This window comes from Alkalihalobacterium elongatum (genome assembly GCF_019024285.1).
In the GTDB taxonomy this organism is placed as follows: Bacteria; Bacillota; Bacilli; order Bacillales; family Bacillaceae_F; genus Alkalihalobacterium; species Alkalihalobacterium elongatum.
The window spans coordinates 1-41,753 of sequence record NZ_WMKZ01000036.1 but is presented as its reverse complement, the minus strand read 5'-3'; the positions used below and the strand labels follow the sequence as shown (position 1 = coordinate 41,753).

The following is a 41,753-nucleotide window of genomic DNA, read 5'->3' as shown; positions in this document are numbered from 1 at the left end:
CCGCCGTATACGGATCCGTACGTACGGTGGTGTGAGAGGTCGGATAATCAATTAATGATTATCCTCCTACTCGATGTTTTGAGCATCTATAAAGTTGTGAAGTATGTTATATTCTAAAACTTTAAAAACAGAGCAAATAAATATTATTTTTCACTCAAGGCAAACTATAACTAAAAGGAAGGGAGGGTTTATAATGAACAAAGATAACAACAAAACACCAATGGACCAAAGTAGAGAAGTTGCTGAAAACTCGTATCATCCATCTGACTACAAAAGTACAAATGAGACCGAGCAAGGGCTCGCATTCGTTCATGAGCAAGTAAGTGATGCCTATGTAGAAGGCACAATTGATGGCCAAATTGAGGAATCACGAAATAATGCAGATCTAGGTCGAGCAGAGGAAGGCTTCAAAGAAATGGAGAACTTTGATAACGAATAAAAATTAAGAAGGCTATTTCAATAAAGTGGACAAGCTTTATTGAAATAGCTTTTACATTTTCATCTGATGCTTCAAAAATATATGGAAGTTGTGTATATTATAAGAATATTATATTTATTGAAGAGGTGTATTGATGAGTAAACTTAATATTAATCTCGTGCTATGTCATGAGGTTGACAAGAGCACAGGATCATTAAAAGGTATACATAATCACTTTAAAAGGGGAGAGAAGGGGATAAGCTTTAGCCTAGTTATGTTTATCTCCGCTCTTGACAAAATTGAACGTGACTTACATTTAATTTTATTATCTGGTGATGGTAAGCAAAAATTATTACGGAAAGTGACAGTCCAACAAGGTGAAAAACAAGCATCCAATGATATGCATGTCAATACGTTTACTGATGTAGGTTTAGAAGCTGGGTTATATGAGTTCCGCGCGCTTTCGACTCCTGTAAATGAAGAGGCTATAACGATGCAGACGTTAGCTCAAGAGGGGACATTAGAAGGACTAGTAAAACTGAAGATTGTCTAGCTTTAAGCAAATTTAAATAAACGTTTAATTAAATATTAGTTGTTGATTTTTGGGCTGTTTTTCACACATCGGAGCCCCAAATAACTTTTTAAAAAACAGGAGTCAAACTAGACTCCTGTTTATTTATATAACTGCACAAATCGATCCAATAACCAGCTGGCAACTAGTAACAATAAGACAATGACCACGCCTTCAATAACGAGGTAGCCGAAATAAAATGTACCGTCAATATCTACCATAACGTTAGTATCCGCTTGGATTAACACTAACTGATTTATTGCGGTGTGTATATCAGCAGGAGTAATAAGTGCTCCCCATTCGGTTATCATTCGAAATAGATCTGTACTTTTTAGTAAGTTCCAAAGATAGTGAGCCCCAAAGCCAATCGCTATTGCTAAGATCCACCCGCCTTTATAAACCGTTTTCGAGATCAGGTATAAGACAGTTGCAAACGCTCCGAGTTGTACTGAGGCAAGGATGAGTAAGAAAACAGGGACATACCAAAATGTATGGAATAAGGATAAAACAATAAAAAATGGCTCACTTATTTGGTTATTGAAAACAAAAATAAAAAGATAGAATCCGATAAATGTAACTGTGAGTGAAATTAAAAAGTGTGTGGCTACCGCTGAAAATTTAGCAGATAGAAGTGACCAACCGCTTTGTGGGATATTCAACCACAGGTTTACATTGTGATTGCGCCATTCTTTTGACAAGGAGTCAAACATCCCTACAAATATATAGATAACATGTAGCATCAGAACAGGTACGAAGCTCATTAAGATTAATTCGTTATTATACCTGAACATCATAAAAAATATCGAGAGGAAAAAAAGTACGAGTAGGCTTATATTTACAATTAGACGCAATTGATTAGCTCGTAAATCTTTTTGAAATAAGGCAAACCAGCTCACTTTAACACCTCTCTCATATAATCAATTACACTTTGCCCTCGTTCTTCTCGAAGTTTTTCAACATCATTAAAATAGACGACCGAACCGTCTCTAATAAATAAAACTTGATCAAGTAGGGCCTCAATTTCTTCTACCTCATGGGTTGATAAAATAATCAATTGTTTTTCAAGATCAGCATATTTAGCAAAGGCTTTAATGATATCCTCTCGTACAATCGGGTCCAAGCCTGAAAGAGGTTCATCTAAAAGAAGGCATGGAACCTGTCGTCCAAGAGCGAGCGCAATTTTAACTCGGGCACGGTTTCCTTTTGAAAGATGTCCAATCTTTGTGGCCTTATCTACATGAATATCGTCTAAAATATTTTCTGCTTTAACCTGGTCAAAGTCAGGAAAGACCCGTTCATAAAATGATAGAGTTTCTTTAACTGTATAAAAAGGATACAAATCATCATCTTCAGATAAGTAGGCAAAATGTTTAGTCGTTTTTCTTGAAATGGTATTTCCTAAAAGTTGAACGGAGCCTGTTGTAGGTTTTACTAATCCAGCAATAAGCTTTAATAGCGTTGATTTTCCGCTACCGTTGGCCCCAATTAAACCGACAATGCCTGGGTGCTGTACAGTAAACGTAATGTCCTCTAATGCTTTTTTCGTCCCATACCGTTTCATTACATGTTCGACAGAGAGAATAGGTGTACTCAATTTAGCTATTCTCCTTTCCTGTAATTTTCGTTTCAATTCTTTGTAAAATTTCAGCTGGAGTAAAGCCAATACTTTTCATTTCTTCAATGAAAGTATCCATTTGTTCTTCGGCTAGTTGTAGACGTAATTGTTTAATAACTTCGGGGTTATTTACTACAAACGTACCTTGACCACGCTTAGATTCGACTACACCCATTCGTTCCATTTCCATATAAGTCCTCTGAACAGTATTTGGATTAACCCCCGCATCAACCGCTGTTTCTCTTACAGAGGGCAGCTTTTCTCCAGGTTGAATGTAACCACTGCAAATCTTATGGTAAAACCGGTGCATTAGTTGGTAATAAATTGGTTTTGTATTGTCAAAGTCACGAGACATAACTCATCTCCCTTAAAAACCTATTTAAGCATTTACATCTCTTTTAACAAACAATAAAGATGAAATGACATGAAAAATAATAAAATATATGAACAGCATCATTAACGAAAATCCTAATGTCATGCTTTCAATCAGTGGTTGCCCAGTGAAAAACTGCTGAAGGTGGGTATTGGCAAATAAAATATATTTTGCCCAATCATATTGACTTAAAGCAAACACGAGTTGAGATCCCGTAAACATAAGGAAGATCGATAAACCAATTGCTAACGATTGATTTCTGAACACACTCGCAATCATAAACGCAAATGTTACCATCATTAATAAGTCTACACTGTTTAGTATATAAATGAAAAGTATGTGTAGGATCATCGGTGTCTCTTGTATCACTCCACCATTGTATGAAAGGTTAACAGCATTTAATTGATTAAACCCGAAGAAGGCAGCCCCAACGGTTAGAGAAAATATTAGTAATGTAGCTAGAAAGAGAAATGAAAAACAAAACGCTGAAATATACTTCGAGAATAATATTTTTAGGCGGTGCACAGGTCGTATAAGTAATAACTTAATCGTACCTGAAGAAAATTCAGCTGCTACAGAAGTAGCAGAAATAATAATGGTGAACAGTGTAATGAAACTAATGAGCATAGAAGCACTAAGAGTAAATCCCCAAATGGATTCATCACTGATAGGGGCAATATTATTAGAAAGTCTGTATTCATTAATTGCCATCGTTTCTTGCAAAGACTGCTGATGTGCTTCTGAAATCGTCGGATCATTAATCATTTGTGATAGCTGCTCATTTTCAGCAATTATCACAGGTTTCCAGTCATGTGTTTCCCCTGAAGGAATGAGAAACTTAGTAACACCCCCGACACTTATGATCATGAAAAGTAATATACCCATCATCACCCAAGTGCTAGTCCGTGAAGCTATTTTAATATTTTCATTATGAATAAGTTTTATCATTCTGTTCATAATTTCTGACCTCCAGTCACTTGTAAAAACTTATCTTCTAACGTTGTCGTCTTTCTTACAATTAAATATATTTGAACACCGTTCTGAACGAGTTCACGGGTAATTAACGGGATATCTTCCCTAGTAGCGGTAATTTGTACATGTTCGTTTTCTATCTTGCTAGTTAGTTGTGAGAAGCTTTCTTTCAGTACTGTTAATGCTTTTTCTATCGGTTTTGCATCAATAAGATATGGTTGTAATTCTTCTTCATTTACGAAATCGCTAATCGTTTTTATATCGATCATTTTCCCGCCTTGAATAATTCCAATTCGATCACACATTAATTCCATTTCTGATAATAAGTGACTTGAAACGAGTATCGCTAAACCTTCTTTGTGTGCTAAATGTCGCAGATACTCACGGATTTCACGGATCCCAGCTGGGTCAAGACCGTTTGTAGGCTCATCTAAAATTAAAAGGGACGGGGAATGGAGCAGGGCCTGTGCAATTCCTAACCGTTGTCGCATTCCGAGTGAGTAGGTCTTTACCTTTTCTTTAATTCTGTCTTTTAAGCCGACTAATTCCACGACTTCATTAATTCTCGTTTCACCAACTCCATCAACCATTCGTGCATATTGACGTAAATTCTCAAGACCGCTTAAATAACTATACATTTCAGGGTTTTCCACAATTGCACCAGTATGAGCAATCGCTTTTTCAAATTCCTTTGAAATATGATTTCCTTTAATGTATATATCACCTTCAGTGATTGATATCAGTCCGACAATCATTCGAATTGTTGTCGTTTTCCCCGCACCGTTCGGACCTAAAAAGCCAAACACTTCCCCAGGAAAAACCTCAAATGAAACATCATCAATAATCCTTTTATTTTTAATTACTTTAGAAACTCTTTGTACTGATAAAACAGCTACCGTTTTCATTTTACTGTCACCTCATATACTATTTATTTAGTGTACTAGTTAAATAGTACACTATGATTAAGTAAGCTGTAAATGTTAATAAGTGGATTTTTTTAAAAGCCTAATTAATATAATCTCTTGATCTATAGATAAAGCCCTGGGAACAAATGATTTTTGAGTCGAAAATCGTGGGTTAAATTCAAGCTTTGAAGAATAAGTATGGTAGTACTGACCGACGGAAGGAGCTAAAATATGAAGAAGAAGAAGAAAATCCTTCTTTTTTGTGATCCTGGAATTGATGATTCATTGGCGATTATGTATGCATTACTTCACCCTCATTTAGAGGTAGTAGGGATCGTTTCTAGCTATGGAAATGTCGCTCAAGAACAAGCAACAAATAATGTAGCCTATTTATTACATTTAGCGGGAAGAGAAGATGTACCAGTAATAGGCGGGGCAAAGGGGCCTCTTTCTGGTGAATTTACAGTTTTCTATCCTGAAATTCACGGTCCAGAAGGGTTAGGTCCGATTAGTCCACCTGACATCATTGTAGGTGAACTACTAAATTTTGATCGTATCTTTGAGATCATTGAACGATATGAAGGTGAGCTTACGATTGTAGAAGTTGGCAGGCAGACTGCGTTAGCTATCGCTTATATCTTGGGAGAAGAACACATGGGAAAAGTGAAGGATTTCTTTATAATGGGTGGAGCATTTCTAGTGCCTGGTAATGTCACTCCAGTAGCAGAGGCTAATTTTCACGGTGATCCAATTGCTGCGAATTTAATACTAAATAAAGCGAAGAATGTGACTGTTGTGCCATTAAACGTAACGAGTGATGCAATTGTTACTAAAGAAATGGTGGATTATATTACAGCGTATGAATACAATCCGTTCACACCTTTGATAAAACCTATATTTGATTATTATGCAGACGCTTATAGTGAGTTAATCCCAGGATTGAATGGTGCACCGTTACATGATGTTGTGACTTTAGCTGCACTCACTCAACCACAGCTAGTAAACTATATTCATCGATCAGTTACAGTCCAAATTTTAGAACGAACGAGGGGTCAAAGTGTAGGTGATTTTAGGCCTGGTTGGGAGGCTGAACCATCAGAAGTTTTACATCGTATTGGTATGGTGCTAGACTTCGAGATGTTTTTTCGTGATTTTTTAAATGTAATGACTAGATCACTTCATGATCAATGATCACGATCACAATTCTTTTTAGTTTTGGCTAGATCATGTATGATAAGAGTAAATATAGAAAGTATTAGGGTGAGAATGATGAATGAGCAAGAGGCAAAGGACATATTAGAACAACTTAGGAATGGAACACAGCAGAAGGTTCTCATTTCCAAAGATGACTTCATGTGTTTTAGGGCACAACTTGTTTTACAAAAAGATCGTGAGGCTTTTGTAGGAACGGCTGATAAAGGTGGTTCCGTCACATATGTTTATACACCGCAGCCAGAGGAAGGACAGAGTCATTAATTCTGTCCTTTTATTATTAATTACTATTTTTTTAGGAAGGGGAGAGAACTATGACTTCACGTTTTGATCATGTTGAAAATCGTAAAGGCACGAACTCGATGAAGTGGGATGGAGTAGATAAACTTTACGGAGGTAATGATTTATGGCCAATGTGGGTGGCTGATATGGACTTTAAAGCACCTTCAGAAGTAATTACTGCAGTTCAAAAAGAAGTTAATAGAGGGATTTTCGGGTATCCTATTCGATCGGCATCGGTAGATTCAGCTGTACAATCATGGTTAAAGCGTAGATTTAGTTGGGAGATTGATACAGAGCATTTAGTGTACACATCTGGAGTTGTCCCTGCTATTGCCCAACTTATAAAAAGATTCACTGAACCAGGAGACAAGGTCATCATTCAACCTCCTGTTTATTACCCATTCTTTAAAGTAGTGACAAATCAAGAGCGTCAGTTGATCGAAAATCCATTAGTGTACGATGGTATACATTATAGGATGGACTTTGATCATTTAAAATCGGTTATTGATGAGAAGACGAAAATATTATTATTATGTAGCCCGCATAATCCAGTCGGTAGAGTTTGGACAATCTCTGAACTCGAGCAATTAGCGGAAATTTGTATCGAGCATGATTTGTTAGTCATTTCGGATGAGATACATAGTGATATGGTTTTTAAAGGACATAGGCATGTACCGACTGCTTCACTCTCGGATGAAATGAAGCAACGAACGATAACTTGTATGGCCCCTAGTAAAACATTTAACTTAGCAGGGTTACAAACGTCATACACGATTATTTCTAATCCAACACTCCGAAGACAATTCAAAAATTATTTAAGTGGGGAGTTTCTAAATATGTTCCATTCGATCGGAGCAGTTGCGATGGAAGCAGCATATAACGAAGGTGAGGAATGGCTTGAAGAATTTCTTCACTATCTACATGAAAATGTTCGATACGTAACCTCTTATGTGAGAGAACATATGCCAAAAATCAAAGTGATACAGCCAGAGGGAACCTATCTTTTGTGGATGGATTGTACAGAGTTAGGGATGACAGCGCAGGAAAGGAAGGATTGGCTTACGAATCAAGCTAAAGTTGCTTTGAGTAATGGAATTGTGTTCGGAAAAGAAGGAGAACCATTTGAACGAATGAACTTAGCATGCTCGAGGGAGTCGGTCATAGAAGGGCTTACAAGATTAAAAAAAGCGTACGATGAGTTAAGTTAATCTGTGCGAAATGTTAATTTCATAAGCCTTTTTGGAACTGAAAGATTGCAAAGGTTAAAAAAGATTATGATAAATCTGATAATTCACTTGAAAATAGGTACTAAACCTTGTATCTTAGTACATGTTGTGATTAATTACCATGCTGAAAGAGGGCAAAGTTATGTATCATATCGATAATGAATTATTATTAGAAGTGTATACAAAAGCGCTGGAACTGAAGTTAGAAGATGATTTTATTGAATTGTTGGAAGAGGAAATTGAGAAAAGAGAGAAATGTGGTACTTTATGCCGCTCACAAAAAGAGAGTCTTAAAGTATTGCAACTACAGTGTTAAAAAATTTTAATTTATTAGCAGGTATTCCTATAAAACATGTCTAATATACTTAGTGGTCAATATTGAAATCTAAAACAAAGGAGTCATGAATTATGACCTTTGATAAGTTGTACAATGATTTAATTGCCGAATGTAGTTTGAAATTAGGAAGAAAGCTGACAAAAAAAGAGTTAGAATTTATTGCGTGGGTGAAAGAGCGTCAATACGAAGAGAAATACGACAAGTTAAAAAGTTCTTAATTGAATGATGAGACTGACATTTATTTTAAAGTCAGTCTCTTTTACGTTTTCAAACACCTTTTAGCCTTTGAGTAGGACTTAAGATGTCCTATGTTTGGATAATAAAAGTAAAAACAGTTCCTTACAAACCGGCATGGCAAAGAATAATATGTTTTAATGATAAGTATGAAGTATGAAAGGATGGAATAGGAGGCGATTTCATTGAAAACATATCGATTATTTTCACTTCGATTACTACAACCTCATGAAAAAGGGGTGACTCAAGTTGAAGTTCCTTTGCAAGATGGTCTCATAATAGATATGGAAGATAGTGCAAAAAAGTGGTTAATTGATGCTGTCATTACCCCTGATCTAACTGCTATTTTTGAAAAATGCCAAGAGGAAAACGGAAAGTTAATAATCGAGGCGGTTATTACTAGTGAAAAAAACTACCCAGCAACGATGGTGACCAAGGTCCGTAAAATTACACATCTTTCAGACAAAGTCAGCATTTTGCTGGACGGGTTAATGGTCGTTAGAAAGGATGACATTATTGACGTTATCCTCGAAAGTATAGTTGAGGAGGGGTTAACAGGTGAGGATCTACTTGAGGAATTTAAGAATAGAAAAGCAAGCCGTGGCGATAATATCGTAGAAAATATATATAAACAAATAGAAGCTGATGGAAGCTTAGAATTTAATATAAGTGAACCTACAGAAAAATAGTACAAATTTAAGTGGCAAGGTGATCTTTGTTAACTAAAAATCAAAAATAGATAAAGATAAATAAAATGGATATATGCATACAGCTAGCGTTCCTTCCAGAAGATTGGCGTATAGAATCATCTAGATGATTCATACTACAATTATTGATTGGACTTTGGGAGGAATTGTGATGGAAGAGAAAAAGACCTGGGATTTAGTCTCCATAGCCTCCATACCGTTAGTGATGACCCTTGGAAATTCGATGTTAATACCTGTTTTACCAGCAATCGAAAAGGAATTAAACATTTCTTCGTTACAAGTGAGTATGATTATTACGGTATATTCCGTCATTGCCATTATATGTATTCCTATTGCAGGCTATATGTCAGACCGTTACGGTCGAAAGAAGATAATCATACCTAGTTTAATCATAGCTGGAATTGGGGGTCTAATATCCGGGTTTGCCTCATGGCAGATTGAAAATCCCTACTCTGTGATTATATTTGGCCGGTTTTTGCAAGGGTTAGGGGCAGCTGGAGCCTCGCCGATTGTACTTCCGTTAGTAGGGGATATATTTAAGCAGGAAAGTGAAGTAAGCGAGGGTTTAGGGGTAGTAGAAACTTCTAATACATTTGGGAAAGTATTAAGTCCAATCCTAGGTGCTATATTAGCGAGTTGGGTTTGGTTCATGCCTTTTTTTGCATTTCCAGTCTTTTGTACAATCTCGATATTGTTAATGATTTTTCTCGTTAAGACACCACCTAAAACAGCAGCACCTCTTGCATTTAAGGATTTTCTGCATTCGATTAAACGAATATTTACTAATGAAGGTCGCTGGTTATATGCGATCTTTTTAATAGGCTGTATTTGTATGTTCGTAATCTTTGGTGTCCTTTTTTATTTATCTACGATGCTTGAGGAACAGCACGGAATTGATGGAATCAAAAAGGGGATCATTCTAGCGATACCATTAGCAGCTCTTTGTCTCTCGTCTTATATAACAGGTAAGGGAATTGGTGAGGAAAAACTAAAAATGAAGTGGATGACAGTTATCGGCTTAGCGTTGCTTACAATTTCCGTTTTTTCCATTTCATTTTCAAAAGACATTTATGTGCTTTTGACTGCCTTATTTGCTAGTGGTATAGGAATTGGAATTGCATTGCCTAGTTTAGATGCCCTTGTGACAGAGGGGATTGCTAAAGAACAAAGAGGAACGATAACATCGATTTATAGTAGTATGCGATTTGTTGGGGTTGCTCTTGGTCCACCAGTTTTTGCTGTTTTAATGAAAGCATCCCACTTTATTTTATTTTTTTCGAATACACTCGTATGTGTTGGGGCTTTAGTTACTGCATTAGTGGCAATAAAACCATCTGAAGATGAGTAGAAAACAATTAGGGTTGAGGAGAAAAACATGAGTGAGCTGTTTAAATTTTATGATGAAAGAGGGAACCTTGTTGAATTAATTATCGGGACCACCGCCTTTTCTTTACTACCTAAACATGTATTAGTGATCGCCTATTATAAGGACAGGTGGTTATTTATAGAACATCCTAGTAGGGGAATAGAATTCCCAGGCGGAAAGGTAGAAGCGAAAGAAACGGTTGAAAACGCTGCTAGGAGAGAGCTATTTGAAGAGGCAGGCGCAACAGTCAAGGACCTTTATTTTATCGGCCAATATAAGGTGAATGACCCAGCAGGGGAGTTTGTGAAGAACATATATTTTGCTTTTGTTGATCAACTAATAGAAAAAGACGATTATCTAGAAACGAACGGTCCAGTTTTACTAACGTGTTTACCAGATAGCTTTAAACAAGATGATCGATTTAGCTTTATTATGAAAGATAAGGTTGTTGAACTTGCACTACATGAAGTGAATAAGAAATGGTTTCAAGCAGAAGGGTAGTGGGGACAAGATGATGGATGGTCAGGTCATTGAAAAGTTACGCTTACCTTCCCCCCATCCTAGAATAAAACTTTATTTCGTTACATATTTGAGTGATGGATTAAAAGTGAAGGGATATTTAACAGAGCCAGAAACAGATGAGAAATTGCCTGGTTTCTTATATTTGAGAGGTGGCATTAAAAATGTAGGGATGCCACGGATTGCAAGATTGATTCAATTTTCAGCAGAAGGCTTTATCGTCTTTGCACCCTTCTATCGCGGTAACAAAGGTGGTGAGGGACAAGAGGATTTTGCTGGTCATGATCGCAATGATGCTATTAATGCTTGCTTGGTACTACATAATCACGCTAAAGTACAGAAACATCATATCCATTTATTTGGCTTCTCTCGGGGAGGAGCAATGGCGTTATTTACGGCCGCTTCGCTAGGCTTTGTTCGTTCAACTGTTTGCTGGAACGGTGTTTCTGATATGAAGCTTACCTATGAGGAACGAATAGATTTAAGGCGAATGATGAAGCGGGTAATCGGAACGCCAACAAAATATCCAGATCGTTACGATTGGCGAACTCCACTCAACACTACGGCAAAGATATTATGTCCCGTATTAATTATTCATGGGGTAAAGGATGAGCATGTATCGATTGAGCACGGTTATCGATTAGAAGCAAATTTAAAAGAACAAGGGAAGAAAGTAGAAACATGGTATTTCGAAAAATTTATCCACTTTTTTCCTGAACCAGACAACCGAAATACTGTCGTCCAATTAACAGAGTGGATGAAGCGACAATAATGAAGAGGATGAAGAATTAGAAAAGGAGGCTGACATGAGTCAGTCTCCTTTATTGTATTTATTAGATTTGTGGTCCTGCATTTTTAATTTCTACTGAAACATCAGTAAACTTCTCGAAGTTTTCTTTGAAGCTGTTCGCAAGCTCTTGAGCTTTTTTATCGTACTCTTCACCATTTTCCCAAGTTAATCGAGGTTGAAGAACTTCATCAGGTACACCTGGGCAATGAACAGGTACATTTAAACCGAAAATTGGATCAACAGAGAATTCAGCAGAATTTAACTCACCTTGAAGTGCAGCTTGGATCATTGCACGAGTATAAGATAAGTTCATACGTTTCCCAACACCGTAAGGTCCACCTGACCAACCAGTGTTTACTAAGAAAACTTGCGCATCATGTTGACCAATCTTTTCTCCTAGCATATCAGCATAACGACCTGCTGGTAATGGAAGGAACGGTGCTCCAAAGCAAGTAGAGAACGTTGCTTCAGGCTCTGTAACTCCGCGCTCTGTTCCAGCTAATTTACTAGTGTATCCTGATAGGAAGTGATACATTGCTTGCTCTTTTGTTAATTTACTGATTGGAGGTAATACACCAAAAGCATCAGCCGTTAAGAAAATAATAGTATTAGGATGACCAGCAATACTAGGCATTAATGTGTTAGGAATAGATTCTAATGGATAAGCTACTCGAGTGTTTTCTGTAAGTGAAGTATCGTCATAGTCTGGGTTTCCTGTTTTTTCATTAAGGACAACGTTTTCTAATACAGAACCGAAACGAATAGCATTCCAGATTTCTGGCTCTTTTTCATAAGATAAGTTAACACATTTAGCGTAGCATCCGCCCTCAACGTTAAATACACCATTGTTCGACCAACCGTGCTCATCATCACCGATTAAAAAACGGTTTGGATCGGCAGATAATGTAGTTTTACCCGTACCAGAAAGTCCGAAGAATAAAGCAACATCTCCTTCTTTGCCAGCATTTGCAGAACAGTGCATAGAAAGAACGTCATTTTCAGGTAATAAGTAGTTCATAATAGAGAAGATAGACTTCTTCATTTCACCTGCATACTCAGTACCACCAATTAAAACAACTCTTTCTTCAAAAGAAACGATGATAAAAGTTTCAGAGCGAGTTCCATCAACTTCAGGATCAGCTTTAAAGTTTGGAGCAGAGATTACTGTAAACTCTGCTTCGTGACTCTGTAACTCTTCTTGAGTCGGACGAATGAATAATTGTTTAGCAAAGAGGTTGTGCCAAGCATATTCGTTAATGACTTGAATCGGTAGACGGTAGCTCTTATCTGCACCTGCAAATCCACGGAAAACAAAAAGTTCTTCTTTTTCCTTTAAGTAGCTCATTACTTTGTTATATAATTTTGTAAATACTTCTTTTTCGATCGGCTGGTTAACAGAACCCCAGTCAATTTTATCTTTAACAGAATCTTCTTTGACAATAAATTTATCTTTAGGTGAGCGTCCAGTATATTTTCCAGTAGCCACACTTAATGCACCAGTAGAAGTTAAAACACCTTCATTTCTCATTAGTGACCTTTCAACTAATTTAGAAACAGGAAGATCTAAATGAACATTTTCCCCTTGTAAGATATGCTCTAATTCAGTAGTGAAGCTAATTGTACTCATCGGTCACAAAACCCTCTCTTTTTTATATTTTATAGTTATATTAGTCAGGATTAACAATTAATTTTATATGTTGAAATTAGTATAACACATTTTATTAAATAGTCTATACTATTATTTCAATTTGTGTGCAAATAAGTTGAAAAATTGTGTGTCTAATTTATTAACGTTCTATTATATAGGATGCTTTTCATAACTTTGCAGCTTTTAAGCTTCCTTTGATATAAGCGCAGAAAATAGGCTCATTTATAATAGGAAACAATATGTCGCACTAATGTGTTATCTGAAATTAACTAGATCTTATTAAAAGGTTGTTTTTACAAGCTTCATAAACTAAGATGCTTTTTGCTATTGGACCGTTTTTTTGAAATAAATAAGCCCTAATGGACAAAGTCATTTGACCATCTGGGCTTATTTATTTCAAAAATCTTCACGCTAAAGCGTGAAGACCAAGCTTACGCTTGGTTAAATAATTCCCTGTGTAATGTGGATTAAACAGTGAGTTGATGCTTTTAAATACAATATTAGCAGATTTCGTTTTTTGTACCCATTTTTTATTGCTTGCATAGGATAGAAGGGAAGGAGGGTGTGCAGTGGACAGTATTTCAATAATGGATCTCGCGACCGTTTCAGCTGTCGTTGCTGCATTGGTCACGGTTGTCGGGAATGCATTTAATATTGACAAAAAGTATCGTGCGTTGTTAGCGATTGGAGTAGCCTGTATATTATGGTTTATTCCAAGCGAATGGGGAAATGAAGTGTTAGTAGCTTTAGTTATTGGGTTAACCGCAAGTGGTGTGTACAGTCAGGTGAAACCGAGAGATAATCAAAATGAATTATTAAGGATGCAAATGAGAGAAGAAATGAGAGAAGAACAGGAACGAAATCCAAATCACATGAATCCCAATCCAAATTATATAAATAATAATTTGCCAAATAATAATAACCAACGTCAAAACCCTAATCAAAGCCAAAATATAAATCAAAACCAAGGTCAAAATGTAAATCGGAACAATAATCAAGATATAGATACACCTTATTAGTCTTTTCTTCGACTACTAAGATGTCAACTAGCAATAGTTGACATCTTTTGTTATGTAAGTTATGATATGTCGCGAACGGATACTCTTATCCCGAGTCGGTGGAGGGACAGGCCCGAAGAAACCCAGCAACCAACACCAGTTAAAAAGGTGAAAAGGTGCTAACCTGCAAAGCATTTGCTTTGAACGATAAGAGGTTAAAGGTGATAAGTCTAACCCTTTTCCTCATGAGGAGAAGGGTTTTAATGACTATACATGTCTTAAAATTTACTCACAATGGTGAGGGAATGAGTGCCGTATCAATATTTAACACATTTTATGGGGAGGATACTATTATAGGATTGTATTCACTCTAAAAGATGTTAAAAGGAGGATACTGTTAGATGGTAGAAAAGAAAAGTCGTCGCTTATTCACTTCAGAATCAGTGACAGAAGGGCATCCAGATAAAATTTGTGACCAAATTTCGGATGCAATTTTAGATGCAATCTTAACAAATGATGCGAATGCACGTGTAGCTTGTGAAACTTCAGTAACTACAGGTTTAGTACTTGTAGCAGGGGAGATCACGACAAGTACATACGTTGATATTCCTAAGATCGTTCGTGAAACGATTCAAAATATTGGTTATACTCGAGCGAAGTATGGATTTGATTTTGAAACTTGTGCAGTATTAACTTCAATTGATGAGCAGTCCCCAGATATTGCTCAAGGGGTAAACCAGGCACTAGAAGCTCGTGAAGGACAAATGACAGATGAAGAGATTGAAGCGATTGGTGCAGGAGACCAAGGGTTAATGTTTGGTTATGCTGATAATGAAACAGAAGAGTTAATGCCGCTACCAATTTCTTTAGCACATAAACTATCTCGTCGTTTAACAGAAGTTCGTAAAGATGATATTCTTCCATATTTACGTCCTGATGGCAAAACTCAAGTGACAGTAGAATATGATGAGAATGAAAAACCAGTTCGTATTGATACGATTGTTATATCTACTCAACATCACCCTGAAGTCACATTAGAGCAAATACAGCGCAATATTAAAGAGTATGTCATAAAACCAGTTGTCCCTGCTAATTTAATTGATGACGAAACAAAATATTTTATAAACCCGACTGGCCGCTTCGTAATTGGTGGCCCTCAAGGTGATGCTGGGTTAACAGGTCGTAAAATTATTGTTGATACGTACGGTGGTTATGCTCGTCATGGTGGAGGAGCATTTTCAGGTAAGGATCCAACGAAGGTTGATCGCTCTGGTGCTTATGCAGCTCGTTATGTTGCCAAGAACATTGTTGCCGCTGGTTTAGCTGATCGCTGTGAAGTTCAGCTAGCTTATGCGATCGGAGTAGCACAGCCAGTGTCAATCTCGGTTGATACATTTGGAACAGGGAAAGTATCAGAAGAAGTTCTCGTAGGACTTGTACGTAAACATTTCGACCTTCGCCCTGCTGGAATTATTAAAATGTTAGATCTTCGCCGTCCAATTTATAAGCAAACAGCTGCTTATGGTCACTTCGGACGTAACGATATTGATCTACCATGGGAGCAAACAGATAAAGCAGACGTTTTAAGAGCAGAAGTACTTTAAAGCGTCACTGTGCAACTAGAATAAACTGTTTCATGGTGGTAAACAAGATATAGAGGTAGTGGCAAAAAGGCGCAATGGTATTAATCATTGCGCTTTTTTTGACTCTATTAGGGCTGTTAACTTCCATTACAACAAAGCAACGTCAAAATTAAAAGTTTGAAGAGGCCATTTTAATTTGTGAACGCGACATTGCGTAAGCCTTCTCATATTGCAAAAGGAGGTTATCAAAAATAACTTCCCACGATTGGGTGCGAGCGTATTTTCTCGCTTCATGGCCCATTTGTATACGTAGGATGTCATCAGCTAGCAACTTTTCGATCGCTGAAATAAAAGACTGTGGGTTTTTCGCTTCACAAATCATTCCTGTTTTTTGATGATTGACAATTTCTGTAACGCCGCCTGAATTGGCAACAATAGCTGGAGTGCCGGAAGCTAAAGCTTCTAACACGACATTACCAAATGTTTCAGTTGTCGAAGGGAAAACAAATAGGTCCGCAAGTGAATAAATAGCAGCTAATTCACGTCCACTTAAATAACCAGTAAACGTTATATTCTCTTTGAACTGATCTTGGTATTCGTGAAGAAGCGGTCCATCACCAACATAAATCCAATGTACTTCATTTCTTATGCCATCGGGAAGCTGTTCCATTACAGCACGTAATGTATCAAGATCTTTTTCTGGTGCCATTCTTCCTACGTATAGAAGTACATACTTTTTGCGAATATGAAACTGTTCGTATAAGCTTTGGTCTTTTTCCCTTGGGCTAAATTGAAAACAGTCGACACCGCGAGTCCAAAGTTCGATATTTGTAAATCCTCGCTTCGCTAAATGCTTTCTCGTTTGTTGTGAAGGTACAAATGTTTTATTGAAATGAGAGTAAAACCACTTCATGAATTTCCAAAGCCATTCTGACATAAACGTCAGCTTATAATATTTTAAATAATGATCAAAATGTGTGTGATATGAACCGACCATGGGAATGTTTTGTTTTTTACCGTAGTGCAGACCACTAAGGCCAATATTAAATGGTGTTGTAATGTGAATGAGGTCAGGTTTAAAGGAATCCATCTGCTGCCGTATCGTAAAAGGGTTTGGAAGTGCCATACGACACTCTGGGTATAAGAAAAAAGGCAAGCTATAAAACGAATGAATATGATTGGAATACATATCTGTCTGTTGGATCGTCTCTGGAACAAACAGTTGATATGGTACATCACGATGTTCAAAGTGATTAACTAGTTGTTGTAAGGTACGAGCAACTCCGTTTACTTGAGGAGTAAATGTATCCGTAAATAAGGCAATTTTCATACTAACACGACCTCCTACACCATTCCGTCTTCAAAATGAAAGAGATTTTATAGAAATAAAGGGTTCAGTAAAATAGTTGCTAATAATGCACTAGAAAAACCGAGTAAAGCTCCAACAATTACATCTGAAGGGTAATGTAAGCCAAGATAAATTCTCGATACCCCGACTAGAATGGCAATGGGTAAAAAAAGGATGGATAGCCAAGGGTTAAAAAGAATGAACGGTGTTATTATCGAGAAGATAGCTGTTGTATGCCCCGAAGGAAAAGAGTGATCTTTAAACGGGTTCTCAACAACAAAGGTGTTCGGTAGTACGAGGTAAGGGCGTTTTCGTCTAAAGCCTTTTTTAATAATTACAACGATAAGATGACTTAGTGTTAATGCTAGCGCAGCTGCAAATGCGAAAGATTGGATTGGTGCAGAGAGGAGAAAACAAAGAAGGATAGTTACACCGACTGTAAAAGTAGCTCCTCCTAAATGTGTAATGTTGTTCATTAGAATGAAATAATTTTTGGAACGGCTTTTTTCGTTGAAAAAATAGAATAGGCTACAGTCTGTGCGGTATAACCATTGTTTTGAACGATCCATAAGATACCCTCTTTTCAATGAAGTTGCCATTTGGCACTCGATTAGCTCTGTTAACCAAATCGTAACAATTTAATGTTTTGGAAATATGAAGGCAATTTTAAAATATTTTTAAGTAACGTAAAGGCGTCTTAATGGTTTTCAGCAAAAAGCAACAATTTTTTAGACAATAAAAAACACTAAGGAGGCAATAATCCCTAGTGTGAGTGAAATCAAATTATTTAGATTGAAGACTTTTATAATATTGTCCTTTTTCAACATACTCTCTACGAATCCTTGCCATATCTTTACGGTCTGCTTCTGTTAACTCACGAACGACTTTCGCTGGTCGGCCGAATGCAAGTGTGTTCGGTGGGATTACTTTTCCTTGAGGTACTAGACTACCTGCTCCAATAAAAGCACCTTCACCAATTTCTGCACCGTCAAGAACGATAGATCCCATGCCAATGAGTGCTTCTTTTCGTATGATACAGCTATGTAAAATGACTTGGTGGCCAACAGTAACATCATCTTCTATAACGAGTGGGTTATTTGGACTTTGATGAAGCACTGAATTATCTTGGACATTTACTCGGTCCCCAATAACGGTAGGAGCAACATCCCCACGAATGACAGTATTGAACCAAATGCTTGTTTCTTCTCCAATTTTGACATCGCCTGTAACTGTAACAAAATCTGCAAGAAATGCTGAAGCGGCGATATCTGGTGTTTTGTTATGATAAGGATAGATCAAAGAAAACAGCTCCTTTAAAATAATTAATCTGAGGTAAGTTTTAAAATGGAAAATGTCACGGAATGCTGACATAAACTAAATATAATAACAATAATTAAAATCTCCTGATACAATACGTTTAGTTTAGCAAATACTGGGGGAAAAAAATAGATAGAAAGGGGATTATTATGTGGAAATGGGAATGTAGTCAACAGCCAAAGGGTGTTATAGTTATCGTCCATGGAGCAGGTGAGCATCACGGAAGATACGGTTGGTTAAGAAAACAATGGCAGCAAGCGGGTTTTCATATTGTGATGGGCGACCTGCCTGGACAAGGAAAAACGAGAGGAAAGCGAGGGCATATTGACTCGTTTAATCAATATATTGAAACAGTGTATGAATGGTATAAAGAAGCAGCTTTATATGGCTTACCTGTTTATCTATTAGGTCATAGCATGGGGGGACTTGTTTCCATTCGTACATTAATGGAAAAGAAATTGGATCTACACGGAGTCATATTGTCATCACCGTTATTAAAATTAGCGGAGGAACCACCGAAATATAAGACGATGACTTCCAAAGCGTTACATCGATTATTACCAAGTGTCACAGCGCCGTCTGGATTAAAGACACATCTTGTGACCCGAAACGAAGAAATAAGAGAAATGTACTTAATAGATGAATTAAGAGTAACGAAGGTTTCCTTGCGCTGGTATCAAGAAATTGTTAAAGCAATGGCGTTAGCCAATAAAAAAATCAATAAATTCCCAAATGTTCCTCTTCTTTTAATTCAAGCAGGAGACGATCATATAGTAGATAATGATGCTTCAAGGAATTGGTATGATCAATTAAAAGTCGATGAAAAATGGTTTAAAGAATGGGATGGACTTTTCCACGAATTATTTAATGAGCCAGAACGTGATAGTGTGTTTCGTTATGCAAGAGTGTTTGCGGAGCTCCATCTTTAAAATGCGGCAAATATTGAGTGAAATTAATAAGCACTAGATTTGGATAATAAAACCGATTGTGATAATGTACTATATATTAAATTATTGGAAACGGGAGGAGGGTCATTTTGAAAGTACCTAGTCTACCTTGGACGTTAATGTACAGCATTTATCGAGAAGTAATACCAACGGTACATACGTATTTAGATGAATGGAAACTTAAAGCTCAAACCATCCCAGATCCTGAACTGAAAAAACAAGCGCTCATGAGTATAGAAACAAAGACATTTCACTGTGAGGGTGGCGGAATTTATGGATTATTGGCTGGACGTCAATATGATAAAATCATAAGATTTATCGTTGCCTATCAAACGATTAGTGATTATTTAGATAACCTCTGTGACCGTAGTACCTCTTTAGACCCAGAGGACTTTCGGGCGTTACATGAATCAATGATACATGCTTTAACACCAGGGGCAGAGCCGGTTAATTATTATCGATTGCGAACGGAACAGGATGATGGAGGATACTTGCGAAGTTTAGTACTTACTTGTCAACAAGTGTTAGAGGACCTTCCATCCTTTAATAAAGTCCAATTAGCCATGAACGAACTCTGCCAATATTATTGTGACCTTCAAGTGTACAAGCATGTAAAAAAAGAAGATCGTGAACCTCTGCTTCAAGAATGGTTTGAACAACATAAAGAGAATGTACCTGAAATGTCTTGGTATGAGTTTTCAGCTTGTGCGGGTTCAACATTAGGTATTTTTTGTATGGCGGCATATGCTACCGATGAAAGTCTTGCAGAAGCAACCGTTAAACGAGTGAAAGATGGTTACTTTCCTTATGTTCAAGGGTTACATATATTACTAGATTATTTTATTGATCAGGAGGAAGATCGTATCGGTGGAGACTTAAACTTTTGTTTCTACTATGAAAGTGAAGAAGATTTAATTTCTCGGTTTCGTCATTTTGTAAAACAAGCAGAAGTGAGCATAAACCAACTACCTAATAGAAACTTCCATTACTTGATTAATAAGGGCTTGGTCGCTATTTACTTGGCTGATGAAAAAGTCCAAAGACAAAAAAAGGTGAAAGAAACAGCCAAGAAGTTTATTCGGTTTGGTGGAATGTCTACGTTTTTCTTCTATTTAAATAGTTGGGTATATCGCCGGAAGAGGTAGGTGGAGAACCGTGGTGCAGCATCGAAAAATAGATATACAAATATTTTAAAAGGGGAAATTACAGAATGGGTATTACATTAAAAGAGGTATTAGAAACCGAAAAACCTATCTTAAGAAACCTTTACTCTTTGTATCTTCATGATCTTTCAAAATTCACTTCATATATTGACATTGGAGCTGACGGTTTATTTGAATATGAGGATTTAGAAAAGTTTTGGGAAATTGATGGAATTTCCCCATATTTTATAAAAATGGAAGATAGTATTATAGGCTTTATATTATTATTAGAGCGTCCTTTCTTGAAAAAAAGTAATGACTTTGGAATAAATGATATTTTTATCCTAAATAAATACAAAGGCAAAGGATTAGGTAAGCAAACGATTAAAAAAATATTTCAAGAAAAGCAAGGGAAATATTTTGTTATTGAGCTTATTAAAAATAAGCCTGCTGTTTCATTTTGGAAAAAGATTTACAGTGAATTGAATATTCAATTCGAAGAAAGAGAAGACATTATTGATGAAGAACCGTGTTTAATTCAAACATTTAAAATATAGTTAAGCTAAATGGAGCATTACTGGAATAAAGGTAATGCTTTTTCTTTTTCGACAAGATCTATAACTCTTAGCACACATTGCGCATACAAACAAAGTAAAAAGGGCTTTATAGGTTCCATATTGTCCAACCAAATTAAATGTTAAAAGCATATCGATATCGTGTATACAAGTTGAAAGGAGTTATTTTTATGGGTATAGGTCCAAAATTAGAGCTAGTTTCCGTTGAACTTACTACAGCAACTGGAGAAAGTGAAACATATGTAGGTGAAATTATAGAAATAGAACCTAGAATAATTGATATTAATGTAACACTTCTCGGTCAAGAAATTAAGTTGTTAAACGCACCTTGTCCTACGATTAAACCTCTTATTATAGAATATTTAGGAAATAAGATTACAGTCACTATTCCTGCTAATTCGTAAATTCCACATAAAAACGAATAAAAATCAAAGGATCTGTAAAAAATTTAGTAGTACTTTTCCTTATCTCAAAACCTTAATGTGAAGTGTTGTACTTAAATTAACTGGAGAATCAGTTGAATAAGCTTTTAACCTAAAAAGGCGTAGAGAACTAATTGTCTCTAAGCCTTTATTAGTATGAATTTTACCGGTGAAATTCATTGTGAAAACTGCTAGATTTACATTGTAAATCCAGTCTCATTCAGATACAGCAATTTATTTATTTTTCACCTGTAAAATCATAGCCATCTACAACGGTATCTAATTTTCCTGTTTCAGGACAGATGACTAAGCCATGGACAGGCGTATTTGGTGGCAGAAGCGGATGTTTTTTAACCATTTCAACACTATGCATTACACTTTCTTCGACCTTTGAAAAGCCTTTAAGCCATTCATTCACATTAATTCCTGCAAAAGCGACGGTCTCTACTTTCTCCATCGACACGCCTCGGTCTTCAGCTTTTGATAGAACACTATTTGACTCAAGACCAGCCATTCCACAGCCGTGGTGACCGATTATGCAAACCTCTTGAGCTTGTAGCTCGTATAGCGCAACAATAATACTTCTCATAATACTACCAAAAGGGTGACTGATGATTGCGCCAGCATTTTTAATAATTTTTGCGTCACCATTTTTTAAATTCATCGCACGAGGTAATAGTTCCGTAAGACGAGTATCCATACAAGATAAAATTACTAGCTTTTTATTCGGGAATTTCGTCGTTTGATATTCCTCGTATTTTTTTTCTTTTACAAACGTCTCGTTATAATCAAGGATCGTCTGTAATATTGTCATAGATTTCTCCCCCCACCAATTCATAAATTGGTCTCTATCTTTAATTTTCTGAATTTTTTATGTTAACTATAGTTTTAAGCCACCTTACCCAGGTTGTCAACCGTTTCAAAAATGAAAAATAATGTAATTTACCTTTTTTCAATCGCAATTATAAATGGTGGGTTGTTTTTTTGATTAATAAACTCGTATTTTAATACATGAACATCTTCTTGATTTAATTGTTCAACATATTGTAAAACCGCAGCCTTTTCAAGTTTACCTTGCTCATGGCCGTGATAGATCACTAGAACAATAATGCCCCCAATGTCGAGCATTTCAAAAAGCTGCTCAATAGATGAGAGGGTGGATTCTGGTTTCGTCACAATTTCTTTGTCGCCACCAGGTAAATAGCCTAAATTGAAAATAGCACCTTTTATTTTTCCTTGGTGCTCCTTCGGAATGCTTTCGGATAAATGATCATGACTTTTATGAAGTAGTGTCACTTGTTTTTCAACTGCATGTTCTACTACTCTTTTTTTTGTTTTTTCGATCGCCTTTTCTTGAATGTCAAAGGAATAGACGCGTCCATGTTCGCCAACTCTTTTCGCTAAAAAAAGTGTATCATGACCGTTTCCAGCCGTACCGTCGATAGCAATATCACCACTATGAACTACCTTTTCTAATAGTATTCGAGCAAAGGGGAGGATACCATCTATATTCATTCGATTTCACCTTCTTTTTGATAGAACTTTCCTTGCCATGTATCACGGCGCTTAAGTTCCGCTTCGATCGCATTTAGTACATCCCATTTTTTCAAGCTCCACATCGGACCTATCACCATATCAGCTGGACCATCGCCTGTTAAACGATGAATGATAACATGAGGTGGGAGTATCTCGATTTGATCGACGACTAGGTTAACGTATTCATTGAAATCCATAAACTGGACAAGACCTTTTTCATACTGCTTAACCATTGGTGTCTTTTTCATTAAATGAAGCAAATGGATTTTAATTCCTTGGATATCTAATTTACAAACTTCTTCTACCGTTTGTTTCATCATTTCTGTCGTTTCCAAAGGCAAACCGTTAATAATGTGAGCACATACACGAATCCCATGCTTTCTTAGCTTATTCACACCATCGATATAACATTGATAATCATGTGCTCGGTTAATTAAAAGAGCCGTTCGCTCGTGAACGGTTTGTAAGCCAAGCTCTACCCATAAGTAAGTTCGCTTGTTTAATTCAGCCAAATATTCGACAACGTCATCAGGTAAGCAATCGGGACGAGTTGCAATCGAAAGGCCAACCACACCGTCTTGCTGTAATATAACTTCGTACATTTCTCTAAGTTGGCTAACGGGTGCATACGTATTACTATATGCTTGAAAATAGCCAATATATTTTCCGCTTTTCCACTTTCTGTGCATGCGCTCTTTAATGGTACTAAACTGTGTTACTAAATCATCTTTTCGATCACCAGCAAAGTCACCCGAGCCTCTCTCACTGCAAAACGTACAACCGCCACTAGCCACCTTACCGTCACGGTTAGGGCAGTCAAAGCCAGCATCCAGCGGTATTTTAAACACCTTTTCGCCAAATTGCTGCCTTAAGTGATAGTTCCAAGAATGATATCTTTTGTCCCCGAAGCGTAAAGGAACGGGTTCATGTTGTCTTTTTATTTCCATTAATAATCACCTTTAATTGGTTATAAGATACTTCATTATCCTATCATAAACGAACAAGAAACTCGAACGACTGAAATGGTAATGAAAAAGCATTGCTATTTTAATGGTTATCTTTTACTATTTGCTTAGAGAGACGAAATAAGAGGAGAGTCATATAATGCCTAAAGCAATTTGGTTACTTGTTATTGGTATGGTTATCAATGTAACAGGTGCTTCTTTCATTTGGCCACTTAACACGATTTATTTACATCAAGAGTTAGGTAAACCATTATCTGTTGCAGGATTCGTATTAATGATGAATGCAGGGGCTGGTGTCATTGGAAATCTCATTGGCGGAACTTTGTTTGATCGAATAGGTGGTTATAAGACGGTCATCTATGGAATCGCTATTACAATTATTAGCGCCTTTATTCTAGCCTACAATCACACATTTTTGTGGTATGTCGCTTTGCTAATAGGGATTGGTTTTGGTGCTGGAATGACATTTCCTGCCCTTTATGCTATGGCTGGAACCGCATGGCCTGAAGGGGGAAGAAAAGCCTTCAATGCTATGTATGTTGCTCAAAATGTCGGTGTTGCCTTAGGAACAGCCTTAGCTGGTGTTGTTGCTTCAATAAAGATAGATTATATCTTTATTTCGAATGGTATCGTGTATTGTTTATTTTTACTGCTCGCTATATTCGGTTTTAGACAGATTGAAGCGAATCAAACGGTTTCTCAAGCAACGTCAAACGTCTTTGAGCAAAAGAGACATTTTTCATTTAGTCGGCAGTTTATTGCCTTATTAATTGTATTGGCGGGGTACTTTATTTGTTGGCTGGCGTATGTGCAGTGGCAATCGAATATTTCGGTCTACACACAGCAATTAGGAATCTCATTAAAACAATACAGTGTCCTTTGGACGATTAATGGTGCGATGATCGTCCTATGTCAACCGATTATTGCTTTCTTTGTTCGAAGATGGGTTCATACGTTAAAGGCACAAATATACACAGGTTTAGTGATCTTTATCATCTCATTCTTTGTTTTATCCCAGGCACAAGCTTTTACGATGTTCATTGTCGCAATGGTTATTTTAACGATTGGTGAGATGTTTATCTGGCCAGCCATTCCTACGATTGCTCACAAACTTGCACCTGAAGGAAAAGCAGGGTTTTATCAAGGTGTCGTCAATAGTGTTGCTACGGGCGGAAGAATGATGGGGCCATTTATCGGTGGTTTAATAGCTGAATCCTTTGGTATGGTAACTCTTTTCTATACCCTTATGGGGCTATTCTGTCTGGCGTTCATTTCAACAGCTCTGTATGACCGAGTCTTAAAGGAAAAAACAGTAACTGAACATGCAGCCAAGCATTCCGTTCAATCATAATAATAATAGAAAAAAGGTATGTTTCTAGTGGAATTTGGTAAAAATGGTCTTGACAGAAAATCGACAAATTCATACAATAGCAAGTATATTAGCTTTTATAATAAAAAATCATTAATAACGATGAAGAGGAATAGTAGTGACGTATCTAGCATATAGAGAATTGACGGCTGGTGAAAGTCAATCGATGATACCCATGAACTCGCCTCAAAGTTGCAGGAGTGAACGAATAGTAGCTGCTGCCGTCCGCCGCGTTAAGGTTACTAAAGTGAGTATGGATTTTTTCTTTCATACTAATTTGGGTGGTACCGCGGGAAAATTAATTTGTGATCAACCTCTCGTCCCTAACGATAACGCTAGGGGTGGGAGGTTTTTTTATGGCCTGACCTAAAATAAGCAGTCTACCGAGTTTCTTCGGTAATGTGACTTTTGTTCAAGTAGCTGCTAGCTGATGAACGTATTTATTCAACAATTACATATAATAACCAATCAATAGGAGGAAATTGAATGTCTTTTCAACATCAAACAATCGAGAAGAAGTGGCAACAGTATTGGGAAGAAAACAAAACGTTTAAAACGTTAGATGAGTTAGACAAAAAGAAATTTTATGCTTTAGATATGTTCCCGTATCCGTCAGGAGCAGGGCTTCATGTAGGACACCCTGAAGGTTATACAGCAACAGATATCTTATCAAGAATGAAGCGAATGCAAGGATACAATGTTTTACATCCGATGGGTTGGGATGCATTTGGACTTCCAGCAGAGCAATATGCGTTAGATACGGGAAAACACCCGCGGGAATTCACACAGCAAAATATTAATAACTTCAGAAGACAAATTAAGTCACTTGGCTTTTCATATGATTGGGATCGTGAAGTCGATACGACAGATCAAAACTATTATAAGTGGACACAATGGATCTTCCTGCAATTATATAAAAAAGGTTTAGCTTATGTAGACGAAGTTGCGGTAAACTGGTGTCCAGCTTTAGGAACAGTTCTTGCGAATGAAGAAGTAATTGATGGGAAAAGTGAGCGTGGCGGACACCCAGTAGAACGCCGCCCAATGAAGCAATGGGTACTAAAGATTACAGAATACGCTGATCGCTTATTAGACGATTTAGAAGAACTAGATTGGCCTGAAAGCATTAAAGACATGCAACGTAACTGGATTGGTAAATCAGAAGGGGCTGAGGTCACTTTTACAATTGATGGTCATGATGAGTCTATTACGGTATTTACAACACGTCCAGATACGTTATTCGGGGCAACGTATATGGTGTTAGCACCAGAGCACAAATTAATCGATCAAATCACAACTGTGGAACAAAAAGAAGCAATTGAGGCATATAAAAAGAAAGTGGCAACGAAGAGTGATCTGGAGCGGACAGAATTAGCAAAAGAAAAAACAGGTGTTTTCACAGGGGCATATGCCATCAATCCTGTAAATGGTGAAAAGCTGCCAGTTTGGATTGCTGATTATGTACTTGTAAGCTATGGAACTGGTGCAATTATGGCGGTACCAGGACATGACGAAAGAGACTATGAGTTTGCCAAAGAATTTAACCTGCAAATTAAAGAGGTTGTCTCTGGTGGTAACATTGAAGAAGAAGCATACACAGGTGACGGTCCTCATGTAAACTCTGACTTCCTTGATGGATTAGATAAAGAAGAAGCGATAAGCAAAATGCTTGAATGGCTGGAAAAAGAAGGAAAAGGCACGAAGAAAATTACATACCGCCTTCGTGACTGGTTATTCAGTCGCCAACGTTATTGGGGTGAACCAATTCCAATTATTCATTGGGAAGATGGGACGATGACTCCTGTAGCTGAAGAAGAGTTACCATTAGTACTTCCAGAGATGGATGAAATTCGACCATCTGGAACAGGTGAATCACCATTAGCTAATGCTAAAGATTGGTTAGAAGTGGTTTGTCCAGAGACAGGTAAAAAAGGACGTCGTGAAACAAATACGATGCCACAGTGGGCAGGAAGCTGCTGGTACTACTTACGATATATTGATCCAAAAAATAACGAACAGCTTGCTGATCCTGAAAAATTAAATCACTGGCTACCAGTTGATATTTATATTGGTGGAGCAGAGCATGCAGTACTTCACTTGTTATATGCACGTTTCTGGCATAAAGTACTTTATGATCTTGGGGTTGTTCCTACAAAAGAGCCATTCCAAAAATTATTTAACCAAGGAATGATTCTTGGCGAAAATAATGAGAAGATGAGTAAATCAAAAGGAAATGTTGTAAACCCTGATGATATTATTGAAAGTCACGGTGCAGACACGCTTCGCTTATACGAGATGTTCATGGGACCACTTGATGCATCAATCGCATGGTCAGAAAACGGTTTAGACGGTGCGCGACGTTTCTTAGACCGAATTTGGCGTTTATTTATCGACGAAGCAACTGGTGAACTAAATTCAAAAATTACGGAAGAAGACGGTACTGAAGTGTTGACACGTACGTACCATCAAACCGTTAAGAAAGTAAGTGAAGATTTTGAAGGCTTACGTTTCAACGTTGGCATTTCACAATTAATGGTCTTCATTAACGAAGCATATAAGCAAGAAACATTACCGAAATCATTAATGGAAGGTTTTGTGAAGCTGATTTCTCCAGTCGCTCCTCATGTAGCAGAAGAGTTATGGCAGAGGCTAGGTCATCAAGATACACTTGCTTATGCATCATGGCCTAATTTCGATGAGAAATATTTAGTCGAAGATGAGATTGAAATTGTTGTTCAAGTGAATGGTAAAGTGAAAGCGAAGCTAGTTATTCCTAAGGATGCAAGCAAAGAACAAATGGAAGAGCTCGCACGTACGGATGAAAAAGTAAACGAAGCGATTGAAGGAAAGACGATTCGAAAAGTAATTGCCGTTCCTGGAAAGCTGGTCAATATCGTTGCTAATTAATGAAAATGGAGAAGGTATTATTCTTTATTTCGGAATAATGCTTCTCCATTTTTTCTTTTTCACTTATCCACTGCAGCAACAAATTCATAAAATAATGAACATGGGGATAACTTGAAAGGTTGTGAATAACTCTGTGTATAACCTACTTTATTATACACAGTTAGCTGAAAAGGATAGTCAAATTCAGTAATAACAGGCAATTAACTATGCACAATTAGTGGGTTATTTTATCCACATCCTGTGAGTAACTTCCAAAAAAACGAAAAACTTAAAGATAGTTCTCATCCTAATATTATTAAAATATAACATTAAAGGCAGTAAGAGTTTTAATCTGTGGCTCTTTTCTCAAGGTACTTTTTTAAAGGATTGTTGCTATTAGCTATTGGACCGTTAACTTAGCGTAAGCTTGGTTCTTCACGCCTTGCGTGAAGGTTTTTGAAATAATTAAGTAGTTAGAAAATACAAAATATTTACTTTACTTTTTGGATTTGATTGACATTAATCTCCTAATTAAATAAGATTCAATTAAACTATGAAAATGTTCGGATACAAACTACATTTGCGCTGCTTTTTATAGACATGTTAGCAAATGGTCTTAACCTTTTCGATTGGAGGGAGTCCTAATGAAATTAGAACATCATTTACTATCGATCCTAGAATCTCTTCATGATGCTGTAATCGTCGTATTAACAGATTATACGGTTTCATATGTTAACAAAGCCTATACTGAACAGTTCAACGTGCCAAAAGATAAGATCATCGGAAAGAATTTACATAAAATTGAAGAAAGTTCACGAATTATTGAAGTCATAAAAAGTGGAAAACCACTGATTAATGATTGTAGTTACGTTCACTCTTTAAAGAAAGATGTATGCGCTAACATAACGCCGTTAATGGAAAATGGAGAAATGATTGGCGTTGTCACAATAATGAAAGATATTAGTGAAGTTACTCATTTAGAAGAAGAATTGAAGAAGTATAAGACATACTCAACTGAATTAAGAAAACAGCTAGATAGAAGAAATTTCTCATTGCTAAATAGTAGTGTTTATAAAATGAAGACCTCTGTCTCGCTAGCCAAAAAAGTAGCTGCAACAGACGTTACGATCATGCTATATGGAGAAAGTGGTGTTGGTAAAGAAGTATTTGCAAAAGCAATCCATGAAGCAAGCACTAGACATGATCAACCATTTATTCCAATAAATATTGCATCGATTCCAGATAATTTATTTGAAAGTGAATTGTTCGGTTTTGAGGAAGGTTCTTTTACAGGGTCACGAAAAGGCGGCAAAAAGGGATTAATTGAATTAGCAAGGGGTGGGACATTATTTTTAGATGAAATTGGGGAAATGTCTTTAAATGTTCAAGCGAAGCTCCTGCGTGTTATTCAAGAACGTTCGTTTCACAAGGTTGGTGGAACGAAAGCTATTCCAATGGATGTACGTATTATTTGTGCAACGAATCGGAATTTAAGTGAGGAAATAAAAAAAGGGACTTTCCGAGAAGACTTGTATTACCGAATCAATGTAGTTCCAATCACCATTCCTCCGCTTCGAGATAGAAAAGAAGATTTACCATTTTTAGTCGAGAATTTATTACATCAATTAAAGTCTAAGTATGGAAAACATGTTAGCGTAGATGAGGACATCATCGTTGCCTTAAAACAGTACGATTGGCCTGGGAATGTCAGGGAGCTTTATAATGTACTCGAACATATGGTAGCTGTTTGTCCGAGATCTCATTTTGTTATTGATGATATTCCAGACTATATTAGAGAAGGAACAGACAATAAACGTTCAGAGCCGCCGCTATTTCAAAGAGAGCGTGTTGAACTCAGGACGACAAATTATCAGCTACACGAAGCTTTAGAAAATACTGAGAAAACGGTCCTACAGCAAGTCATAAAAGTAAGTAAAAATCGCTCTGATGCTATTAATAAACTGGGGATCAGTAGAAAAGCGTTTTATGCAAAATTAAAAAAATACGATATGATGTAATGTCGGTAAATTACTAAGGGAGTCTTCGCCACTAGATTGTATTGAATAAATTGTTCTTTTTTTTGCTATTCGAACCCAAGTATTATTGTCTACCAATTTTGGCACGTAATTTGCATAATGATAAGTGAATTTACTTAAAGAGACAAAAGGGGGAGAAGGAATTGCGAGTTCAAATTCAAAGAATGGAAGATGACGATGCCAAGATCACGTATCAAGAAACTGCCGGTTTAGCGATCATTAGTTTAAGTCGCCCTCATTCAAAAAATGCATTAACATCGAATATGTGGACACAATTATCAGAGATTGGGGCCAAAATATTAGACAATCCCAAAAATAAAGTGGCGATATTAAGGGGAGCAGGGGAACAGTTTACAGCAGGATCAGATATTAAAGAGTTTCATCAAATGTCAGTTGATGAAGCTGAAGCTTCTTTTTTACTTATGGAAAGAGCGATCTCCACATTTGAACAATTGCCTATCCCAACTATAGGCGTAATCAATGGTCCAGCGATGGGGGCGGGTTTAGAGCTTGCACTTGCATGTGATATTAGAATTGGTTCAAATAAGACGAGAATGGGGATTCCGGTCGGTCGGTTAGGAATTACCTTAAATAATAAATTTGCCCAGCGTCTAGTTGATTTAATTGGGCCGAGTCGAACGAAAGATTTAGTTTTCACAGGTCGACTATATGATGCTGAAGATTGTAAAAGCTTAGGCTTAATCAACTACCTCGTTCAAGAAGAAAAGCTCGATCGCTATGCGATTCGCATGGGGAGATTAGTTGCCTCTCAATCACCAGCTTCGCTAAAGGCTATTAAACGATCTGTTGCTAACTGTGTTAACAGTGTAGAAGAGTTGTGGCAAGGAGAAACATCATTCGTTGACCCGCATGATTTCCCAGAAGGGGTTGCATCGTTTGTAGAAAAGCGCCCACCTAATTTTAAAAGAAGACTATAACAAAGACACCGAAGGACTAACACCCCTTCGGTGTTTACTATTTAACGAAATGAATATGAATGGAATGAAGTTCTAAGTGCAGATAGTTATGAAAAGCTTGTTGAACTCTGGATTGAATATCTTCACCAATATCTTGGAGCGTTCGTTGAAGTGGATGGTGTAGACTGACCGTTAAATCGACGGTAGGCAGTGCAGTCATTTGAACGTTTACTTGTTGGCATTGTTTAACTTCTAGAGGCTGCTCGCATTCATAAGCAGCAATTGAAGTTAATACTTTTTTAGAAATTTGAATAGAGTTAGAGTCAAAATCAGGATAAACGACGGTCGTTTCTCCAATCACTTCCTCTTTTTGTGAGAAGATTTTCATTCCTTGTTTAATGAGTCGTTTAAAAAAGCTTTGCTCCACTTGTTTATGTGGGATTGGAATTACATGCTTCCCTTGCGTTAAGCGTACGTATAATGCCATTTTAATTTCTCGCGATGAGCGGATTTCGCTAACGTCAATAAGGTGATCAATTTCACCAAGCTCCAAAGTCGAGCAAATTCGTTTCACCATTTTTGGAGAAGTACCGATGATAAGTATTTTGGAAAGGTTATATATTTTTATGGCTTCTTGAACCTCTTTTTTATGCTCTTCGAAATGAAACGTTGCTCTCTTAACAGCGGTAATATAGTTTTTCTCGAACTTTGCTGAAGTACCAGCTACTTTTTTCCCTCGAACAATTAATAATCCATCATCAATGATTGCAGGGATATTTTTTTCATAAGCGAATGAGAGAGCGCTTGTACTTTTACCCGTCCCACTAGGACCGCTTAATGCATAAATGATCATAAGTTCACCACCTTTTAAGAACTGTCAATTAGATATTGTTCATAGAGTTGAAGATTTAGAATATTTAATAAATGCAGTGATTTTCATTCATTATACTTAAGCTTTTATTATGCAGCAAGCAGTTGTCTTTGCACAAATTGAAATGTTTCTAAAGGAAACTGCTGTTTCTTTAGGGAACACTGATTGTTTCTATAAGAAACAAAGTTAAGGTGACTATCGTCTTTCCAGTGTTTAAATAAAGTTCTGAATTTTGGCATAGTTTTTGCAATGAGATATTGAAATGTTTAAACATAACTAGGAGGGGTATACGATGACAAAAGTAAATTACGAGGTAGAAAATCAAATTGGAACAATCACAATAGATTCACCTCCAGTCAATGCGCTTGAAAAACAAGTACTTGAGGAGTTATCAGAGATTGTTAATAACATTAGTGAAGATGTGAATGTAATTATTATTACAGGAGCTGGAAATAAAGCATTTGTTGCTGGTGCGGACATTAAGGACTTTCCTAATTTAACAGCTGATACAGGGGTAGAGCTCGTAAAGAAAGGCCAGCAAATCTTTCAACAAATCGCAGACCTTGAACAGCCTGTAATTGCTGCAATTGATGGATTTACACTGGGCGGTGGTTTAGAGCTAGCGCTTGCTTGTGACTTTAGAATTGCAACAAGCCGTTCGCAATTTGGTTTGCCAGAAGTGAAGCTAGGAATTTTACCTGGATATGGCGGAACACAAAGATTACCACGATTAATTGGTAGTGGAAAAGCGAAGCAGCTTATCTTCTCTGGTGAATTCCTTTCAGCTGAAGAGGCTTATAAAGTGGGTATTGTTGAAGAAGTAACAGAAGAATCAGCACTAGACGAAGCGAGAAAATGGGCGGAGAAAATCTCAAAAAGAGGCCCATTAGCTGTTAGAGCTGCAAAGAAAGCAGTAAATGAAGGGCTTGATCAGACGTTAGAAGAAGGATTGCATACGGAAGCTACATATTTTGGGACGTTATGTGACACTGAAGATAAGAATGAAGGCGTCGCAGCATTCTTCGAAAAAAGAGAACCAAATTTCACTAGAAAATAAGACTTATAATATATCGATAAATTAGGAGGATACTAGAATGAAAAAAATTGCTGTTATTGGATTTGGAACTATGGGTTCAGGCATTGCTCAAGTGTGTGTAGAAGCAGGTTATGAGGTTACGGGTATTGAACAAGAAGCTGCATTTTTTGAAAGAGGCTTAAAGCAAATTAATAAAAACTGGAGCCGAGCTGTAGAAAAAGGGAAAGTAACTGAAGGACAAGTTGAAGAGTTTCAAGGTAGACTTTCAACATCTACCGATTGGCAGGTACTTGCAGAGATGGATTGTGTGATCGAAGCCGTTAATGAAAATATTGAACTGAAAAAAGAGATTTTTAAGAAAGTCGATAAAATTGTAGGCAGTGAGACATTAATCGTAAGTAATACATCAGGTTTAAGTATTACAGAAATGGCTAGTGTTATAGAGGATCCTAGTCGTGTAATGGGATTCCACTTCTTTAATCCAGTACCAGTTATGAAATTAGTTGAGTTAATTCGTGGTTATGATACTACAGAAGAGACATATGAAAAATCAAGAGCGTTGGTAGAATCTCTTGGAAAAGAAGCGATTGATGTGAAGGAAGCTCCGTTATTTGCGGTAAACCGCATCCTTGTACCAATGATTAATGAAGCCATCTTCGTTTTACAAGAAGGAATTGCAAGTGCAGAAGATATTGATAAAGGTATGAAACTAGGAGCTAACCACCCGATTGGACCATTAGCATTAGCTGATTTAATTGGCTTAGATACTTTATTATTCGTCCAGGATTCTCTTTATGAAGAAACACAGGATTCAAAATACAGAGCAGCACCTTTATTGAGAAAATTAGTAAGAGCTGGTCACCTAGGTAGAAAAACGGGTAGAGGCTTTTACGATTATTAAGAAACAATGATTATCAATATAAATGGGGGAGAAGCGATGAGTTATTTTGAATTATCGGCCGAGCATCAGCAAATTAAACAAGAGATTCATAGATTAGCTCAAGAAAAAATTAAACCACGTGCGATGGAAATTGATGAAGAAGCACAATATCCATGGGATGTATTGAAGCTTGTTTCTGAATACGGATATATCGGAGCAAACATGCCTGAAGAATACGGCGGTGCTGGGTTAGATTTACTTAGCTTTTGTACGATAGTAGAAGAAATTGCCCGTGTTTGTGCATCATCTTCACAGGTCGTTGTGGTCCAAGAACTTGGGGCTTTACCGATTATTATTAGCGGAAGTCATGAGTTAAAGCAACGTTTTCTCCCAGATGTTGCTTCAGGAAAAAAGGTAATTGCTTATGCGTTAACGGAGCCAGGTGCCGGTTCTGATGTAAAAAGCCTTAAGACACGTGCGGTAAAAGACGGGGATAGCTATGTTTTATATGGTCAAAAAATGTTCATCAGCAATGGTGGGGTTGCTGATCTATACACCGTATTTGCGCAAACAGAAAATGGCATATCAGCGTTTGTCGTTGAAAAAGATACTCCAGGATTTGAAGTCGGTAAGTTGGAAAAGAAAATGGGTATTAAAGGTTCACCGACTGCTCAACTATTCTTTGAAAACTGTCGTGTTCCAGCTGAAAATATCATCGGCGGTGAAGGGGAAGGTTGGATGGCGGCTATGAAAACCTTTGATAAGTCGAGGCCAACCGTCGCTGCGCAAGCGCTTGGTATCGCTCAAGGTGCTTTAGATGCTGCTTTAGAGTATGTTCAAGAACGAGAACAATTCGGTAAGCCGATAGCTTCTTTCCAAGGTGTACAATTCATGTTGGCAGATATGGCGACACAAGTAGAAGCTGCCCGTGGTCTCGTATACCGTGCAGCAGCAAAAGTAAATGATTTAACGGCAACAGGTAAAAATCCGGAACTTACGCAAGCTTCATCGATGGCGAAAATGTTTGCTTCTGATGTAGCAATGAAAGTTACAACAGATGCTGTACAATTACTAGGTGGCTATGGTTACATTCAGGAGTACAATGTCGAGCGAATGATGAGAGATGCTAAGATAACTCAAATTTATGAAGGTACAAACCAAATCCAACGTTTAGTTGTTGCAAGAAACTTACTAGGAGGGAAATAAATGAAAGTATTATTTATTCACGGTGCTGGTGGTTCAAGTAGTAAGTGGAGAAAGATGAATGAATATTTGCCAAACCTTTCGTTCGAGAGCATTGATTTACCAGGGCACGGATCTAATCAAGAAGTGATCGCAGAGTCAGTTGAAGACTATGCTAAACGCTTATCTGATACAATTACAGAAGACGTTATTGTTGTAGGTCATTCAATGGGCGGAATGGTAGGTATCGAACTAGCAGCTATTAACCCTCATGTAAAAGGACTCGTTCTTGCTGCATCTTATTACGAACTACCTGTTCATCCGAAAATTATCGGTCAATTAGAAATCGGTCAATTTCCTGAATTTCTCTTCTTAGCTTCATATAGCAAATCGACAGATGAAAGCTTAATGACTGAAGAGAAAGCAGAGTTAGATCAAACGCCAGTATCAGTTGCTTTAAATGATTTTAAAGCGTGTGATTTATATAAAAACGGAAAAACGACAATTTCTCAATTGACACTTCCTATTTTAGCTCTTTATGGTGATGAGGATAAATTGCTACCTCCAAACGCTCAATCAGAAATTGTTAATGCCAATGAAAATGTTCAGTTAGAAGTCATTTCAGGTGCAGGGCATTACGTGCAACTAGAGAAGCCAAAACAGTTTGCACAGCAAATTGAAGCTTTTTGTGAACAAGTAAAAAAAGCAGTAAACGTCAAATAAACAGTAGGAGCGATTATTGTGTTGTATATTAATGGAAAATGGCAGCCGACAGAAAGCGGGAATACTTTTTCTTCGTTTAACCCAGCTACTGGTGAAGTTCTAGACACTGTGGCGAATGGGACAGCTGAAGATGCGATGAATGCTATTTCTGCTGCTGAAGATGCATTTGAAGCTTGGTCCACATTAACCGCTTATGAACGGTCTAAATATCTTTATAAAGCCTATGAATTGATGATCGAAAAGAAAGATCAGCTAGCAGTGATGATGTCAAAGGAGCAAGGGAAGCCATTAAAAGCAGCAAGAAATGAAGTCCAATACGGTGCGGATTTTCTCTTGCTGTATGCTGAGGAAGCGAAGCGAGTAAATGGTGAAATTTTACCTTCTCCAAGAAAAGACCAACGATTTATGGTGCTACATCAGCCTGTAGGTGTTGTTTGTGCGATTACACCATGGAACTACCCCATTTCAATGATTACTAGAAAAATAGCTCCAGCGATTGCAGCGGGATGTACAGTTGTATTAAAACCAGCTGAACAAACACCGTTATGCGCAGTTGAAATGTTTAAGGTGTTTGAAGAAGCTGGACTGCCTGCAGGAGTCGTAAACTTAGTTACGACTGAAAAGCCAGAGGAAGTTGGTCAAGTGTTTTTAACACATAAATCCGTCAAGAAGATTACGTTCACGGGGTCAACAGAAGTTGGTAAATACATTGCCGAACAAGCTGGGAAACAAGTGAAGCGAGTTTCGATGGAACTCGGCGGCCATGCCCCATTTATCGTGTTCGATGATGCAGATCCAGTTCATGCTGCAAAAGGTGCAACGCTAGTGAAGTTTTTAAATACGGGTCAAGCTTGTATTAGTCCAAACAGGATCTTTGTCCACAAAAGTATTATTGACAAGTTCACTGAAACATTTGTGGAACGTGTAAGTAAAATGAAAGCAGGTAATGGCCTAGAGGAAGGCATTTCAATTGGCCCGCTCGTTGATACGCAAGCTCTAGAGAAAGTCCATAACCAAGTAAGTGATGCGACGAGTAAAGGAGCTAAAGTGGCAATAGGTGGTGAGCGTCTTGTCAGTGAGGCCCTTCATAAAGGGACGTTCTATTCACCAACTGTATTGACTGATGTTGATGAGTCGATGACTATTTATTATGAAGAAACATTCGGTCCTGTAGCTCCAATCATTCCGTTTGAAACGGAAGAAGAAGTTTTAAAGATGGCAAATGACACAGATTATGGATTAGCCGCCTACGTCTATACAAATGATTTAAAGCGCGCTATGACAATGTTTGAAAAGCTGAAGTTCGGAATTATCGGAATAAATGATATCAATCCGACAGCAGCCGCAGCTCCATTTGGAGGTATGAAAGAAAGTGGACTCGGACGTGAAGGTGGCAAGGAAGGTATTCACGAGTATTTAGAAACAAAGCTCGGAGGCTTTTCGATATAAAGATGAATGAGGCTGGTATCAGCCTCATTTTTTCGTTCATCCACATAAATTTACAAACGATGATAAAATTTTTGAGAAATCTAAATAACTTTGTCGGATTGTCTCGTTTTTTGTGAATAAGCTTGTGGGTAAACAGAAAACTTATTCACAAGCTAAATATTATGTAAGGAAATCGCTAATTTACCGCAGATAATTTATACACAAATTATCAGTGTTTTTATCCACAGGTTGTGTATAACTTTGTGGTTAACTGGTCGTTTTCCTAGCTCCTGCTGAAAATCCAGCCGTATAGCCAGTGGAAAAGGCTGCGGTAATATTGTAGCCTCCTGTATATCCGTGGATATCTAATACTTCCCCACAAAAATACAATCCTTGCTTCTTTTTTGACTCCATCGTTTTCGGGTGAATTTCTTTTACTGAAACGCCACCGCCTGTTACAAATGCTTTTTCAATGGGTAATGTTCCATTTACCTCAAACTTAAATTCTTTAATGAGCTGTGCCAGCTGTCTAAGAGGTTCATTACCAATATTTGCACAGCTAGTTCCTAAATCAATTTCTAATTTTTCTAAAATAAAGGTTAAAATTCGATCAGGTAAGTATCCTTTTAGTACATTTTTTACAGCTTTTTTTGGTTCCTCTTTTAGGAGTTTACGTAACTCTTGAAAAACTTCTTCCGCTGATTTAGTAGGGATGAGGTCGATACTCATAACAACCGAATTCGATTTATCTTTCTGTTTCTTTAATTCTTTGACGACATATTGACTACACCTCAAAACAATAGGGCCAGAAATGCCAAAGTGTGTAAAGATCATATCACCTTCATGAGTCTTAATTATTTTTCCTTTCGCATTTATGACTGAAAGCTCAACATTTCGTAAAGAAAGACCTTGCAACACTTTCTTTTTGATAAATGGTTCATCAGAAGTTATCGGTACTTCTGTAGGGTACAAATCAGTAATTGTATGGCCAGCTTTTCTTGCCCAAGGATATCCGTCACCTGTTGAACCTGTATGAGGAACACTTTTACCACCTGTAGCAATAATTACGTTTAGCGCATCAATCGTTTCCCCATTTTCTAATGTAACTCCGAGTACCTTTTCATCATCATAACGAACATTTCTTACTGGAGAATGTGTTTTAATTTTAACTCCAAGCGTTTTAACTCGATCTATCAGCGTACGAACAACGGTAGAAGCCTTATCGCTAACGGGAAACATTCTTCCGCGATCTTCTTCTTTTAAACGAATACCTAACCCTTCAAAGAATTGAATAATATCCTCATTATTAAAGACAGAAAAAGGGCTGTGCATAAACCGACCATTTCCAGGAATATGAGCAATTAATTCGTCAAGAGCCATACGGTTTGTAACGTTGCAGCGACCTCCACCAGAAATTCCAAGCTTTCTGCCCAGTTGATCACCTTTGTCAATCAACAAGACATTCGCTCCTTGATTAGCAGCCGCAATTGAAGCCATCAGACCAGAAGGCCCACCGCCAATTACAATAACATCATACATACTTTTATACACCTTTCATTCATGTTTTTTATCTTGAATAACATAAAAAGTCTTAATTTAAGCATTGTTACCACTTATCTAATTCAAGAGTTTATCATGATATCTAGACTTGTTGGTAATTGTTTCACTTTTAGAGCAAAATATACTATCGTACACCCATTATCAGTTAATTGGATCTAATATATATAGACTACAGTAGTATAGTATACGAAACCAGCCTTTAGAAAAGAGCCAGCACCATAAATGAACGCATTAAAAAGGCGCCTAAAAATTAGACGCCTAAGTTAAGAGAGGTAATATTTATATTCAGTGTTTGAACTCCCAATTATCTTGATTAGTAGACGTAAGCTGTACCGATTATGATTAACAAGATAAACAGGACTACGATTAACGCAAAGTTAAATGAATGTTTATATGCGCCCATCATATACACCTCCTTCTACCCCACTTAGTACAACTTATGCAAAAAGTCACAATTCGCAATAGGTGATAAGCGGAAAGTACTAAATCCTGACCATATTCAAGCTAATAACATTGATCATAAAAAAGGAGATTAGTACAATGAAGAAATGGTAGCTTTTGAAGGGGGATTAAACATGTTAACGAAATTATCGATAAAAACAACTAAACGAGATGAAATGATTGATATTACAGATGAAATAAGACAATTTGTTAAAGATGTCGGTGTAAAGGACGGTATAGTCATGGTTTATTGTCCACATACAACTGCTGGCATTACGATTAATGAAAATGCTGACCCTGATGTAAAGCACGATATGTTGATGAGACTAGATGAAGTCTATCCGTGGGAGCATTCCAAGTATCGTCATATGGAAGGAAATTCAGCTTCTCATTTAAAGGCTAGCACTGTGGGATCCTCACAGTCTGTCATTATCTTTAGTGGAGATCTCGTATTAGGACAGTGGCAGGGAATATACTTTTGTGAGTTTGATGGTCCAAGAAAAAGAAATTATTTTATTAAAATCTTAAAAGGTTAACTTGATACTTTGTAAAAATACGGTAGACTGTATATGTTCAGTTCGTTTTAATTTATCAGGAGGACACTATGTCAGACTCAAAACTTATTCGCGGGACGATGATCCTCACGGCCGCAACATTCATTTCTAAAATTCTTGGTCTAATATATATTTTTCCGTTCAGTGCTATTGTTGGGCAGCAAGGTCTGGCATTATACGCTTATGGTTATTTACCATATACGGTCATACTTAGTCTAGCAACAATGGGAGTACCGTTAGCCGTTTCTAAATTTGTCGCTAAATATAACGCACTTGGAGACTATTATACGGGAAGAAGGCTGTTTAACTCTGGGTTAATCGTTATGTCCATTACGGGATTTATCGCCTTTTTAATGCTGTTCTTTATGGCACCCGTTATTTCGACATTAATCATTAAAGATCCTAGTGAACTTCAAGGAAACTCCATGGATGATATGATTTTTTCGATCCGAATGGTTAGTACAGCATTAATTATTGTTCCGATCATGTCTGTTATCCGCGGCTATTTCCAAGGATTTCAATCGATGGGTCCAACGGCTGTATCACAAGTTGTTGAACAAATTGTTCGGATTATTTTTATTTTAAGTTTAACGTTCTTGATTGTCGGTGTATATCAAGGGGGGATTGGCGTAGCCGTTGGTTTTGCAACATTTGGAGCCTTTGTGGGAGCCATAGGTGGTCTGGTTGTTCTATTAGTTTATTGGTTTAAAAGAAAAGAGCTATTAAATCGCCAATTGAGTGAGAGTACAGTTGATCATAAGATCCCGCTTAAAAGCATGTACAAGGAGCTTATTTCATATGCTTTACCTTTATCATTTATTGGTCTAGCTATTCCGCTATATCAACTTATCGATTTATTTACGTTCAACCGTGCGCTAATAGCGTCAGGTGTTTCACAGGCGGAAGCAGAGGTTGCTTTTGGTGTATTCTCGCAATCATCTCATAAACTAATCTTAATTCCAGTGGCATTAGCTACGGCGTTTTCGATAACGCTAATTCCAACGATTACTAAATCGTTTATAAATGGCGAAGAGGAAGTACTGCGAAATCAAATTACACAAACGTATCAAATCATATTATTCCTAACGATCCCTGCGGCGGTAGGATTGTCAATCTTATCCTTCCCAGCTTTTGGTGTCCTTTTTGGATTTGAGGATGTTGAAATTGGCGGAAGTATATTGCGTTATTATGCTCCGATTGCGATTTTCTTCTCGCTGTTTGCTGTGACGTCCGCTATTTTACAAGGGATGAATAAGCAAAAGTATGCAGTGATTGGATTAGTTGTTGCCCTAGTGGTAAAGCTTGTTTCAAACTGGTGGGCCATTTATTTATTAGGCGCAGTAGGCGGGGTGTTAACAACCTATATTGGATACGCGATTGCGATTGCCGTTAACGTTTGGGCGATTGGGAAATTTGCTAATTATGATTATCGTTTTATTATTAAGAGATTTTTACTCATTTCCATATTTGTAGCTGTGATGGCGTTTGTCGTTGTAATCGTTAAACATTTACTAGAAATGCTATTCCCGATGACAAACTGGACGAATGCGTTAATTGTTTTAGTTCCATCCATAGCGGCTGGTGGACTCATTTATTTATTTTTAACGGTCCGCTCACATTTAGCAGGACAGATACTCGGCCATCGTTTTTCTTTCCTACGTTGGAAGAAAAAGAGAACAGAAGTACAGTAGGGAGAACGACAATGGAGCCCGAGAGCCGTATCAGAAGGAGAGGGCGGTCACTAAAGCGAGTGAATAGAGCCCGAGAGCGGTATCAGAAGGAGAGGGCGGTCACTAAAGCGATTGAATAGAGCCCGAGAGCGGTATCAGAAGGAGAGGGCGGTCACTAAAGCGATTGAATAG

At 37.3% G+C, this 41,753-nt stretch carries 43 protein-coding genes, 1 riboswitch and 1 other annotated feature; of the genes, 28 read left to right on the top strand and 15 right to left on the bottom strand.

Going from position 1 to position 41,753, the window contains the following annotated elements:
* Positions 1-193 precede the first annotated feature (193 nt).
* Positions 194-439, top strand: coding sequence for a YozQ family protein (locus GKP30_RS21795; RefSeq protein ID WP_236035288.1), 246 nt, complete (start codon positions 194-196; stop codon positions 437-439).
* Positions 440-572: 133 nt separating this feature from the next.
* On the top strand, positions 573-971 hold the full coding sequence (locus GKP30_RS21790; protein ID WP_216831576.1) for a hypothetical protein: 399 nt from the start codon (positions 573-575) through the stop codon (positions 969-971).
* Positions 972-1,090: 119 nt separating this feature from the next.
* Here GKP30_RS21790 and GKP30_RS21785 read toward each other — a convergent pair whose 3' ends face one another.
* The 5 genes from GKP30_RS21785 to GKP30_RS21765 are packed head-to-tail and all read right to left on the bottom strand — an operon-like array spanning position 1,091 to position 4,854.
* On the bottom strand, positions 1,091-1,885 hold the full coding sequence (locus GKP30_RS21785) for a hypothetical protein (RefSeq protein ID WP_216831575.1): 795 nt from the start codon (positions 1,883-1,885) through the stop codon (positions 1,091-1,093).
* Positions 1,882-2,583, bottom strand: coding sequence for an ABC transporter ATP-binding protein (locus GKP30_RS21780; RefSeq protein ID WP_236035287.1), 702 nt, complete (start codon positions 2,581-2,583; stop codon positions 1,882-1,884). The genes GKP30_RS21785 and GKP30_RS21780 overlap by 4 nt, the downstream gene beginning before the upstream one ends.
* A gap of 1 nt (position 2,584) precedes the next feature.
* Positions 2,585-2,959, bottom strand: coding sequence for a GntR family transcriptional regulator (locus GKP30_RS21775; RefSeq protein WP_216831574.1), 375 nt, complete (start codon positions 2,957-2,959; stop codon positions 2,585-2,587).
* Positions 2,960-2,983: 24 nt separating this feature from the next.
* Positions 2,984-3,934, bottom strand: a complete 951-nt coding sequence (locus GKP30_RS21770; protein ID WP_216831573.1) for an ABC transporter permease — start codon at positions 3,932-3,934, stop codon at positions 2,984-2,986.
* Entirely contained in the window at positions 3,931-4,854 is a 924-nt protein-coding gene (locus GKP30_RS21765) for an ABC transporter ATP-binding protein (RefSeq protein WP_216831572.1), read from the bottom strand. The genes GKP30_RS21770 and GKP30_RS21765 overlap by 4 nt, the downstream gene beginning before the upstream one ends.
* Positions 4,855-5,085: 231 nt before the next feature.
* Between GKP30_RS21765 and GKP30_RS21760 the strand changes: the two genes are divergently transcribed.
* The 9 genes from GKP30_RS21760 to GKP30_RS21720 all read left to right on the top strand — a co-directional run bounded on the left by GKP30_RS21760 (position 5,086) and on the right by GKP30_RS21720 (position 11,509).
* Positions 5,086-6,045 (top strand): nucleoside hydrolase, encoded by a 960-nt coding sequence (locus GKP30_RS21760; RefSeq protein ID WP_216831571.1) that lies wholly within the window; start codon positions 5,086-5,088, stop codon positions 6,043-6,045.
* A gap of 78 nt (positions 6,046-6,123) precedes the next feature.
* Positions 6,124-6,330, top strand: coding sequence for a hypothetical protein (locus GKP30_RS21755; protein ID WP_216831570.1), 207 nt, complete (start codon positions 6,124-6,126; stop codon positions 6,328-6,330).
* Positions 6,331-6,380: 50 nt separating this feature from the next.
* Complete coding sequence (locus GKP30_RS21750; RefSeq protein WP_216831569.1) at positions 6,381-7,556, top strand: MalY/PatB family protein; 1,176 nt, start codon at positions 6,381-6,383, stop codon at positions 7,554-7,556.
* Positions 7,557-7,716: 160 nt separating this feature from the next.
* Positions 7,717-7,890 (top strand): sporulation histidine kinase inhibitor Sda, encoded by a 174-nt coding sequence (gene sda, locus GKP30_RS21745; protein ID WP_216831568.1) that lies wholly within the window; start codon positions 7,717-7,719, stop codon positions 7,888-7,890.
* A gap of 92 nt (positions 7,891-7,982) precedes the next feature.
* Entirely contained in the window at positions 7,983-8,129 is a 147-nt protein-coding gene (locus tag GKP30_RS21740; RefSeq protein WP_216831567.1) for a hypothetical protein, read from the top strand.
* A 201-nt stretch (positions 8,130-8,330) separates the two neighbouring features.
* Positions 8,331-8,834 carry a YwpF-like family protein gene (locus GKP30_RS21735; RefSeq protein WP_216831566.1) on the top strand — a complete coding sequence of 168 codons (504 nt, stop codon included), beginning with the start codon at positions 8,331-8,333 and terminating at the stop codon, positions 8,832-8,834.
* 169 nt (positions 8,835-9,003) lie between these two features.
* On the top strand, positions 9,004-10,200 hold the full coding sequence (locus GKP30_RS21730) for an MFS transporter (protein ID WP_216831565.1): 1,197 nt from the start codon (positions 9,004-9,006) through the stop codon (positions 10,198-10,200).
* A 27-nt stretch (positions 10,201-10,227) separates the two neighbouring features.
* Positions 10,228-10,719, top strand: a complete 492-nt coding sequence (gene ytkD / locus GKP30_RS21725) for an RNA deprotection pyrophosphohydrolase (protein WP_328703200.1) — start codon at positions 10,228-10,230, stop codon at positions 10,717-10,719.
* A gap of 10 nt (positions 10,720-10,729) precedes the next feature.
* On the top strand, positions 10,730-11,509 hold the full coding sequence (locus GKP30_RS21720) for an alpha/beta hydrolase family protein (protein ID WP_216831564.1): 780 nt from the start codon (positions 10,730-10,732) through the stop codon (positions 11,507-11,509).
* A gap of 61 nt (positions 11,510-11,570) precedes the next feature.
* Here GKP30_RS21720 and pckA read toward each other — a convergent pair whose 3' ends face one another.
* Positions 11,571-13,154 carry a phosphoenolpyruvate carboxykinase (ATP) gene (gene pckA, locus GKP30_RS21715; protein WP_216831563.1) on the bottom strand — a complete coding sequence of 528 codons (1,584 nt, stop codon included), beginning with the start codon at positions 13,152-13,154 and terminating at the stop codon, positions 11,571-11,573.
* Between the two features lie 590 nt (positions 13,155-13,744).
* Here pckA and GKP30_RS21710 point away from each other — a divergent pair.
* Positions 13,745-14,194 carry a hypothetical protein gene (locus GKP30_RS21710; protein WP_216831562.1) on the top strand — a complete coding sequence of 150 codons (450 nt, stop codon included), beginning with the start codon at positions 13,745-13,747 and terminating at the stop codon, positions 14,192-14,194.
* An 82-nt stretch (positions 14,195-14,276) separates the two neighbouring features.
* Positions 14,277-14,387, top strand: a riboswitch (SAM riboswitch).
* Positions 14,388-14,574: 187 nt separating this feature from the next.
* Positions 14,575-15,777: a methionine adenosyltransferase gene (gene metK / locus GKP30_RS21705; RefSeq protein WP_216831561.1), complete on the top strand. Its 1,203-nt coding sequence runs from the start codon at positions 14,575-14,577 to the stop codon at positions 15,775-15,777.
* 148 nt (positions 15,778-15,925) lie between these two features.
* Here the strand turns inward: metK and GKP30_RS21700 are convergent, their stop codons facing one another.
* The 3 genes from GKP30_RS21700 to GKP30_RS21690 form a co-directional block, all read right to left on the bottom strand.
* A complete protein-coding gene (locus GKP30_RS21700; RefSeq protein ID WP_216831560.1) occupies positions 15,926-17,086 on the bottom strand; it encodes a glycosyltransferase family 4 protein in 1,161 nt (386 codons plus the stop codon).
* Positions 17,087-17,133: 47 nt separating this feature from the next.
* Positions 17,134-17,673 carry a phosphatase PAP2 family protein gene (locus tag GKP30_RS21695; RefSeq protein ID WP_216831559.1) on the bottom strand — a complete coding sequence of 180 codons (540 nt, stop codon included), beginning with the start codon at positions 17,671-17,673 and terminating at the stop codon, positions 17,134-17,136.
* A 214-nt stretch (positions 17,674-17,887) separates the two neighbouring features.
* Entirely contained in the window at positions 17,888-18,403 is a 516-nt protein-coding gene (locus tag GKP30_RS21690; RefSeq protein ID WP_216831558.1) for a gamma carbonic anhydrase, read from the bottom strand.
* A gap of 167 nt (positions 18,404-18,570) precedes the next feature.
* On the opposite strand from GKP30_RS21690, the gene GKP30_RS21685 reads away from it, so the two are divergent.
* The 4 genes from GKP30_RS21685 to GKP30_RS21670 all read left to right on the top strand — a co-directional run bounded on the left by GKP30_RS21685 (position 18,571) and on the right by GKP30_RS21670 (position 21,489).
* On the top strand, positions 18,571-19,350 hold the full coding sequence (locus GKP30_RS21685) for an alpha/beta hydrolase (RefSeq protein ID WP_216831557.1): 780 nt from the start codon (positions 18,571-18,573) through the stop codon (positions 19,348-19,350).
* Between the two features lie 107 nt (positions 19,351-19,457).
* Positions 19,458-20,513 (top strand): tetraprenyl-beta-curcumene synthase family protein, encoded by a 1,056-nt coding sequence (locus tag GKP30_RS21680; protein ID WP_216831556.1) that lies wholly within the window; start codon positions 19,458-19,460, stop codon positions 20,511-20,513.
* 65 nt (positions 20,514-20,578) lie between these two features.
* Positions 20,579-21,067: a GNAT family N-acetyltransferase gene (locus GKP30_RS21675; protein WP_216831555.1), complete on the top strand. Its 489-nt coding sequence runs from the start codon at positions 20,579-20,581 to the stop codon at positions 21,065-21,067.
* 188 nt (positions 21,068-21,255) lie between these two features.
* Positions 21,256-21,489, top strand: a complete 234-nt coding sequence (locus GKP30_RS21670) for a hypothetical protein (protein ID WP_216831554.1) — start codon at positions 21,256-21,258, stop codon at positions 21,487-21,489.
* A 256-nt stretch (positions 21,490-21,745) separates the two neighbouring features.
* Here the strand turns inward: GKP30_RS21670 and GKP30_RS21665 are convergent, their stop codons facing one another.
* The 3 genes from GKP30_RS21665 to GKP30_RS21655 all read right to left on the bottom strand — a co-directional run bounded on the left by GKP30_RS21665 (position 21,746) and on the right by GKP30_RS21655 (position 23,990).
* On the bottom strand, positions 21,746-22,321 hold the full coding sequence (locus tag GKP30_RS21665) for a beta-class carbonic anhydrase (RefSeq protein WP_216831553.1): 576 nt from the start codon (positions 22,319-22,321) through the stop codon (positions 21,746-21,748).
* Positions 22,322-22,449: 128 nt separating this feature from the next.
* On the bottom strand, positions 22,450-23,022 hold the full coding sequence (locus GKP30_RS21660) for a class I SAM-dependent methyltransferase (protein ID WP_216831552.1): 573 nt from the start codon (positions 23,020-23,022) through the stop codon (positions 22,450-22,452).
* Complete coding sequence (locus GKP30_RS21655; RefSeq protein WP_216831551.1) at positions 23,019-23,990, bottom strand: TIGR01212 family radical SAM protein; 972 nt, start codon at positions 23,988-23,990, stop codon at positions 23,019-23,021. Before GKP30_RS21655 ends, GKP30_RS21660 begins: the two co-directional genes overlap by 4 nt.
* A 157-nt stretch (positions 23,991-24,147) precedes the next feature.
* Here GKP30_RS21655 and GKP30_RS21650 point away from each other — a divergent pair, with 157 nt between their 5' ends.
* The 4 genes from GKP30_RS21650 to GKP30_RS21635 all read left to right on the top strand — a co-directional run bounded on the left by GKP30_RS21650 (position 24,148) and on the right by GKP30_RS21635 (position 31,237).
* Positions 24,148-25,359 carry an MDR family MFS transporter gene (locus tag GKP30_RS21650; RefSeq protein ID WP_216831550.1) on the top strand — a complete coding sequence of 404 codons (1,212 nt, stop codon included), beginning with the start codon at positions 24,148-24,150 and terminating at the stop codon, positions 25,357-25,359.
* Between the two features lie 111 nt (positions 25,360-25,470).
* Positions 25,471-25,705, top strand: a binding site (T-box leader).
* A gap of 158 nt (positions 25,706-25,863) precedes the next feature.
* A complete protein-coding gene (gene leuS, locus GKP30_RS21645; RefSeq protein WP_216831549.1) occupies positions 25,864-28,284 on the top strand; it encodes a leucine--tRNA ligase in 2,421 nt (806 codons plus the stop codon).
* Positions 28,285-28,907: 623 nt separating this feature from the next.
* Complete coding sequence (locus tag GKP30_RS21640; RefSeq protein ID WP_216831548.1) at positions 28,908-30,281, top strand: sigma-54 interaction domain-containing protein; 1,374 nt, start codon at positions 28,908-28,910, stop codon at positions 30,279-30,281.
* Between the two features lie 161 nt (positions 30,282-30,442).
* A complete protein-coding gene (locus GKP30_RS21635; RefSeq protein WP_216831547.1) occupies positions 30,443-31,237 on the top strand; it encodes an enoyl-CoA hydratase/isomerase family protein in 795 nt (264 codons plus the stop codon).
* Positions 31,238-31,274: 37 nt separating this feature from the next.
* On the opposite strand, the gene GKP30_RS21630 is transcribed toward GKP30_RS21635, so the two are convergent.
* Positions 31,275-32,069: a hypothetical protein gene (locus GKP30_RS21630; RefSeq protein ID WP_216831546.1), complete on the bottom strand. Its 795-nt coding sequence runs from the start codon at positions 32,067-32,069 to the stop codon at positions 31,275-31,277.
* Positions 32,070-32,379: 310 nt separating this feature from the next.
* Here GKP30_RS21630 and GKP30_RS21625 point away from each other — a divergent pair, with 310 nt between their 5' ends.
* The 5 genes from GKP30_RS21625 to GKP30_RS21605 are packed head-to-tail and all read left to right on the top strand — an operon-like array spanning position 32,380 to position 37,357.
* Positions 32,380-33,144, top strand: coding sequence for an enoyl-CoA hydratase/isomerase family protein (locus GKP30_RS21625; protein WP_216831545.1), 765 nt, complete (start codon positions 32,380-32,382; stop codon positions 33,142-33,144).
* A 37-nt stretch (positions 33,145-33,181) separates the two neighbouring features.
* Positions 33,182-34,024, top strand: coding sequence for a 3-hydroxyacyl-CoA dehydrogenase NAD-binding domain-containing protein (locus GKP30_RS21620; protein WP_216831544.1), 843 nt, complete (start codon positions 33,182-33,184; stop codon positions 34,022-34,024).
* A gap of 36 nt (positions 34,025-34,060) precedes the next feature.
* The gene (locus tag GKP30_RS21615) at positions 34,061-35,209 is read left to right on the top strand and encodes an acyl-CoA dehydrogenase family protein (RefSeq protein WP_216831543.1); all 1,149 of its coding nucleotides are present in this window, start codon (positions 34,061-34,063) and stop codon (positions 35,207-35,209) included.
* The gene (locus GKP30_RS21610) at positions 35,210-35,908 is read left to right on the top strand and encodes an alpha/beta fold hydrolase (RefSeq protein WP_216831542.1); all 699 of its coding nucleotides are present in this window, start codon (positions 35,210-35,212) and stop codon (positions 35,906-35,908) included.
* 18 nt (positions 35,909-35,926) lie between these two features.
* Positions 35,927-37,357 (top strand): NAD-dependent succinate-semialdehyde dehydrogenase, encoded by a 1,431-nt coding sequence (locus tag GKP30_RS21605; protein WP_216831541.1) that lies wholly within the window; start codon positions 35,927-35,929, stop codon positions 37,355-37,357.
* A 246-nt stretch (positions 37,358-37,603) separates the two neighbouring features.
* Here the strand turns inward: GKP30_RS21605 and GKP30_RS21600 are convergent, their stop codons facing one another.
* Positions 37,604-38,875: a BaiN/RdsA family NAD(P)/FAD-dependent oxidoreductase gene (locus GKP30_RS21600; protein ID WP_216831540.1), complete on the bottom strand. Its 1,272-nt coding sequence runs from the start codon at positions 38,873-38,875 to the stop codon at positions 37,604-37,606.
* Between the two features lie 334 nt (positions 38,876-39,209).
* Positions 39,210-39,299, bottom strand: coding sequence for a YjcZ family sporulation protein (locus GKP30_RS21595; RefSeq protein WP_407928653.1), 90 nt, complete (start codon positions 39,297-39,299; stop codon positions 39,210-39,212).
* A 172-nt stretch (positions 39,300-39,471) separates the two neighbouring features.
* On the opposite strand from GKP30_RS21595, the gene GKP30_RS21590 reads away from it, so the two are divergent.
* Both GKP30_RS21590 and GKP30_RS21585 read left to right on the top strand, forming a co-directional pair.
* On the top strand, positions 39,472-39,873 hold the full coding sequence (locus tag GKP30_RS21590; RefSeq protein WP_216831538.1) for a secondary thiamine-phosphate synthase enzyme YjbQ: 402 nt from the start codon (positions 39,472-39,474) through the stop codon (positions 39,871-39,873).
* A 68-nt stretch (positions 39,874-39,941) separates the two neighbouring features.
* A complete protein-coding gene (locus tag GKP30_RS21585; RefSeq protein ID WP_216831537.1) occupies positions 39,942-41,582 on the top strand; it encodes a putative polysaccharide biosynthesis protein in 1,641 nt (546 codons plus the stop codon).
* The last annotated feature ends 171 nt before the right edge of the window (positions 41,583-41,753 follow it).

Excerpts from the sequence above, each read along its gene's own strand:
- GKP30_RS21795 (WP_236035288.1), top strand. The coding sequence starts at position 194 with ATGAACAAAGATAACAACAAAACACCAATGGACCAAAGTAGAGAAGTT.
- GKP30_RS21790 (WP_216831576.1), top strand. The coding sequence starts at position 573 with ATGAGTAAACTTAATATTAATCTCGTGCTATGTCATGAGGTTGACAAG.
- GKP30_RS21775 (WP_216831574.1), bottom strand. The coding sequence starts at position 2,959 with ATGTCTCGTGACTTTGACAATACAAAACCAATTTATTACCAACTAATG.
- GKP30_RS21770 (WP_216831573.1), bottom strand. The coding sequence starts at position 3,934 with ATGAACAGAATGATAAAACTTATTCATAATGAAAATATTAAAATAGCT.
- GKP30_RS21765 (WP_216831572.1), bottom strand. The coding sequence starts at position 4,854 with ATGAAAACGGTAGCTGTTTTATCAGTACAAAGAGTTTCTAAAGTAATT.
- GKP30_RS21760 (WP_216831571.1), top strand. The coding sequence starts at position 5,086 with ATGAAGAAGAAGAAGAAAATCCTTCTTTTTTGTGATCCTGGAATTGAT.
- GKP30_RS21755 (WP_216831570.1), top strand. The coding sequence starts at position 6,124 with ATGAATGAGCAAGAGGCAAAGGACATATTAGAACAACTTAGGAATGGA.
- GKP30_RS21750 (WP_216831569.1), top strand. The coding sequence starts at position 6,381 with ATGACTTCACGTTTTGATCATGTTGAAAATCGTAAAGGCACGAACTCG.
- sda (WP_216831568.1), top strand. The coding sequence starts at position 7,717 with ATGTATCATATCGATAATGAATTATTATTAGAAGTGTATACAAAAGCG.
- GKP30_RS21740 (WP_216831567.1), top strand. The coding sequence starts at position 7,983 with ATGACCTTTGATAAGTTGTACAATGATTTAATTGCCGAATGTAGTTTG.
- GKP30_RS21730 (WP_216831565.1), top strand. The coding sequence starts at position 9,004 with ATGGAAGAGAAAAAGACCTGGGATTTAGTCTCCATAGCCTCCATACCG.
- ytkD (WP_328703200.1), top strand. The coding sequence starts at position 10,228 with ATGAGTGAGCTGTTTAAATTTTATGATGAAAGAGGGAACCTTGTTGAA.
- GKP30_RS21720 (WP_216831564.1), top strand. The coding sequence starts at position 10,730 with ATGATGGATGGTCAGGTCATTGAAAAGTTACGCTTACCTTCCCCCCAT.
- pckA (WP_216831563.1), bottom strand. The coding sequence starts at position 13,154 with ATGAGTACAATTAGCTTCACTACTGAATTAGAGCATATCTTACAAGGG.
- metK (WP_216831561.1), top strand. The coding sequence starts at position 14,575 with ATGGTAGAAAAGAAAAGTCGTCGCTTATTCACTTCAGAATCAGTGACA.
- GKP30_RS21700 (WP_216831560.1), bottom strand. The coding sequence starts at position 17,086 with ATGAAAATTGCCTTATTTACGGATACATTTACTCCTCAAGTAAACGGA.
- GKP30_RS21695 (WP_216831559.1), bottom strand. The coding sequence starts at position 17,673 with ATGGATCGTTCAAAACAATGGTTATACCGCACAGACTGTAGCCTATTC.
- GKP30_RS21685 (WP_216831557.1), top strand. The coding sequence starts at position 18,571 with ATGTGGAAATGGGAATGTAGTCAACAGCCAAAGGGTGTTATAGTTATC.
- GKP30_RS21675 (WP_216831555.1), top strand. The coding sequence starts at position 20,579 with ATGGGTATTACATTAAAAGAGGTATTAGAAACCGAAAAACCTATCTTA.
- GKP30_RS21670 (WP_216831554.1), top strand. The coding sequence starts at position 21,256 with ATGGGTATAGGTCCAAAATTAGAGCTAGTTTCCGTTGAACTTACTACA.
- GKP30_RS21665 (WP_216831553.1), bottom strand. The coding sequence starts at position 22,321 with ATGACAATATTACAGACGATCCTTGATTATAACGAGACGTTTGTAAAA.
- GKP30_RS21660 (WP_216831552.1), bottom strand. The coding sequence starts at position 23,022 with ATGAATATAGATGGTATCCTCCCCTTTGCTCGAATACTATTAGAAAAG.
- GKP30_RS21655 (WP_216831551.1), bottom strand. The coding sequence starts at position 23,990 with ATGGAAATAAAAAGACAACATGAACCCGTTCCTTTACGCTTCGGGGAC.
- GKP30_RS21650 (WP_216831550.1), top strand. The coding sequence starts at position 24,148 with ATGCCTAAAGCAATTTGGTTACTTGTTATTGGTATGGTTATCAATGTA.
- leuS (WP_216831549.1), top strand. The coding sequence starts at position 25,864 with ATGTCTTTTCAACATCAAACAATCGAGAAGAAGTGGCAACAGTATTGG.
- GKP30_RS21640 (WP_216831548.1), top strand. The coding sequence starts at position 28,908 with ATGAAATTAGAACATCATTTACTATCGATCCTAGAATCTCTTCATGAT.
- GKP30_RS21630 (WP_216831546.1), bottom strand. The coding sequence starts at position 32,069 with ATGATCATTTATGCATTAAGCGGTCCTAGTGGGACGGGTAAAAGTACA.
- GKP30_RS21625 (WP_216831545.1), top strand. The coding sequence starts at position 32,380 with ATGACAAAAGTAAATTACGAGGTAGAAAATCAAATTGGAACAATCACA.
- GKP30_RS21620 (WP_216831544.1), top strand. The coding sequence starts at position 33,182 with ATGAAAAAAATTGCTGTTATTGGATTTGGAACTATGGGTTCAGGCATT.
- GKP30_RS21615 (WP_216831543.1), top strand. The coding sequence starts at position 34,061 with ATGAGTTATTTTGAATTATCGGCCGAGCATCAGCAAATTAAACAAGAG.
- GKP30_RS21610 (WP_216831542.1), top strand. The coding sequence starts at position 35,210 with ATGAAAGTATTATTTATTCACGGTGCTGGTGGTTCAAGTAGTAAGTGG.
- GKP30_RS21600 (WP_216831540.1), bottom strand. The coding sequence starts at position 38,875 with ATGTATGATGTTATTGTAATTGGCGGTGGGCCTTCTGGTCTGATGGCT.
- GKP30_RS21595 (WP_407928653.1), bottom strand. The coding sequence starts at position 39,299 with ATGGGCGCATATAAACATTCATTTAACTTTGCGTTAATCGTAGTCCTG.
- GKP30_RS21590 (WP_216831538.1), top strand. The coding sequence starts at position 39,472 with ATGTTAACGAAATTATCGATAAAAACAACTAAACGAGATGAAATGATT.
- GKP30_RS21585 (WP_216831537.1), top strand. The coding sequence starts at position 39,942 with ATGTCAGACTCAAAACTTATTCGCGGGACGATGATCCTCACGGCCGCA.